The following is a 57,671-nucleotide window of genomic DNA, read 5'->3' as shown; positions in this document are numbered from 1 at the left end:
AGATTTTGAAAAACAAGCTTGCTGTCTTAGGGTTGGTTTTACTCGTGATCATCACCTTTTTTGCGATATTCGGACCGCAAATGAATCCTTATAATTACTCGGATCAGAGCTTGACTGGGAGAAACCTTGCCCCTGATGGAGACCATTGGTTCGGTACCGATTCACTTGGAAGGGATATGTGGACAAGGACGTGGTATGGAGCACGGATCTCGTTGACGATCGGAGTCGCGGCTGCACTTATCGATTTGATCTTAGGTCTTCTTGTCGGTGGAATATCCGGTTACATGGCGGGCAGAGGGAAATTCGGTGACCGTGTCGACAGCATTTTGATGAGGATCGTTGAAATTTTATATGGGATTCCATACCTTCTTGTTGTTATTTTGCTGCTTGTCGTCATGAAGCCAGGGTTATGGACGATCATCATAGCGCTCTCGATCACAGGTTGGGTAGGAATGGCCCGGATCGTAAGGGGGCAGATTCTCCAGTTGAAAGAACAGGAATATGTAGCAGCGGCTCAAAAGCTGGGTACGCCGCATCGAAAAATTATCTGGCGTCATCTCTTTCCGAATATGATTGGGATCATCATCGTTAATTTGACGTTTACGATTCCACAGGCGATATTCGCTGAATCTTTTCTTAGCTTCATCGGTTTAGGTGTACAGGCTCCGATTGCAAGCTGGGGTACGATGGCGAATGATGCACTCGGTGTTATTTTGACAGGACAATGGTGGAGGTTGTTCTTCCCCGGTTTCTTGATCTCACTTACGATGTTTGCATTCAATGTATTTGGTGACGGATTACAAGATTCCCTTGATCCGCAATCACGGGACTAAGGAGGGATACGATGGAACGTTTATTAGAGGTCCAGGAATTACATGTCTCTTTTAAAACCTACGGAGGTGAAGTGAAGGCCGTCCGTGGTGTGAATTTTCATATCAATCAAGGGGAAGTGCTTGCGGTTGTCGGGGAGAGTGGATGCGGGAAAAGCGTTACGGCACAGTCGGTCATGGGACTTTTGCCCAAAAAAGTGAGCCGGATCCGAAATGGCAGCATCAAGTTTGAAAGTAATGAAATTCTAGGTTTGTCGAAAAAACAAATGCAAAAGATCAAAGGCTCTAAAATTGGATTGATCTCACAGGATCCAATGACCTCACTTAATCCTACAATGAAAATCGGCAACCAAATCGCGGAAACGATCAAGAAACATACGGATTTAGAAAAAAATCAGATGAAAAACCGTGTCATTGAATTGCTGGGTCTTGTCGGTATACCTAACCCTGAAAGACGGTACAGCCAATATCCTCACGAGTTGAGCGGTGGGATGAGGCAGCGGGTATTGATTGCGATGGCGATTTCTTGTGATCCTCAGTTGATCATTGCTGATGAACCGACTACGGCATTGGATGTAACCATTCAGGCTCAAATTTTGGATCTGTTGAAGGATCTGCAAAAACGTCTTCAAACCTCCATCTTGATCATCACTCACGATCTTGGCGTGGTAGCAGAGGTTGCGCAGCGAGTGGCAGTCATGTATGCGGGCATGGTTGTTGAAAGCGGGACTGTAGAAGAAATTTTTGAAAATCCGAAACATCCCTATACATGGGGGCTTCTAAATTCTATTCCGAAATACGATCAAGGACAAAAAGAACGACTTATTCCAATAGAAGGAACTCCGCCGGATCTGTTCGCTCCTCCGAAGGGTTGTCCTTTTGCTGCGCGGTGTGACTACGCTATGGAGATTTGTGTCCAGGAAATGCCGGAACCGACAAAAGCTTCTGAATCCCATTATGCGAGATGTTGGCTGAATGACCCGAGGGCACCGTCAGTGGAAGAGTTGGTATCAGCTGGGAGGAATGAGCAATGACAGGAGAACAACTTTTAGAAGTGAGAAACGTCAAGAAACACTTTAATGTGGGAAGGAATCAATCCTTGAAAGCTGTCGATGACATTTCTTTTTCAATCAAAAAAGGTGAAACATTGGGTCTTGTCGGGGAGAGTGGCAGCGGAAAATCGACACTTGGAAGAACTGTCGTCGGTCTTCATAAAGCAACTGACGGGAGCATCATTTTCAAAGGGAAAGACACAAGCCAGTTGAAAGGGAAAGAAGCAAGGAAATTCAATAGGGATATGCAAATGATCTTTCAAGATCCCCATGCCTCATTGAATCCGAGAATGCGAATCATTGATATCATCGCTGAAGGCATTGATGCACACGGACTTTTAAAAGGAAAGCAGCGGAAAGAGCGAGTGTTTGAACTTCTTGAAAAAGTGGGGTTGAGTCAAGATCATGCAAAACGTTATCCTCACGAATTCAGTGGTGGCCAACGCCAAAGGATCGGAATTGCTAGAGCACTTGCTGTTGAACCAGATTTCATCGTTGCAGATGAACCGATATCTGCTTTGGACGTCTCAATACAGGCACAAATCGTCAATCTGATGGAGGATTTGAAAGACGAGGAAGGCCTGACGTATCTCTTTATCGCTCATGACCTGGGTATGGTGAAGCATATCAGTGACAGGATCGGTGTGATGTATCTCGGTAATATGATGGAGCTTGCTGAAAGTGATGCACTATTCGCTGACCCGCTTCATCCGTATACTCAGGCGTTGTTGTCGGCGATTCCGATACCGAGTCCGACTGCCGAACGGAGAGAACGGATCGTCTTAGAAGGGGATCCTCCAAGTCCGATCACCCCTCCGTCAGGATGCAGGTTTCGTACACGATGTCCGCATGCAATGGATGTTTGTGGCGAAATAACGCCTGAATGGAAGGAAGAAAAAGAAAATCACTGGGTCGCTTGTCATTTGTATAATACTTAAAACTGGGAGGATAATCATGAAAAAAAGCGTATTGTTCAGTTTGTTGATGGTTTTGGTGGTCGTACCATTCCTTACAGCGTGTAACGGAAACAGCGGTTCAGAAGGAGAAGTTGAACAAGAGATAACAGTGAACGCAAAGAGTGAACCGCCTTCATTGGATCCGGCTTTGGCCACAGATACGACTTCAGGATGGGTGCTCGATCATTTGTTTGAAGGGCTTTATACGAAAAGTAAGGAAGGGGAACCAGTTGCTGCACTTGCGGAGGATGTAAAAGTTTCAGAAGACAAAAAGGTGTATACGTTCACAATCCGGGACGCCAAGTGGTCGAACGGGGATCCTGTCACTGCAGGAGACTTCGAGTATGCCTGGAAACGGGTTCTTAATCCTGACACAGGAAGCTCATTCGCTTTCTATCTTTATTACTTGAAAGGTGCAGAAGCCTACAATAAAGGGGAAGGATCTGCTGAGGATGTCGGTGTGACTGCGGTCGATGAAAAGACGTTGAAGGTCGAACTGAAATCTCCAACGGGATTCTTTGAAAAATTATTGACCTTCTGGCCATATTATCCGGTCAATCAAAAGGTCGTGGAAGAGAATGAAAACTGGGCATCCGCTGCTGATGGATATGTCAGCAATGGGGCTTACACATTGAAAAGCTGGAAACATGATAGTGAGTTAGTGGCGGAAAAGAACGATGACTATTGGAACAAAGAGTCGATTTCCATGGAAAAAATCACATGGGCAATGGTCAACGATGCAACCACCTATTATCAAATGTACAAATCGGGAGAACTTGACCTGATCGATACCTTGCCGACGGATGTCATTGCACAAGAAAAAGATAGTGAAGACTTTAAAATCAAGCCTTACTTCGGAACATACATGTATATGTTCAATGTCGATAAAGAACCATTTACCAATCCAAAAGTGAGAAGAGCATTCGCGTTGGCAATCAATCGTCAAGCGATCACAGAAAACATTTCACAAGCTGGAGAACAGCCTGCGTATGCATTTGTCCCATATGGGGTGGAAGGTCCGAATGGTGATTTCAGAAAACAAAAAGAAAAATATTTTGATGAAAATGTTGAAAAGGCGAAACAGTTACTTGAAGAGGCGAAACAAGAGGAAGGATGGGACGAGCTTCCTCAGGTTGAAATGGTGTATAACACATCCGAGAACCATAAGAAAATCGCCGAAGGTATTCAAGAGATGTTGAAACAGAACCTGGGTGTCGAAGTGTCTCTTAATAACCAGGAGTGGAAAACATACCTTGATACGACGAAGCAAGGGAACTTCCAAATGGCACGGATGGGTTGGATCGGTATCTATGTTGATCCTACTCCGATTCTTGATTACTATCTAGGTGATAGTCCCAATAACCGGACAAATTGGGTGAATGAGAAGTATGATGATTTGATCGAAAAGTCGAAAGGAATCCAGGATGAGGCTGAACGGATGGAAGTCCTTCATCAAGCTGAAAGTGTCTTGATGGAAGATCTCCCATTCATGCCAGTATACTTCTACTCTCAAAACTTTTTGACTTCTGAGAAATATGAAGGTGTGGTATATCCGGTCAACCGTATGCCTGATTTACGTTGGGCAGAAAAAGTATCGAATTAATGATAGAAGATAGAGGCTGAATTCATGGGAAGTTACATATTGTGTCTTCCCATTCAGTCATTTACAAAGGAAAGGAAGAGGCAAGATGATGAGCTATATACTTTCCAGCATGACATCTATAGCAGTTTTGACCGTCGGATCGTTCTTCCTGGGGGCTGACAAGTTGCTGATTGTCAATTTTGCTTTTTTCTGGGGACTTATATGTATGACCGTCGGAGCTTGTTTTTATATTTTGCAGACAGGTTTTCTCGATTTGTTTTTTGAAGGATTTAAAAAGTTAAGTGCTGTGGCTGTACCGAAATCACGATCTTTAATTGAAACGGATAAACAGTTGAAAAAAGATCCTTCACTGAGGTCCTGGAAGCAATCTGTATTTTTGAAAGGGAAGAGCTTATTTTTAGGGATCGGTTCAGGGATGATGCTTTTTTCATTCTTATCACTGATTTTTGTTTAAGAAATTGTGAGGGAGGAGGTCATATATAATGAAGAAATTGTTACTTACTGGTTTTGAGCCTTTTTTGGATCATGGCGTCAATCCGACTGAATTGATTGTGATAAACCTTGATGGGAAGACGATTGGAGGATTCTCAGTTGTTGGTCGCGTCCTTCCAGTTGAATTTCATCGCTCTGCTGAAGTGTTGGTGGATCATGTGAGGGAGCTCGAGCCTGATGCGGTCGTTTGTTTAGGACTGGCTGCAGGGAGAGACAAGATCACCCCGGAACGTGTCGCGATCAACATTAATGACGGGGTACCTGATAACAGTGGGCGTAACCCGGTTGATGAAACGATCGTCGAGGACGGACCAGCTGCCTATTTTTCAACCTTACCGATTCGGAAAATGGTGAATGCTTTGCGGAATAGCAGGATCCCAGCCGAGATTTCCAATACAGCAGGTACCTATTTATGCAACAATGTCATGTATTCGTTGCTACATGTCTATGAGGGGAAAGGTGAAACCATTCCGGCTGGTTTTATCCATGTGCCCGCCTCATTCGAACTTTCAGTTGAAAATGGCAAGCTGCCAGGTTGGCCGCTCGACACGATTCAGAGGGCTCTGGAAATTGCGATCGGAGAACTAGAATGATTATTCAGATAACTTATGAACCCTAGGGGCAGTAAAGGAGTACTAAAGATAGTCGTCTGATAACTGGTCTATTTTTACTAAACATTTTCGGAATCTTGACTCTAAAGGTTGTCACGTTGTATACTCTAGGTGTGGAAATTCCACATGATTTTTTGAATACGAAAGGAATGTGAATTACATGCAAGGAAAAGTTAAATGGTTCAACGCAGAGAAGGGCTTCGGATTCATCGAAGTTGAAGGTCAAGACGACGTATTTGTACACTACTCTGCAATCGATTCTGACGGCTTCAAGACTCTTGAAGAAGGTCAGGAAGTTGAGTTTGAAGTAGTTGAAGGTAACCGTGGACCTCAAGCTTCAAACGTAACAAAGCTTTAATTCACATTCCTTTTTAGGGTTTGAATTAAAAGCAATTCCCCGTTTCTCACTGCGAGGAGCGGGTTTTATTTTTGCTTTCGGTTCAGATCAAAGCGGTAACCTCGATATAACCAACTTTTTACCTTCTTAATAATTCCTTTATATTGATTCTAAAGGCCTCTACACTTCTTCGGAAAAGATGTCGAAAAATGTTGTTAACATGTCAGATGGTTGACATGGATAAGGCGTTTTTTTCCTTTATATTCCGCTATTCTCTTATTTTCTCATAAATAGACTGAATTTTAAAAATTTTGTCATAATTTTTATTTTCTTTTCGTGTTTATGAAGGAATTGTTAAAGGGTATAGCGAAATATATATAAACACCGAAAGGAGGAGTCTCTCATGAACTTTAATATTCGTGGAGATAATATTGAGGTAACACCAGCATTGAGGAACTACTCGGAAAAGAAAGTTAGTAAGCTCGAGCGTTATTTTGATGGAACTCCAAACTCAGATGTTTACATCAACCTGAAGGTGTTCAATAACGAGCAGCTAGTGGAAGTGACGATTCCGATGCCAGGTTTGCTATTACGTGCTGAAGAATCTCACGATGACATGTATGCTGCCATTGATTTAGTAGTTGAAAAATTGGAAAGACAGATCCGTAAGCATAAAACGAAAGTAAACCGTAAATTCCGTCAAGGCGGTGCGATCAAATTCGCTTTCGCCAATGGAAATGGCAATGCAGCTCCTACCACAACCACACTTCTTGAGGAAGAAGAGGACGAGGATGAATTCCAGGTTGTCCGTAACAAGCGTTTCGATCTGAAACCGATGGATACGCAGGAAGCAATCCTTCAAATGGATATGCTAGGACACAACTTCTTCGTATTCTCACACGCAGAAAGCGGAGAAACAAACGTGGTCTACAAACGGAAAGACGGAAAATACGGGCTGATCGCCCCAGATATCGAATAAACAAATACCAAAAAAAAATGCTAAGACGTGGTCCGCGGACCACGTCTTTTTAAGTACTAATTTGCTCGGTGCCAGGCACGACAATTTCACCCTACTGCCGCAAGGGATGTGGGGAGGTGCCTGGCACCGTTCAGAAATCAAATGATACCAAGGGGTTCAAAACGGTGCCAGGTACATATTCAGAACCCAGGCGTACCAAGGGTTTCAAAATGGTGCCTGGTACACTTTAAGTGTGCGAAATTTGTAAGCGGACTATAGTCTGTTTGCGCCCGGTTTATGTTATTTGGTGGATAGGACATTTTGGCGTGGATGCTCATAAATTTGGAGGGTGTTAAAAATTTTGCGAGTTTGTGCGGAGCTTTTTACATGATTCGTCTTAAGTATTGGTAGTGTGTAGTTGGTTGTTTCCACTCCTACGTTGAGTTAATGAACAAAAAGTTGTTTTTCTCATATTCTCCTCATGTTCACCGCACCTCAGATCATTTCATCACAACTCGCATCTTCCACCTAACAAACCATCATTTTAACCGGATTGATCATCCATCACTTGAATTCCTTATCATGCCTTCCATCATATGCCTTAAACCCTTCAATGGTCATGCCTTGCATTCTTGTTCTTCCTCCTTCAAACTGTTAAAATAAAGCATGGACTATAGTTAGAAGATTTTTCAAAATATAGATGTGTAAATAGAGGTGCTTACTGCATGATGGGATTGTTAAAAAAGATGTTTTCTACTGGAAACGAGCGTCATATTGCCCGTCTTCAGAAATATGCTGACGAGGTTGATGCGCTTGGTCCAGAAATGGAAAAGCTATCGCATGAACAGTTGAAAGCTAAAACGGATGAATTCAAATCCCGCCTGGAAAAAGGCGAGACACTAGATGATATCTTGATTGAAGCGTTCGCTGTCGTTCGTGAAGCAGCCACACGCGTACTCGGTTTGCGTCCATATCCGGTACAGATCATGGGTGCGGTTTCTCTGCATGAAGGAAATATTTCAGAGATGAAAACCGGTGAAGGTAAAACGCTCGTCGCAACACTGCCTGTTTATCTGAACGCGCTTACTGGTAAAGGTGTTCACGTTGTCACGGTCAACGAATATCTGGCAGCACGTGACGCGGAGGAGATGGGTCAGCTTTATAACTATCTCGGACTTTCGGTTGGACTCAACGTTACTGGACTTTCAAAAGAAGAGAAAAAAGAAGCTTACAACGCTGACATCACGTATGCGACGAACAACGAGCTCGGATTCGACTACCTGCGTGACAACATGGTTTTATATAGGGAAGAAATGGTGCAGCGTCCGTTGAACTTTGCGATAGTCGATGAGGTTGACTCGATTTTGATTGACGAAGCGCGTACACCGCTGATTATTTCAGGTAACGCAGCGAAATCGACTGAGCTTTATCGAATCGCCAACCAATTCATCCACCAGTTGAAAAAGGATGAAGATTACACGTTGGATATCAAAACGAAGAACGTTCAGCTCACTGAAGAAGGAATGTCGAAGGCAGAAAGCTTCTTCCGGGTTGAGAACTTGTTTGATATCTCCAATGTTTCAATCAATCACCACATCAATCAGGCGTTAAAAGCGCACGTCATCATGCATCGTGATACGGATTATGTCGTTCAGGATGATGAAGTCGTCATCGTCGATCCTTTTACAGGACGTTTGATGGCAGGACGTCGTTACAGTGATGGATTGCATCAGGCGATTGAAGCGAAGGAAGGTCTTCAAATCCAGCGTGAGTCGATGACGCTTGCGACGATCACGTTCCAGAACTACTTCCGTATGTACAATAAGCTTGCCGGTATGACGGGTACGGCGAAGACGGAAGAAGAGGAATTCCGCAACATTTACAATATGAACGTTGTCGTGATTCCGACGAACAAGCCGATCGCGCGTATCGATAACGCAGATTACATTTATAAAACGCAAGAAGGAAAGTTCCGCGCGGTTGTCAATGAAATCGCGGAACGTCATAAAAAAGGTCAGCCTGTCCTGGTTGGTACGGTTGCGGTTGAAACCTCTGAGTTGATCGCACAAATGCTGAAGAAAAAAGGTGTGCCGTACAACGTGTTGAACGCGAAGAACCATGGGCGAGAGGCACAGATCATTGAAGATGCTGGTCAACAAGGTGCCGTTACCATTGCAACGAACATGGCCGGTCGTGGTACGGACATCAAGCTTGGCGAAGGTGTTATTGAGCTTGGCGGTCTTCACATCATCGGTACGGAGCGTCATGAATCACGTCGTATCGATAACCAGTTGCGTGGTCGTTCTGGTCGTCAAGGTGACCCAGGTTCATCTCAATTTTATATCTCGATGGAAGATGAATTGATGCGTCGATTCGCTTCTGATAATATGCTTGCGATGATGGATCGTCTAGGTATGGAAGAGGATCAGCCGTTAGAGAGTAAGATGGTCACAAAAGCGGTTGAGACGGCACAAAAACGAGTGGAAGGTCATAACTTCGACGCTCGTAAGCAATTGCTGCAATATGATGATGTGATGAGACAGCAGCGTGAAATCATTTACGCGCAGCGTGCTGAAGTGCTTGATTCAGAAACCCTTCGTGAAATCGTTGAACGTATGATCAAGTCGACAGTAGAACGTATCGTCGAGGCTCATACGCCTGAGGAAGAAGTTCCGGAAGATTGGGACTTGAAGGCGATCATCGACTATGCGAATGGTACGTTCATGCATGAAGGTGCTGTAACTGAAAAAGACATCAAAGGAAAAGAACGCGAAGAGATCATCGACGTGTTCATGGAAAAAGTGAAAGAAGAGTATGATCGCAAGGAAGCTCAACTTGATCCGGAACAAATGCGTGAGTTTGAAAAAGTCATTGTGCTGCGTTCTGTCGACCGTAAGTGGATGGATCACATCGATGCGATGGACCAGCTGCGTCAAGGAATCCATTTGCGTGCATACGGTCAAAACGATCCGTTGCGTGAATACCAGTTCGAAGGATTCCAAATGTTTGAAACAATGGTTTCAGAAATCGAAGAGGAAGTATCGACGTACATCATGAAAGCGCAGGTCGAACAAAACCTTAAGCGTGAAAAAGTCGCAGAAGGAAAAGCAGTTGACCCGAAAGCGCAAGAACAACAAAAGAAAAAGCCAGTCCGCAAAAGCACGGATGTGGGACGTAACGCACCATGCCCATGCGGAAGCGGCAAGAAATACAAGCACTGCCACGGTGCTTGATCATAAACTTTAACCAAAAGAAGGCTTGGCAACAGCCAAGTTTTCTTTTGCGTAAACATGTGTACCAGGCACGACAATTTAGCCCTTGCGCCCCAAGGGATTTGAGATGGTGCCAGGTACACTCGAAGAAGCCAGTCACAGCAAGGCTTTCAAAATGGTGCCAGGCACCGATCAGGAATGCAGTGGTACCAAGGGTTCTGATTCGGTGCCTGGCACCGTCTATAAGACATTTCATTTATATAAGGGAGATCGTGTGTTATGGAATTAGTTGAAATTAAGCAAGAGTTGTCAGCAATGGAGAAACGAATTCAAGACTTTAGGGGGTCTCTTTGACTTAGATCAGAAAGAGGCTCGTATTGCAGAACTTGAGGAACAGATGACAGCGGGTAATTTCTGGGACGATCAGAACAATGCTCAGACGGTCATCAATGAGGCGAACGGTTTGAAGAGTGTCGTCAATGAATTTAATGAGCTGTTCGAAACCTATGAAAACCTTGAAGTTTCCTATGAGCTAGTGAAAGAGGAAGAAGATGAAGATCTTCGCGCGGAGCTGGAGCAGGAGTTGAAAGAGCTTTCCACACAGCTTTCCGACTTCGAATTAACGTTGCTTTTAAGTGAACCGCATGATAAAAATAATGCGTTGCTCGAATTGCATCCGGGAGCGGGTGGAACAGAGTCTCAGGACTGGGCTTCCATGCTCCTAAGAATGTACACGCGTTGGGCTGAAAACAAAGGCTTCAAGGTCGAAACGGTCGACTACCTTCCTGGTGATGAAGCCGGCGTGAAAAGTGTCACGCTCAACATCAAGGGGCACAACGCTTATGGCTATTTGAAAGCGGAAAAAGGCGTCCATCGTCTAGTACGGATTTCACCGTTCGATTCATCAGGACGCCGTCACACTTCCTTCGTTTCATGTGAAGTGATGCCGGAACTGAGTGATGATGTTGAAATCGAACTCAAACCGGATGAAATCAAAGTCGATACGTATCGTGCAAGTGGAGCTGGCGGTCAGCACGTCAACACGACTGATTCGGCGGTGCGTATGACGCATATTCCAACGAATACGATCGTGTCATGTCAGACGGAACGTTCACAGATCAAGAACCGTGAACGTGCGATGAAAATGTTGAAGGCGAAGCTCTATCAAAAGCGGATTGAAGAGCAACAAGCGGAGCTCAATGAAATCCGTGGTGAGCAAAAAGAAATCGGATGGGGAAGTCAGATCCGTTCTTACGTTTTCCATCCATATAGCATGGCGAAAGATCACCGCACGAATGTGGAAATCGGAAACATCAATGCGGTCATGGACGGCGAAATCGATCCGTTCATCGACGCGTACCTGCGTTCGAAAATCAAATAATGTTCAAAAACAGGGATGGCTGATAAACGCCGTCCCTTTCCCATTTGCAGGAGAAATACCGCAGTGGTGCAGTATCAATCAAACGTTTGTTTGAATCGTTTAAAATCTTGTCGAATCCCTCTACATCAACGTTCTTGGTTTTAGCCGCAAAACGTCTTTCTAATCGCCTTTCAAATCGAACCTATGCTCTCTATTCGTTGCAATAATCGGAAAATTTACTAAAACAATAGGTAGTGATATACTTTTTTAGGTTATTAATCTACTAATTTTTACTTCTATAGATAAAAGTGAGTGAATGAAAATGATGATGGCAATTCGTCGGAATCGCGTCAATCCTAAAATTTTAATAGCATTAGATTTTCTTTTCGTCCTGATCGGTTCAGCCTTTGTGGCATTAGCGTTCAATCTGTTTCTTGCCCCGAACAACATTGCGTCTGGAGGCGTTGTCGGAATCAGTCTGATTTTAAAAAGTTTGTTCGGCTGGATGCCATCGATTGTCCAGTGGTCACTGAACATTCCGTTGTTCATCGCCGGAGTTCTCATTCTTGGAAAGAACTTCGGTGTCAAAACCCTTGTGGGAACGTTGTTTTTACCGTTCGTGGTCTATATGTCAGAAGGTGCAGAACCGGTTACGAACGACCCGTTGCTCGGTGCTCTGTTCGGAGGGCTTGGTGTTGGTTTGGGACTCGGGATCGTTTTTCGCGGAAAAGCTTCAACAGGCGGAATCGACCTTGCAGCTCAGATCGTCCATAAATACACCGGAGCTTCTTTAGGTCTTTGTCTGCTAGCCATCGACGGAGCAATTGTAACATCATCCGCACTTGTTTTTTCCATTGAACAAGCGCTTTATGCGATGATCGGGATGTTCTTGACGGCAAAAACAATCGATGTCGTGCAGATGGGGCTTGGTTATTCGAAAATGGCGTACATTATTACGGAACGGGAAGATGATGTCCGAGATGAGATTTTCAGAGAGATCGACCGTGGTGTGACAAGAATTTCCGCGACTGGCGGTTTCACCGATTCAGAACGTCCGATGCTAATGTGCGTTGTAGAGCAGTTTGAAGTGACGCGTTTGAAACAACATGTGAAAAAGGTGGATCCATCCGCATTCGTGATCATCGTTAACGCGAACGAGGTGCTGGGTGAAGGATTCAGCCAATCATAAAAGTTTGCTTCTTTAATAGGAGCAAACTTTCTTTTTTTCCTAAGAATATCATCTTTCACAATATGAAGAATTAATAAACGATATCCCTGACATTGCAGGCACCAAGTTGTTTTACAAAGTTTCTAAAGGTCTTGTGCCCATTTACTCATATCTATAGGTAGTTGTACGAACATCAAAAAAGAGCTTGTCATATACTAGGGTATTACTACATTAATAGGAAGTGTATATATGAAAAGGCATTGTGGTAAATGCAATGGCGATTGTTTATGTACATCTAATAGTGGCGGTTGTGTAATCATTCAAAGGGGACAAGGACCAGAAGGCCCACCAGGACCTCCAGGAGAAACAGGCTCACAAGGACCTCCAGGGCCTACGCCTCCTGAAACAGCATTTCGTGCAGCGGATACTGCTACTCAAACCATCACTGGAATTAATACTCCGCAAACTGTCACGTTTGAAACCTCGGTTTTTGATATATCAGCATCTTATAACCCAGCTACTTCAACATTTACAGCACCACAAGCTGGCACATATAATGTTTGTGCAAGTGTTGAATATACAGTTGCTACTGGGGGTGGTCCAGCTCCGACCAACGTACGGTTGATTCTAAATAGCAGCCGTGCTTCGGCCATCACTGACCTGGCATTGGTAATATCAGACCCAGGTACAACAAATAAGGCTAATGGATGTACAATCATCAGATTAGAAGAAGGAGACACCATTTCCATCCAACTTCAATCATCTTCTCGAAATGTTACGACTATTATTGGTAACCGATTTACACATTTTGAAGCTGGATTAATTTTATAATAGACAAGCCCCTTGGAATCCAGGGGGTTTTGTATTTAAAGAAAGTATAGATACTTTCTTCAATTCAAGGGCAATTAAGGTTCAGTCTGGGCCAAAGCTTGACTGTGCAAAGTTTTCTTTATTGTCCTATACTAATGATATACTGTTAGTAAAAGGAGAAGCGGTGATTCCATGAATAGTATCCTCTTATTCGATGGTGAGTGCAATTTGTGCAATGGAATCGTTCAATTTGTGATTAAACGTGACCCGAAAGCGCAGTTTAAATTCGCCGCATTGCAGAGTGAAACGGGGCAGAGGCTTTTAAAAGAACATAACTTACCGCACACGTTTGATAGCTTCATCTTAATCGAAAACGGAAAAGCGTATCAAAAATCAAGCGCGGGACTCCGAGTGACGAGACATCTGAACGGAGCATGGCGTGTTTTTACTATTTTTAAAATCATTCCGACTCCTGTCCGGGATGTCGTCTACAATTTCATCGCACGGAACCGGTACAAATGGTTCGGCAAACGGGATTCGTGTATGATACCGACGCCGGACATCAAAAGCCGTTTTCTTGATTAGCAGTTAAAAGGGTGTGATCTATTGAACAAAAATAAACCGATTTATGTGGAGTCGACCATCAATACCGATATGGAGCGGATCTGGCAGGCGACACAGGATCCGAAACAGCATGAACAATGGGATCTGCGCTTCACGAACATTACATATTTACCGAAAAAGCATGAGGATGAACCTCAGCGATTCGAGTATAAAACGAACATCGGCTTCGGGCTTAGTATTGCTGGGGAAGGGGAGAGCGTCGGGACGAAAGAGGATGACAACGGTGCTAGGACCTCCTCGTTGAAGTTTTGGACAGACATGCCGATTTCCCTCATTAAAAAAGGCGGAGGCTACTGGAAATACACGCCGACGCAGGATGGCATACAGTTTGTCACGTTGTATGATTACACGACCCGATTTGGCGGGACGGGTCAGCTGTTAGATCGCAGCGTTTTCAGGCCGATGATGGGGTGGGCGACCGCCTGGAGCTTTGACTGTCTGAAGTTATGGCTGGAGGATAACGTCCATCCGAAAACCTCCTTATTACGGAGTATGATGCACTGGATGATCTGCGCTGTATTGGCTGTTGTTTGGATTTATCAGGGGCTGGTTCCGAAGCTTCTTTTTCCGGATTCAGGTGAACTGGCGATTCTTCAAAAATCCGGCTTGTTCGTCGGTTTTGAGGAAACGGTGCTTCAGGTGTTTGGGATAGCAGAAATCACCTTCGGACTTCTCTTTTTACTTCCTATCAAACAGAAAAAGTTATTTTACATAAATGTTGTCGTGTTGCTAGGGCTGTTGACTGGTGCGATATTCAGCAATACGGAAATCCTTGTTGCACCGTTCAACCCGATATCGCTGACACTTGCCATGGTGGGCTTGTCGGTCATCGGAATCCTCAACAGCCGAGGAATTCCATCGGCGAAAAACTGTAGGCGGAAAAGGCGTGGTGAAGATTCTTGAGTTCAATCTATAAAAAAGCGCTAGGAGCGGACTTTCAACGGCTTCATCCAAAGCTCCAGGAAAAATTCCGCCTTTCGAGTGACGATCATCGAGCGATCATCTGCACGGGTACGATGGAGGAGATTTCAGGTGGGCGTTGGTTCATGAGTCCCTTTATCAAGCTGGGGATCAAGAAAAACATCACCTTCCCTGAACGCGGCACCGGAATCCCTTTTAAACTTGAAAAATACGCATATAAAGATCCTTATGAGCGCGAAATGGTCGCCTGGATCAGAACGTTTCATTTCAAAAACGCGGATCGTCGGTTCGATGCGACAATGGTTTATAGCGACAAAACCAAGGGGATCATCGATTATCTCGGGAATCAGCAAGCTTCTCCCGTTGGAATCGATTTCAGGGTTTCGGAAACAGGCGGGATAAGGATGAAATCGACTTACCAATTTTTCCACCTTGGTGAAAAAAGAATTTCTGTTCCGTCTCGAATGATTGGGCAGGCGACCGTTAACGAAGAGTTTGATGAGAAAAATAATCGGTTTTCGATTGATGTTTCTGTGAAAAATGCAGTGTTCGGGACGATTTTCAGATATAAAGGTCACTTCCAAATGGAGGTTGTCCCGATGCCTCCTGGACAACTCCCGGCATATGCGTTTCCGCAAAAGTTTGATGCAAGAGAGTAGGTGTTTGATGTGAAAAAAAAAGCAATGATGAATGCGGGGATCGGTTTCATCCTTTGGCTTATATCCCTGTTCGCAATCGAGCTCAACTTGATTGAACAGCTTCTATTGTTCGCCATTTATGTAACTGTGCCGCTGACGTTCGCCCTGACTGAAACCGTGAAACGTGATGGCACGCTTTTCACAACATATCGAGCCGCATTCCATCTCCAGCTACCGATGGCGGTGCTAGCGGGTCTATCATTCAGCCTGGAACCTGGTGTCACTGCAGGGTTTCTTTCTGTTGGTTGGCTTGTTTTTTCGATTCTCGTTTTTTTGTATGGAGCTGCCCGTTTCAGCGCACGAGGCACCCGGCGGCTTGAGGAACTTTCTGTCGATATCGGTTTGATCTACTTCCTTCTTGGAGGTGTTTGGTTCACCATCAGCCGTTTCGGGCTTGAAATCATGGATTTCAGCATGACGATCATCCAATTGACGGCGATCCACTTTCAATTTTCAGCATTCGTCCTACCGATTTTCAACGGATTACTTGGACGTTTTCTCGTTGGACAACAACACACTCTCTCTAAAACTTACAAACTAGCGACCTGCGGGATCCTCGCTGGTCCGATTCTGATCGCAATCGGCATTACATACTCAAGGCTTTTTGAATTTCTTTCGGTCGGGATTTTCGTCATTGCGCTTATTTTATATTGCATCTTAATTTTTACCCATGTCGTTCCGAAAATAAGCTGGCTGCCAAGGATCTTGCTATTCCTATCAACCTCCGTTTTGATCCTTACACTCGCTTTTTCTTTCATATACGGGTTGAGCAGAGCGTTGAATGTGGTAATGATTCCAATTCCGGATATGGTTCTTTTCCATGGCATCGGGAATGCGTTTTTCGTGGTGTTTTGCGGCGTTGTCGGTTGGTTCCTCGACACTCCGAAACCGCACCACAATCCTTATGGCATTCCATTCAGTAAAATTCATAGCGGCTTTTACACGGGAGCTGATTTTTTCGATCGAAACAACTTGGTCGATTCGACTCACCTCCGCAATAGCTTGATTGACACGATGAGCGACTATGACCGCACTGGTTTCAGCACCCGAAAGTTTCATCCTGAAATTGTGTCATTTTATGAAAATACGCTCAACTACGATCTCGATTCCCATACTGAATGGCAGCCGGGATTCATCACTTTTTCCAAACTCTATAAAGCGATCAGCAGACGGATCGGCCAGATCAACCTCCCGCTTAACGGGACAGATCATATCCGGATGACCGGAAAAATCGTGCCTGTTCAATCTGACAAAGATGGACGCGAGGATGTGCGTGCGTGGATTCGGACGACAGAGGATGAGGAGCCGATCTTTGCAGCGGCGTATTCTTCCCATGTCCATGAAGGGGAGCGGTACATGAATATTGCGATGCCGCTTTTATTCGGAAACATGACCGGTATTTTGAAGATGGATCTTATCGGAGAAGCAGGCTTGAGGCTTGCCAGTTTTACCAAGCATCGAAAAGGCGACGAAGGTATCTATTATCATTGTCCGTGGTTCACCTTAAAACTGCCGATTGATGAGCATTTCCACGTCTGGTTTGATGTTGGAGCAAATACGCTGAGGGCGAATCATCACATGCGTCTTTTGGGAAAACCGTTTTTGAAAATTGAGTATGAAATCGCGAAAATACATTGAACTCAAGGCAAAAATCCTTTGGACATTTCGATGAATTCCCTGACGGCGAAAGGGAGGTATTTGTTCGTTTTCCATAAAAGTCCTAGTTCAAGACTTAGGTTGGAATTCGCCAAAGGTATGGCGCGGATCTCCGGGTGAAGGTGTGAATTTGCGATTTTACTAGGTAACAAGGCCACACCTAATTTTGCCTCTACCATTTCTATCATAAAATCCTTTTGGGAACTTTGGCATACAACATTTGGGGTGAAGCCGTTTCTGGAACATTCCTCAAGAATGCGGTCATGAAGAGTGAAGTCATGGCGGTACAGAATGAAGGGTTGCCCTTTAAGCGCTGTGAGTTCGACCTCATTTTCCATAGCTAATGGATGATCTGTATGTACGATGAGCATCAACGGATCATTGATCAACCGTACCATTTCGAAATTCCCTTTATTATCGGGCAGATTACAGACTAATCCGATATCGAGTGAACCTTCTTCGACTCCTTGTTTGATACTTTTCGAACCAACTTCATTCAGTGAAAGGTCAACATGCGCGTATGTTTCTTTAAATTGACTGATCAGCTTGGAAAAAAAGGCAGCACCGATGATCGGAGGAATTCCGATCCTGATTTCCCCTTTTTTCAAATCCATGATATCTGTGAGCTCTGAAGTCAGATTGTTGAAGGCTTGGAGAACACTCTTCGTATTAATGAGTACAGCTTTTCCTGCGTCTGTCAATTCCAATTCCTTGGATCGATAAAATAAAGACACTCCTAATTCTTCCTCTAGCTGTTTGATCGCTTTACTGATCGAGGGCTGGGAAACGTGTAAAGTGGCAGCGGCCTTCGTGAAACTTAAATGTCTAGCAACCTCTGAAAAATATTCGAGATGGCGGATGTCCATCAGGATCCACTCCTTTCCCCTATTAAACTTTGGATTTTAAAATGAAATTCTCGTAAATCAGCTCCCCAAAAAAGGGAGTGATTTCGTAATTAAGTAGTTTGATAGTTGTTTTTGAAGGCTGTTTTCTAAAAGCTCTTTTCTAAAGATTGTTGATTGTGAGTCATTTTTAAAAACTCACCTTGTGCAAGTTGACTGGAGAGCAAGGTGCGAGACTCCTGCGGGATTAGCGGGACAGGTGAGACCATTCAATGTCGCAAGGCGACGAGTGGGCTCAACGCACGCCCCGCGGAAAGCGAGCATCCTGGAGCGGAAACCAACGACTTTCAAGAGCAACAAAGTTTGCTAAAACACCTTAATGAAAGTCTATTATAACTAAAAAGCATAATCAACATTCTAAATATATATTATGGATATGCATCATTTTATTATAAGATAGTATGTGTGAATTATTTTTCAATTCAGAATATTAAATGAAAAGGCTTACATGCGCAGTCAACCATTCGATAGGAGGAATTATATGTCGGACTATGTAAAAGTGGGGAATCTTCAAGTTGCCCAAGTCTTATACGATTTTATCAATTCCGAAGCGATACCGGGCAGTGAGGTGTCAGCTGATACATTTTGGTCAGGTCTCGAAAAGATTGTCGAAGAGCTTGCCCCTAAAAATAAAGCACTGCTGGAGAAACGGGAAGAACTGCAAGAGAAGATCAATGAATGGCATAAATCGACTAATACGTTCGATCTCGAAACCTATAAATCATTCTTGAAAGAGTTGAATTACCTTGAACCGGAAGCTGAAGATTTCAAGGTCTCGACTGAAAATGTCGATGATGAAATCGCCGCACAGCCTGGACCGCAGCTTGTGGTGCCTGTCAACAATGCACGTTATGCAATCAACGCGGCAAACGCACGGTGGGGGAGTCTGTACGATGCGCTTTACGGGACCGATGCGATCAGTGAGGAAGGCGGGGCGGATAAGAAAGGGTCCTATAACCCAGTACGTGGTGAAAAAGTCATCACATTCGCAAGAGAATTTCTCGACAAAACTGTTCCGCTCGCAAAAGGGGGTCATAATGACGTAACGGGTTATGCCATCGTCGGAGGTAAACTGGCTGCATCTTTAACCAGTGGGGAAACGACGGGAATGAAGGATGAAGCTCAGTTTGTCGGCTATCAGGGCAATGAAAATGAACCGCAGGCGATTCTTTTGAAAAATAACGGCATTCATTTTGAAATCCAAATCGATCGAGATCATGCAATTGGCCAGACGGACAGGGCTGGTGTGAAGGATGTTTTCGTCGAATCCGCTTTAACGACGATCATGGACTTCGAAGACTCTGTGACAGCGGTGGATGCAGAGGACAAGGTGCTCGTCTATCAAAACTACTTAGGCTTGATAAAAGGGGATCTTTCAAGTTCATTCACGAAAGGGCTGAAAACGGTCGACCGGACACTTAATCCTGACCGTGAATATACGTCACCTGATGGGAAGGTATTCACTTTGCCAGGGCGTTCCCTCATGTTTGCACGTAACGTCGGGCATTTGATGACGAGCCAGGCGGTTTTGGATAAGGATGGCCAGGAGGTGCCTGAAGGGATTTTGGATACCGTGGTGACCGGTCTCATCGCAAAACATGATGTACTTGGAAATTCACGCTATCAGAATTCCAAGAAAGGCTCGATCTATATCGTCAAACCGAAAATGCACGGATCCGAGGAAGTCGCTTTTGCCAATGAACTTTTTGATCGAACGGAAGACCTTGTCGGTGTAAAACGAAACACGTTGAAGATCGGTGTGATGGATGAAGAACGCCGTACGACGTTGAATTTGAAGGCTTGTATCGAGAAGGTGAAAGAGCGGATCGTTTTCATCAATACTGGTTTCTTGGACCGGACGGGTGATGAAATGCATACGTCCATGGAAGCGGGGCCGATGATCCGTAAACATGAGATGAAGTCATCGAAATGGTTACAAGGGTATGAAAAGTCGAATGTCCAGGTCGGTCTGGCAACTGGATTCCAGGGTAAAGCGCAGATCGGTAAAGGAATGTGGGCGATGCCGGACTTGATGGCGGATATGATCGAGCAAAAGTGCGGTCAGCTCGAGGCTGGTGCGAATACCGCCTGGGTACCGTCGCCGACGGCTGCGACGCTCCATGCGCTCCATTATCACCAGATCGATGTGAAAAAAGTACAACACCAATTACTTGAATTGAATAATGACTATCGAGATGACATTTTGCAAATTCCTGTTGCCGCAAATCCAGATTGGAGTGCAGAGGAAATCCAGGCAGAATTGGACAACAATGCTCAAGGGATTCTTGGGTATGTTGTACGCTGGGTGGAGTATGGCATCGGCTGCTCGAAGGTACCTGATATCAACAATGTTGATCTGATGGAAGACCGTGCGACATTGCGGATTTCCAGCCAGCATATGGCGAACTGGCTCCACCATGGTATCTGTACAGAGGAACAGGTTCTGGAGACGTTGAAGCGGATGGCGAAGGTCGTTGATGAACAGAATGCCGGTGATCCGGATTACAAGCCGATGTCTGAGGACTATGACAAGTCGGTCGGGTTCCAGGCTGCGTGCGACCTCGTCCTTAAAGGGTATGAACAGCCGAGCGGCTATACTGAACCGATCCTTCATCGCCGTCGTATCGAAGCGAAACAGCGGATGCTGGCTCAGAAATAGTCATCTTTAGAAAGCATAAGACCATTAACTCACGTGCAGTTAGTGGTCTTTTCGTTAAAGGAGAGCGTGTTTGAGGATTTTAACGGACATGAGAGACGCTATTTGGACCAAAACGAAGTGATTCGGAAAACTAACGGACATGAGAGCCGTTATTTGTCTCTTTCAGGGTGATTTTCAGCCAGTTGTGACCAAATAAGGTCCCTGGTGTCCGTTAGATCTTGAAAACATCGGAAATTGAGGCGAATAAGGTCTCTGGTGTCCGTTAGAGTTGGAGAATCCAGAAAATCACTCTAAAAGGGGTGGATCGTGTGGAATTGAAAGAGGTCAACGGTAATCGACTGGTTTTATCGAAACAATACGGTAACACGGGTTTGTCCGTCGTCAGCCCGCAAAGTGAAGAAGAAATCCAGCAGGTGCTACGTACTGCCAATAAGGAAGGAAAAAAAGTCACGGTGATGGGAAACGGGACGAAACGCGGCTATGGCGGCGTGAAGGAAGAATACGATCTCGTCCTCTCACTGGTGGATTATAAAGGGATCGTCGAGCATACAGTCGGCGATATGACAGTGACGGTAAGGCCTGGAATAACGATCGCGGAACTTCAGGATTATCTCAAGAAGCATGATCAGATGGTTTCCATCGATCCGAGTTGGCCTGAACAGGCAACGATCGGGGGTGTGATATCGGCGAATGAAAGCGGTCCGAAACGTCTCAAGTATGGTTCAGCTAGAGATCTCGTCATCGGTATGAGGGTCGTTTATGCTGACGGCAGCGTCATCCGTACAGGTGGGAAGGTCGTGAAAAATGTGGCCGGTTACGATATGAATAAACTGTTCATAGGTGCAATGGGGACTTTGGGTGTCATCTCGGAAATCACTATGAAATTGAGGCCGGTTCCGAAGCACGAAAGCCTCGTCCTTTTATCAATTGAAGAAGATTGTTTGGACGAATTGAAAAAATTCATTGTGAAGCTGCAGGACTCGATGATCGAACCAGTATCCCTTGAACTTGTGGTGCCTTCATTGGCGGAAAAATTGCTTTCTCGGAAGGAGTATACCCTTCTAATCGCGTTTGAGGACGTCGAAAAAGCGGTTCGTTATCAAGAGGAATGGGTTGCGACGAATAAACCCGAAGCGGCGATCCAATCCGTATTATCACCCAAAGAGTCGAAAGAATTTTGGGAGAGATTTTCGAACCTCCAGCCGAATGCCCCGAATGTTGATCAGCGGGAAGGCCAGGTGAAGGCTGTTGTCAAAATCAGCAGCAAAAACATGGAGGTATTCGACATCCTGAAGGAATGCCGGAAATTGCATCAAAAAAACGGTGTAGAACTGGAAGCGCATGGCGGCCTTGGCCACGGATTGAGTTTGGTGATGCTCAGTGGACCAACCGACGCGATCAAAAATACTATCAATCAGCTGCGAGAGTTCGTCAGCACGAAAAATGGCTATGCAGTCGTCAAACATCTGCCCTTCGAACTTCGGAAGGAAATCGATATCTGGGGCGATAAGCCGTCTTACTTTTTCCTATTTCAAGGCATCAAACGGAAGATCGATCCTGAAAACACTTTGAATTACAAGCGTTTTATAGGAGGGATATGAAATGGCTGTAAAAGTAAAGGAGCAGCATCAGCAAGTTGACCCGCCTTGCAGTTCTTCCAACAGTTTAAGCAACTATCTGTGGGATGACCATCCGGACGAGGAAAAGTGGGCGGACTGTGTCCATTGCGGGATGTGTCTTGAATCGTGCCCAACCTATCTTGAAACCGGACAGGAGCAGCATTCGCCCCGTGGACGTGTCCATCTGATCAAATCGGTGGCGGAAGGAAAGCTCGAAGTCAATGAACAATTCATGGATCCAGTGTTCCAGTGCCTCGATTGCCGTGCGTGTACGACCGCTTGCCCGGCTGACGTCGATGTCGGTGGCTTGATTGAGGAAGCGCGAGGACAGGTGCGCCAGGCGATGCCTTTGAAAGGGTGGAGAGGAGCGGTCAGCAACCTGTTTTTAAAGCAGCTTTTTCCACATAAAAATCGCTTGAACGCTGTTGGAGGTCTCCTGAATTTTTACCAGAAGAGCGGTCTGCAGCAGGTCGTCCGGAAAACCGGTGCATTGAAGGTTATGCCGAAGCATTTGGCCGAGATGGAATCGATCATGCCGGAAATCCAACCATCAGTCCAGAAGAAGTACAAGGATGTCGATGTCATCCCTGCGAACGGCGAGCCGAAAGCGAGGGTCGCGATGTTGACCGGGTGCATTATGGATGTCATGTTCGCGGATATCAACCAGTCAACGATCAATGTGTTGACCTACAACGGCAATGAAGTCGTTTTACCGAAAAACCAGACGTGCTGCGGTGCGCTTCACGTTCATGCGGGTGACCGTGAGACCGGAAAAAGACTCGCAAGACAGAACGTCGAGGCTTTCCAGGACGCTGATAAAGTCATCATCAATGCGGCTGGTTGCGGTTGTGCGTTGAAGGAGTATCCTGAGTTGCTACGGAATGATCCGGAATGGAAAACGAGAGCGGAGGAATTTGCGGATAAAGTCGAGGACATATCCAAATATCTGTATGATACCGGTTATGAAAAACCGCACAGTGAAGTGAATAGGAGGATCACTTATCACGATGCGTGTCATCTTGCACATGGACAGGGGATTCGGCATGAACCGCGCCAACTTCTCAATGATATCAACGGCGTCGAATATGTCGAACAGCCGAATGCGGATATGTGCTGTGGCAGCGCCGGAATATATAACATCACGAATCCTGAAATGGCGGGAGCGGTCCTGGAGCGGAAAATGGAGAATGTACCGCAGGATATCGAGATGATCTCGATGGGGAACCCTGGCTGCATGCTGCAAATGGCGCTCGGTGTGCAAAAACACGGAAGACGAGCTGAAATCGTCCACACCGTCCAGCTGCTCGACTGGGCTTATCAGCAGGATATCAAGGATGGGCTTAGTCCATCGGACGCTAATCTCGCCACTACTGCGAGGAAGGGGTGATTGCTCATGTTTTTTACGAAAAAAAAGAAGAACCCGCCACGAGATCCAGTGATTGAAAGTCTCGCAGGCATTGTCGGTGAAAAATCGATTCTTTATAAAAAGGAAGATCTCCTCTCCTATGATTGTGATGGGTTCACGATCCACAAGGCGATGCCGAAAGCGGTTGTTTTCCCGAAGGATACAGCCGAGGTGGCCGCCGTCGTGAAGTATTGTGCGGAAAATCAACTGCCGTTCCTCGCACGGGGAGCGGGGACCGGCCTTAGTGGGGGTTCGATCCCGCTCAATGGAGAAGTGATCATCAGTCTCGTGAAAATGAAACACCTGTTGCGTGTCGATTACGAAAACCGACAAGCCGTTGTCCAACCCGGATTCGTCAATCTGAAGCTGACGCATTCGATTGCAGACAAAGGATATTATTATGCGCCTGACCCTTCGAGTCAGTATGTTTGTACAATCGGAGGAAATGTGGCGGAGAATGCGGGCGGTGCTCATTGTCTCAAATACGGGGTGACTACCAATCACATCTTGGGGCTTGAGGTGGTTTTACCCGATGGCGAAATCATCAAAATCAGTGAGAACGGTATCCCGGATTCCCCTGGGTATGACCTGCTCGGACTTCTCACTGGGTCGGAAGGAACGCTCGGCATCGTGACGAAAATCACGGTTCGGATCCTGAAAAATCCAGAAGGTAAACAGACGGTCCTCGCCTATTTTGATGATGTGGAAGAAGGCAGTCAAGCTGTGTCGGATATCATCTCTGCTGGGATTGTACCGGCTGCGCTTGAAATGATGGACAAGACGGCGATTGAAGGTGTTGAGGCTGGTACGTATCCTGTCGGGCACCCGGATGACATCGAAGCACTGCTGCTCATTGAAGTCGATGGCATCACTGCGGGAATCGCCGAGCAGATTGAAGAGATCATGGGTGTTTGCAGGAAATGGAATGTACGGGAAGTGAAGGTTGCGGAAAGTGAAGAGGAAAGGGGAAGGTGGTGGGCGAACCGGAAGACCGGATTCGGAGCGATGGGTGCGATTTCACCTGATTATCTTGTACAAGATGGGGTGATTCCGCGTAGCAGGCTTCCGGAAGTTCTCTGGAATATCGCTAAAATCAGTGAGGAATCAGGACTAAGAATCGCAAACATCTTTCATGCGGGGGATGGAAACCTCCATCCGTTGATCCTGTTCGATTCGAGGATTCCAGGAGAAACGGAGAAAGCGCTTCAAGCAGGATCCGCCTGTTTGAAGGCGTGTGCCGATGTCGGAGGTTCCATTACCGGTGAACATGGTGTCGGCATCGAAAAGATCGAGGAGATGCGGTTCATTTTTACTGATGAAGAATTGGAGGCACAGACCAATGTGCGTGACGTCTTTAATCCGTACGGTTTGCTGAACAGTGGGAAGTTGTTCCCGACGCCGAGCCGGTGTATGGATGTCAAAAAAGTGATGTAAATACAGCTTAGGAGTGAAGGAAATGAAGTTTGCGAGATTCAAATATCAAGAACAAGTGCACTTCGGTGTCCTAACCGAGGGTGAATGCAAATTAATAGAGGGAGACCTTTTTGATAGTTGGGAATATACCGGGGAAACAGTGGCAAAGGCCGATGTTGAGTTCCTGGCACCAGTGCCCCCGAATAAAATTATCGGAATCGGTGCCAATTATGTCGGCAAGAAGGAGGAGCTGCCTTCTTCACCGCCGGACATGCCGGTGTTCTTTTTCAAACCGGATTCATCTGTGACAGGGCCAGATACCGAAGTGATCGTGCCTGAATCCATTGATGAAATCAAGTTTGAATCGGAATTGGCAGTCGTCATCGGCAAAGCAATGAAAAACGTAGCGAAAGAGGAGGTGCTCGACCATATTTTCGGTTATACGATCGGGAACGATGTAACGGCTCCTCAATTTTTCCATGAAAACGGGCACTGGACGCTCGGAAAAGCTTTCGATACGTTCACACCGATCGGTCCTGTCATTGAAACGGAACTCGATCCAGACAAAATTCATGTCAAGGCGGTGGTGAATGGTGAGGAAAAACAGAACAGCCCGACAAACCTTATGATTGTGCCGTTGAGAGAAATGGTTGCATATCTTTCCAAGGTCATGACGCTGCAACCGGGAGATGTCATTTTAACGGGAAGTCCATTAGGAGCCTACTTTGTTAAGGATGGTGATGTTGTCGAATGTAATATTGATGAAATCGGATCATTGAAGAACACCTTTGTGAAAGCCCCTGTTCCCATCAAGTCCTGATTACGACCAATGAACAGGGAGGGGATTGAAAAATAATAGGGTTATAGGAGGTAATTATGAGTACTGGTACTTTGGCATTATTGTCGTTATTACCGATTGCCGCTGTTGGGATATTCCTCGTAGGGCTCAGATGGCCGGCAAGTAAAGCTATGCCGATTTCGTACTTAGTGGCGGTGGTTTTGGCTTTATTTGTATGGAAGATTCCCGGTGCAACAGTCGCTGCTGCCTCTGTCAACGGATTAGTCGTTGCTGCCACACTACTTTACATTATTTTCGGTGCCATTCTATTATTGAACACGTTACAGGAAAGCGGTGGAATCAAAACCATCCGCGAAGGTTTCATCGATATCTCCCCGGACAGGCGGATCCAGGTGATCATCGTCGCCTGGCTTTTCGGTTCGTTCATTGAAGGATCTGCTGGTTTCGGTACGCCTGCTGCGGTAGCTGTACCGCTGCTTGTCGGACTCGGGTTCCCAGCAATGGCTGCGGTTGTAGCGGGGATGGTCATCCAGAGTACACCGGTCTCCTTCGGTGCTGTTGGAACGCCAATCCTTGTCGGGGTACAAACAGGTTTAGTCGCGGATGCAAGCATCACGGATAACTTCCTCTCTCTCGTAACGATGATCGGCGGAAAGGTCGCGATCGTCCATGCGATTGTCGGGACACTCGTTCCGTTGTTCGTTGTTGCGCTTATGACACGCTTTTTCGGGAAAAACAAATCGTTCAGAGAGGGAATCAAGGTCTGGAAGTTTGCGTTGTTTGCTGCTTTTGCAATGACAGTTCCGTATGTGATCGTCGCGAATGTGCTTGGTCCTGAATTTCCTTCCCTGATTGGTGGTCTTGTCGGTCTTGCAATTGTCGTTTTCGCTGCTAAAAAAGGCTTCCTCATGCCACCGAAAGAAGAGCATTGGGATTTTGAAGAAAAATCGAAGTGGGATCCTTCCTGGACTGGAAAAATCGAAATCGGGGATATCGAGCATCGGAATGGAAGAATGTCGATGGTCCGTGCATGGATGCCTTACATTCTCATCGGTGTATTCCTCGTCTTGACAAGATTGAAAGCGCTGCCATTTTTGGAGTGGCTCCAGGCATGGACGGTTACATTCGAGAATATGTTCGGGACCGAAATCACAGCTAGCTTCCAGCCGCTCTATCTGCCGGGTACGATTTTTGTCCTCGTCTCATTGATCACCTTTTTCATCCACCAGATGGATTTGGGTGCCTATAAAAGGGCATGGGCTCATTCCGGTAAAACGATGATTGCTGCCTCGACTGCACTTGTTTTTACCGTGCCGATGGTCCAGGTCTTCCTCAATTCCGGCGGAGGTGCTGCTGGTTATGAGCGGATGCCGATTGTACTGGCCGATGGAGTGGCTTCACTCACCGGAGACATCTGGCCGTTGTTTGCGCCATTCATCGGTGGGCTCGGGGCGTTCATTGCCGGAAGTAATACAGTCAGTAACATGATGTTTTCTTTGTTTCAGTATGATGTTGGCTCGCAAATCGGTGTCGATGCTTCCTGGATCGTTGCATTGCAAGCGGTCGGTGGTGCTGCAGGGAATATGATCTGTGTGCATAATGTCGTTGCGGCTTCTGCTGTCGTTGGACTGGTCGGAAAGGAAGGGGATGTTATTCGGAAAACACTCATTCCGTTCTTCTATTATGCGACTGCAGCCGGCGCACTCGGATATTCGATCGTCTGGACGGCCGAAAAGGGTGTGGTGAATATCGGGACGGTTATCGTTACCGTCATCGCTGCTCTTGCTATTTATACAATTGCCACGAATAAAAATAAGACGGACCTTGTCCAGATCGATCAGAAACCGATCAAGTCAGTGAAATAATTGCAAAACCCCTTCGAGTGCAGACGGAGGGGTTTTCAATTCATTTCAATAGGCTGTTTTCGCAAACTTTATTGCTCTTGCACTTAAAGAAAGTATAAAATACTTTCTTCAGTATAAGGGCAACTAAGGCTCGACCTACAAAAGGCTTGGTCTCGCCAAGTTTTCTTTAAAAGTCGTTGATTTCCGCTCCAGGATACTCGCTTTCCGCGGGGCGTACGGTGAGCCCACTCGACGCCTAGCGACCTCAGGAGTCTCCTTATCAAGGAAGCATTTGTGCTCCTGCGTCTACAAGAAAGTCCTGTCGAAGCGAGCTTTCTCGTCGCATGCCTTGCGAGGAGATTATTCAGGTAGTAGGCACGCTGATCCCGCAGGACAAGGAAAGCTTCGGCAGCGTTACATCACACGAAGAAAATGCGATTTTCATTTTCGAGGAGTCTCGCACCTTGCTTTCCAATCAACTTGCACAAGGTGAGTTTTTAAAATGACTCACAAGCAACAATCTTTTAGAAAAGAGCCTTTCAATAAAAGGACAACTGCTCAGCCAGCGCTAAAGCTTGGCTTTGCCAAGTTTAACTTTACAGAAAATTCGCACGATATTGTTGTGGGAGGGACACGCTTCTACTATAATACAACCAAGTCAATTCAATCGCTTTTTAAAAGGCTGGAAGGATTTCGGTTCAAGGCAGAATGTAAGATTAACAGGATCTTAAAATAAGAAAGATTGATAGGAGGGGAGCCATACATGAACGTTTCCTTATTCATCACTTGTTTAGCCGACTTGTTTTATCCAGAGGTCGGGATGGATACCGTCGAACTGCTGGAAAAGTTCGGTTGTGACGTTGATTTTCCTGAACGACAGACATGCTGTGGACAGCCGGCCTTCAACAGCGGTTATCACCAGGAGGCGAAACAAACAGCCAAGCATATGATCAAGGTTTTCGAGAATGCCGACTATGTGGTCACGCCTTCGGGCTCATGTGCAACGATGCTCAAGGAGTATGTCCATCTTTTTGATGATCATCTATGGGCATCATACGCCTCGAAACTGGCGGATAAAACTTTTGAGCTGACCCAATTTTTAGTCGAGGTCCTTGATGTTAAGGATATCGGTGCAAAACTACCAGCAAAGGCTACCTATCATACGTCCTGTCATATGACGAGATTGCTAGGGGTTTCCGATGCGCCTGGAAAACTATTAAGTAGGGTGGAAGGACTGGAGATGCAGCCGCTGCCGAACTGTCATGATTGCTGTGGCTTCGGTGGGACGTTTTCAGTAAAAATGCCGGAAATCTCAAAAGAAATGGTCGATGACAAGGTTGAAAATATCAAGAAGAGCGGCGCGGACATTCTCATAGGATCAGATTGCGGCTGTTTGATGAATATCAGCGGGAGGCTGTCGAGAGAAAAATCCCCTGTACGAGTGCTTCATATCGCACAAGTGTTGAACGGGAAATCTGTAGATGGAGGTGAACCGGATGGGCATTAAGATTGGAGACCGGAAATTTCCGGAACGAGTGAACACAGGATTAGGGAACAATTTTATGCGCGGTGCTGTCCAATCGGCCCAGGGCAGGCTGCGGGACGGACGATTGAACGCAGCTGAGGAGCTCGGAGACTGGGAAGAATGGCGGAACCTCGGTGAAGAGATTCGGAAGCATACACTCGAAAACCTCGATTATTATCTTGAGCAGTTGAGCGAAAATGTGGCCAGACAGGGTGGGAATGTCTATTTTGCAGAAACGGCTGAAGACGCCAACCGGTACATAAAAGAGGTGATCGAAAAGAAAAACGCTAAAAAGGCGATCAAGTCCAAATCAATGGTGACCGAAGAAATCGGAATGAACGAGGCGTTGGAAGAAGTGGGCTGTGGGATTGTCGAGTCGGATCTCGGCGAGTACATCCTGCAAGTGGATGACTGGGATCCACCGTCCCATATCGTTGCCCCTGCACTTCATAAAAACAAGGAGCAGATCCGCGATGTTTTCCGGGATCGCAAGGGGTATTTAAAGACGGAAAAACCAGAGGAGCTCGCCCTGTTTGCACGTGAGCAGTTACGGAAGGAATTTCTGTCAGCGGATGTCGGCATTACCGGTTGTAATTTTGCGGTTGCAGAGTCTGGATCGGTCAGTTTGATTACGAACGAAGGAAATGCGCGTTTGGTCTCGGCGCTTCCGAAAACGCAGATAACGGTAATGGGCATGGAACGGATCGTGCCGACCTGGGAAGAGCTTGATGTGCTCGTCAGTCTGTTGTGCAGGAGTGCGGTCGGACAGAAGCTGACAAGCTATGTCACAGGTTTGACGGGAGTAAGAGGCGAGAATGAAGTTGATGGACCAGAGGAGTTCCATCTCGTCATTATCGACAATGGTCGTTCGAAGATCCTCGGGACCGAATTTCAGGAAGCGTTGCATTGTATTCGATGCGCTGCTTGTATCAATGTGTGTCCCGTTTATCGTCATATAGGCGGACATTCGTATGGTTCCATCTACCCGGGTCCGATTGGAGCGGTACTGACACCGCTTCTGGATGGCTATGAGGATCATAAAGAATTGCCATACGCCTCGACACTCTGTGCAGCATGCACGGAAGCATGTCCTGTCAACATCCCCCTTCACGATTTGTTGAACAAACACCGGAAAAAGATTGTGGAAGAAGAAGCCTCTGTACCATGGGTAGAACGGACGGCGATGAAAGTTTTTAAAGCAGGGACGACTTCAACGGCTTTGTATAAAATCGGGACGAAAGTAGCACCGATGTTCATGACGCCTTTTGTAACCGGCGGTAAGATTACTTCTGGACCAGGTGCTTTGAAGGGATGGACGGCCAGCAGGGATTTTCCTGCTCTGCAAAAGGAACGCTTCCGGGATTGGTATAAAAAGCGTGGAAAGGATGGTGCTTCCTATGACAGCGGGATCGATCCAAAATCGCGAAACCTTTCTAAATAATGTCGCGAAACATCTAGGCAGGGAGCGGATCAGAGGGGATGTTGTGAAGCCTGAGTGGCAACACCAGCCCCAGTGGAGAGTGATGAACTCCTTCAGTCAGGATGACCTTCTTGAGGTGATGAAGAGCCAATGCACGAAGATCCATACAGACCTTGTCGAAACCAATGTTGAAAATCTATCAACTGCGCTTGCCGATGTTGTCGAGCAATACGGAAGTAAATCGATCATTTCATGGGATGATCCCAGGGTCAAGGAATATGGTTTGGATGGTTATTTGAATCAGGAGGATGCTCCTTTCAGTTTTCATGAGTGGAATACTGAGGCGGGACGGAAAAACATCGATCTGGCTGAGCAAGCAGATCTCGGAATCACGTTCAGTGATGTGACGCTCGCGGAATCTGGCACAGTCGTCCTTTTCAGTGATGAAGGGAAAGGACGGGCAGTGAGTTTGCTCCCAACCGCCTATATTGCGATCGTACCGAAAAGCACCATCGTACCACGGATGTCGCAGTCCACACGCCTGATTCATGAAAAAGCGGAAAGCGGAGAGCGCTTCCCGACTTGTATTAATTTTATTTCAGGACCGAGTAACAGTGCCGATATCGAAATGAGCCTCGTTGTTGGCGTCCACGGCCCAATCAAAGCGACGTATATCGTTGTGACGGACCGATAGATAAGCGGGGAAAGTGTGCCTGATTCGTACAGGAAGAAGAGAAAAAAATGGTGAGCTGTCCCGAAACAACGCAAATTGGGACAGGGGCAGGAGAAAAAAGAAAAAAGCGACAGCCTGTCCCAAAACAACGCGAATTGGGACAGGGGCAAGAGTAAAAAGCGATAGCCTGTCCCAAAACAACGCGAATTGGGACAGGGGCAAGAGTAAAAAGTGACAGCCTGTCCCAAAACAACGCGAATTGGGACAGGGGCAGGAGAAAAAAGCGATAGCCTGTCCCAAAACAACGCGAATTGGGACAGGGGCAGGAGAAAAAAGCGATAGCCTGTCCCAAAACAACGCGAATTGGGACAGGGGCAGGAGAAAAAAGCGACAGCCTGTCCCAAAACAACGCGAATTGGGACAGGGGCAGGAGAAAAAAGCGATAGCCTGTCCCAAAACAACGCTAATTGGGACAAGAGCAGGGGAAAAAAGCACGAAGCTGTCCGAATTCAGAGCTTCCCGATAGTCCAGCAAAAAAGCAACCCCTGCGATACCCTTAGTGAGACACGAATGACAAAGTTCCCTGACTTCCAACGGGCATGGTAATGATTTCGAAAAAAGGAACAACAAAAAATAGACGTTCATATTTTGTTCAAACAATGAGCTGGTTCCTATAAGACCGGCTTTTTTCTTTTCATCTAAGGACAGAGAATCAAAACAAGTTCGAAGTACTATTACTACTAATCGATTGAATGTCCGTTAACAATAACCGATAAGAGGAATGATAGTTTTTCAGATAGAATCCGCACTATCACTGCAACGCGTTGAAGAGATATTTGGTACATTCTAATCAGGACCTAGGAGAAGAATTTTTATACGAATAGACTATTTCTTAGCAGGAATACATGGGTTAGTGTAGAATGGTATGCGCAAAAGGAAAAACTTGTCGAATCTTATCGAAGCTGAAAAGTGGCGTTATACCTAGATTTCGTCATATTTTAAAAGAAAATGAAACACAAATGTAATACTATTTTGGGTTATTTTGGCGAATCGAGATGTTATAATAGTTGTTGCTAAAAGTCAATTTCAAACTAAATCTACTATTATACTCTGATATAAAATAACAGGATATTTACTTCGATTAGAATTGACAACAAGAAAATACAAGGTGTGATGAAATTGATCGAAATGATCGATGTTTGGAAAACCTATCCTAACGGTGTAATGGCACTGAACGGGATAGATATCCATATAGATAAAGGGGAATTTGTCTACGTCGTTGGTTCGAGTGGTGCAGGAAAGTCAACATTCATTAAATGTATGTACCGCCAGGAAAAACCGACTAAGGGAAATATCATAATAAACGGGAAAAGCCTTACAAAGGTGAAAGAGCGTAATATCCCATACTTAAGAAGACAAATCGGTATCGTCTTCCAGGACTTTAAGCTCCTGCCGAAATTGACGGTATACGAAAATGTCGCGTTTGCTCTCGAGGTCATCGAGGAGTCACCAAAGGTCATACGTAAACAAGTGATGGAAACACTTGAACTCGTAGGTCTCAAGAACAAAGCGCGGTTTTTACCTGATGAGCTCTCTGGCGGTGAACAGCAGCGTGTATCGATTGCTCGATCCATCGTCAATAGACCGCATGTTGTGATTGCGGACGAGCCTACAGGAAACCTGGACCCCGAAACGGCCTGGGGCATTATGGAAGTTTTTGAAGAGATTTCGAATAGAGGAACCACTGTAGTTATGGCTACCCACAATAAAGAGATTGTAAACACGATCAAAAGACGGGTGATCGCCATCGAAGGCGGTCGCATCGTACGTGACGAGAAAAGAGGTGTATACGGTTATGATGAAACCCCGGACCCTCTCTCGACACATTAAAGAAGGTTTTAAAAACCTGGGACGAAACGGATGGATGTCTTTCGCATCGGTCAGTGCCGTAACCGTGACCCTTTTACTTGTCGGTGTATTTCTGGTTCTATTGCTTAACATCAACGCAATTGCGTCTCAAATAGAAGATGATGTTGAAATCCGTGTGTATTTGGATAAAACGATAAAAGCGGATAGACAGGAACAGATTGAAAAAGATCTGAATGGAATCGATCGGGTCAATGATGTACGATTTGTCCCGAAAGAACAAGGCTTGAAAGAGTTGATTGATAGTTTAGGAGATGAGGGTGAAGTATTCGCATCTCTTGAAAATGAAAACCCGCTGCCCGATGCGTTTGCTGTAAAAACGGAAAAGCCACAGGATACACCTGTTGTCGCCAAGAAAATCGAAGGAATTGAGAACGTGACCAAAGTCGAATACGGCAAAGGTACCGTCGAGAAGCTTTTCAAGGTGACAGACACGGCACGCAACGTTGGCTTGGTCCTTATTGTCGGACTCTTGTTTACAGCGATGTTTTTGATTGCCAATACGATCAAGATCACGATCGTTTCACGTGGTAGAGAAATCGAAATCATGAAATTGGTAGGTGCGACGAACGGATTCATCCGATGGCCGTTCTTCGTAGAAGGATTTCTGTTAGGTGTCCTTGGAGCGCTTGTGCCAATCGGACTCTTGATCCTTGCTTATCAATTCATCTATGAAGCTGTAAGTGTTGATTTGAAAACCGTGTTCATTCAACTTCTTCCAGTCTATCCGCTGATGTTCCAGCTAGCTGGATTGCTTATTGTCATCGGCGCATTCATAGGCGTATGGGGAAGCATGACATCAGTCCGTAAGTTCTTGAAAGTCTAATTTCGCAAATATAACAAAGCAAAAAATAGGTTGGGGCTGCCGTACAGGCGGTCACCAACTACTTACATACTTAAAACTTGAATGGGGGATAAGAGATTGAAAAGGAAGTTCATAGCAGTCGCAGCCTCGATCAGTTTAATATTTAGTGGATTCAATTTTGTCGGTGGTAATGAGGCTCATGCCGAGTCTCTGAAAGATAAGATCGATAGTGTAAAAGAAAAGCAGAGCAATAACTCATCAAAACAAAAAGAAATTAAAAAAGAGATTGAAAAGATTAAGCATAATCAAGACCTGTTAGATGCTGAAATTAAAAAGCTGGATAACCAGGTCGCTGAGACGGAAAATAAAATTGCTGGGAAAGAAAAAGAAATTGCAAATACGAAAGAAGAAATCGATAAGCTGAAAGTGGAAATCGCTGAGACAAAAGAACGTATCGCTGAACGTGATGAGATGTTGAAAGATCGTGTAACAGCAATGTACGAAAATGGTGGTTCTGTTCAATACTTAGAGGTATTGCTGGGATCGAAAAGCTTTGGAGATTTCCTTGACCGCGTTTTTGCTTTAAACGAAATTTCGAAGCAGGATAAAGAAATTCTTGACGCACACAAAGCTGATAAAAAAGCGCTTGAAGAAATGATGACAGAAGTTGAACAACAACTTAACGAACTAAAAGATCAAATGAAAGAGCTTGAAGCTTTGGAATCTGATTTGAAAGCCCAGGCAAAACTAAAAAATGAATTGTTGAGCGAGCTTCAAAAAGAAGAGGAACACAAGCATTCCGAAATGGGCAAATTGGAAGACGAATCTGATCTGTTGAAAAAGCAGCAAGCAGCATTCGAAAAAGAGATGAAGCGCCAACAAGCGGCAAAGAACAGCGGATCGTCATCAACTCCAGCGGTCGGTAACGGTATGTTCATGAAACCGGCTAACGCCCCGCAAACTTCAGGATTTGGATCCCGTTGGGGAGAACAGCACGCTGGAATAGACCTGGCGAAAGGCGGCACAGTACCAATTGTTGCAGCAGCTTCAGGTACAGTCATCAAGTCTTACTATTCAAGCAGTTACGGAAATGTTGTGTTTATTGCACACTATATCAATGGTCAAAAATATACAACAGTCTATGCACATATGAGAAATCGTTTGGTTGGAAATGGCGCTTCTGTTAAGAAAGGCCAGCAGATCGGTAATATGGGAAGTACTGGAAGGTCGACTGGTCAGCACTTGCACTTTGAAATCCACAAAGGTGATTGGACTCAAAGCAAGTCAAATGCAGTCAATCCGAATAATTATTTCTAAACGATGGATGAAGATCACACCCCGGGAACGGTACTGGGGTGTGATTTTTTCATGAAGGCCTGTCTGTGGAATGTTTTATGTGTTTTTTGTAGATAAAATCTTGTTTTTGTAGATAAATTTGGATTTTTGTAGGTAAATCCCCACTTTTGTAGATAATTTCAAGTTTTTGTAATTAACAATCTGTTTTTTGTAGATAAATCAGATACTCCTATAAGTTGACCGAGAATTTCCCTTAGTTACAGTCGATCTCTGCACTTTTTATGAATAAAAACCAACCTTAAAACCCTAATTAATCTGTTTTCATCCATCATCAGATGAAAGTATCGATTTTTGGAGAGAAGAAGGAGCAGAAGAGTCAACACAATCTCCTCAGCTCACTTGCATAGGGTGTGCTGGTTTAGACGTCCACCACAAGACCAAGATTTCCATTCCATCCTTGTCGTGTTGCGTCGAGTAACTGCTGGCACAGATGTGGGGGTTGTTTAGTCGAGGGACCTTAATTCTCCCCCAGGGTCTTGCATATTTCCACTGCCATAAGCCTTCAGGATCTTCCTTTCCACCCTCCAATAGCAACAAACTTTTATCCTACTTAAATGTTGTCAACATTCCCTTTGCCAAAGATGCATTTTCATTGTATTGATAGCGCTCTTGTAAACGCTTTATGATAAAGGTAATCATAAAGTTGTTTAAAATGAGGGGGATTAAATATGGTTGAAAATAAACAGCAATCTGGCATAAGAGCGAAAATTCAACGGTTTGGCAGCTTCTTAAGCGGAATGATCATGCCGAACATAGCAGCATTCATCGCCTGGGGGATCATAACGGCCCTATTCATCGAAACAGGCTGGTTGCCGAACGAAAGCCTTGCGGAACTAGTGGGACCGATGATCACTTATTTGCTTCCATTATTGATCGGATTCAGTGGTGGACGTATTGTCTATGATTTGCGCGGAGGTGTCGTCGGGGCAACAGCGACGATGGGTGTCATTGTCGGTGCTGACATACCTATGTTCCTTGGCGCGATGATTATGGGGCCGCTTGGTGGTTATGCAATTAAACAAGTCGACAAATTGTTTGAAAACCGTATACGTTCTGGTTTCGAAATGCTAGTCAACAATTTCTCAGCTGGTATTACTGGTGCGATTTTGACAATTATCGCCTATCTCGGTATCGGTCCAGTGGTAAGTGGCATCACAAAAGGACTTGGAGCCGGTGTTGAAGCGATGATCAACGCTGGACTATTACCATTGGTCAACCTTTTCATCGAACCAGCCAAAATACTATTTTTAAATAACGCAATCAACCATGGAATCTTAAGTCCGCTTGCAGTTGATCAGGCACAGCAAGTCGGTAAGTCGATCTTATTCTTGCTTGAAACTAACCCAGGACCAGGGTTAGGTGTTCTGATCGCTTTCATGGTCTTTGGTAAAGGGATATCCAAACAAACGGCTCCTGGTGCTGCAGTCATCCACTTCCTTGGTGGAATTCATGAAATCTATTTTCCTTACATCTTATCAAAACCGACATTGATCCTAGCTGTCATAGCTGGAGGCGTAAGTGGAACAGCAACGTTTGCGGCTTTTGGGGCAGGTCTTACGTCAACTCCTTCTCCAGGTAGCATATTCGCGCTGTTGGCTTTGACACCGAAAGGGAACTTTGCTGGGGTCGTTTTAGGTGTGCTGGTTGCCACATTAGTATCTTTTATCGTTGCTTCAGTTATCTTAAAAACGAGTAAACAGGACGAAGAAGGTCTGACAGAGGCGACTACACGGATGGAAGCAATGAAAGGCAAGAAGAGCAAGGTTTCGAATCAATTGGTTTCCAATAAGGATGAAGAAGTGACCAATACAGCAGAACCTGTTGATAGGGATACAAGTGAAGTGCCAAGTGTCGATCAAGAAAATATTGATAAAATCATCTTTGCTTGCGATGCTGGAATGGGGTCCAGCGCCATGGGCTCATCATTATTGAAAAACAAATTCAAAAAGGCAGGCATTGAGATCGATGTAACCAATATGGCAATTAATGATCTCCCTTCAGATGTGGACATTGTCATCACCCATAAGGATCTTACAGAACGGGCGATCCAAAAGGTTCCTGATGCACATCATATCTCTGTCGATAATTTCTTGAACAGCCCTAAGTATGATGAGTTAGTTGAACAATTGAAAAAAGATTGAAGAATTGAAGAGAAGGGTCTGCATGTTCAGACTCTTTTTCTTTTAGGAGTTATTATCTATCGTTGAATTTCAAAAATTTCGAATGAAAATTAAGGCTGTTTTCGCAAACTTTGTTGCTCTTGCACTTAAAGAAAGTATAAAATACTTTCTTCAGTATAAGGGCAACTAAGGCTCGACCTACAAAAGGCTTGGTCACGCCAAGTTTTCTTTAAAAGTCGTTGATTTCCGCTCCAGGATGCTCGCTTTCTGCGGGACAGGTGAGCCCACTCGTCGCCTTGCGACTTCAGGAGTCTCCTTTTCAAGGAAGCATTTGTGCTCCTGCGTCTACAAGAAAGTCCTGTCGAAGCGAGCTTTCTCGTCGCATGCCTAGCGAGGAGATTATTCAGGTAGTAGGCACGCTGATCCCGCAGGAGTCTCGCACCTTGCTCTCCAATCAACTTGCACAAGGTGTTTTTTTAAAAATGACTCAAAAGCAACAATCTTTTAGAAAAGAGCCAAAATTAAAAAGAAAAATCTTTTACAACATACCTCAATTAAATTTTGTCAACATTAGAACAGACGAGGTTACATTTAGTTTTCGTTGATGTATAAAGGGTTTACCACGTAGAATTTGAGTTGAGCAATGCTTTTGATATTTAAATTTTGTCAACTAAAGGAGGTGATTGACTGATGTATATGACTGCAAGGGAACGAAAAATATTGGATGTTTTGTTGCGCGCAAAGAATGAAATCCCAATAAAGGAGATTGCCGATCAGATAGGTGTCAGTTCAAGAACCATCCACAGGGACCTTAAAGAATTGGAACGTATATTGAAGTCGCATGGGATCTCAATTGATAAAAAAGCAGGAAGCGGGTTGAAATTGAAAGCATCTGTAAATGATCGAAATTCGCTTTTATCTGTTATCCATCAACAAGAACCGTCAGATTATACACCTGAGGAGAGGCAGACATTGATCCTTTCAAGATTATTGGAAGCCCGTGAACCTGTGAAATTATTCGCTCTTGCTGATGAATTGGGTGTAACGGTTGCGACGATCAGTCATGATTTAGACAAAATAGAAGATTCGTTGGAAAGTTTTCATTTATCTTTGGTTCGCAGGCGTGGATATGGTGTCGAAATACAAGGGGATGAAACACATATCAGGGAAGCGATTGGCCAATTGATCTTGCAGCATACGGATGAGATGAACCTTTTATCCATTTTACGTGAAAAGATAACGAAGCCGACTCCTTCCTCTTCCAACACACTTTCCGAACAGCTATTGGCCATTATCAAAAAAGAAAAGCTGAAGATCATTGAACAGAGTGTTGACGCTATCCGTCATTCCTTACAAAATCAACTCGTCGATAGTGAATATATAGGTTTAGTCATCCACCTTGCATTGGCAATGGAACGGATCCAACAAGGAGAGACGATCAGTATGCCGCCTGAACAGCTGGAAAAGCTCAAATCTACAAAAGAGTTCGCTGTTGCAGAAAGGTTGATCGAACAGTTGGAGGGTGTTTTTGAAATCATGATTCCTGAGGCGGAAACGGGGTATATCACGACTCATCTACTAGGAGCGAAAGTTCGAAATGGTGAGGATTTTTCAGAAGAGGCTGATTTGATGCTGGCCTTTAAAGTAAAACAGTTGATCGAGCTTGTTTCCGAGCGAATCAAGATCGACTTCCATCAGTCCGATCACCTTCTGAATGATCTAGTCAGCCATTTGAAACCAAGTATCTACCGGCTTCAGGAAAACAAGGAGATCAAGAATCCGTTAACAGACCAAATTGAACGTGATTATCAAGATCTTTTTCAAATTGTAGAGGAATCCGCTCATGAGGTGTTTCCATATCATTTTCCAAAGACAGAAACAGCCTTCCTTGTCATGCATTTCGCCTCTGCTCTTTTGAATATGGAAGGCTCCCGAGGACTTAAAGTATTAGTCGTTTGTTCAAGCGGAATCGGTACTTCAAAAATATTAGCGGCAAAACTGACCCGAAATTTCAAAGACATTGAGGAAATCGAACATCGCTCTTTATTCGAGCTGGACGAGTTGGATCCTATTCAATACGATCTGATTGTTTCAACGATTGCTTTATCAGAAATTGACCAGTACATTCAGGTTAATCCGATGCTTCCTACTTTTGATGTCCATAAAATAGAGCATGTATTGCGGAAGAAACGGATTACGGATTCGATCAAAGTAAATCATCTCAATCAAGTAAACAGCTCATTGTCCGATCAATCACTGAAAGAAATCCGTGGTTCTGTTGAAGCAATCCATAAATATGTGGAAGTTGTCGATCAATTGTTGACCACCATGAAGGTTACCCATCATGATACGGGGACTTATGAAAAAGTATTGAAACAAACGTGTCAGAGTTTTGAAGCAGAAGGATATATCAGTGATGGACACTCTGTCATGGAAGCTCTCTTGAAACGTGAAAAAATAGGCGGTCTTGGAATCACTGGGACGAATCTCGCTCTATTTCACGCGAGACACGGACAGATCAGACAACCGATTTTTACGGTTCAAATACTACCCGAGCCGATCACCGTTCAAGGCATGGATCAGACCCCTATGGAGATCCATACGATTTTACTAATGCTTGCACCAGTAGATATCCATAGGGAAGGGCTGGAAGTATTAAGTTTTCTTAGTTCATTGATTGTAGAGCGTTCGGAATGTGTTGAGATTCTTCAATCAAAAAAGGCTGAAAAAATTGATCGCTATGTAGCGAATCAGCTGCATCGGTTTTTAGAGGGAAAATTATCAAAAAGGGGAAATGAGTAATGTCTGAAACTATTTTAACGGCTGATAATATTGTTTTGGGTACGAAGTTATCGTACAAGGAAGAAGCTATTCGCTTTGTTGGTGGAATCCTTTACAATCAAGGATATGTTGAACGTGGATATATTGATGAAATGTTGAAGAGGGAAGAGATTACATCCACTTATATGGGAAACTTTGTGGCAATCCCACATGGCACAGATGACGCGAAAAAGTCTGTTAAGGAAACAGGGCTGAGCATTGTCACCGTTCCTGATGGAGTGGATTTCGGTGACGGGAATACTGTAAAACTGTTGATCGGTATTGCCGGCAAAGGGAATGAGCACTTGGAGATCCTTTCGAAAATCGCGATTGTCTGCTCAGAAGAAGAGAATATCGAAAATATCCTTCAAGCTGAAACTGCCGAAGAAGTCATTTCTATATTTAATGAGGTGAACTGATATGTTAGCGATTCATTTCGGTGCAGGAAACATCGGACGCGGATTCATCGGTGCCTTGTTAGAGAATTCAGGTTTCCAAACGGTATTTGTCGATGTTAATGCTGAATTGATCGATGAATTGAATCGTCGGGGCTCTTATACGATCGAACTTGTAGGAAGTGATGAAAACATTGAAGTACACGGACTTAGTGGCATCAATAGTTTGAAGGATCCGGAAGCGGTTATTGATGCAATTGCTGAGGCCGATCTCATGACCACAGCTGTTGGCCCGAACATCCTGCCGATCATATCTGAATTGTTGGCAAAGGGATTGCAAAAACGGTTGGCACAGGGCGGTGGTGTACCGCTAAATGTGATTGCCTGTGAAAATATGATTGGTGGCAGCACCCTTTTGAAAGACTATGTGTACAAACAGATCGACCCGGAGATGCAAGATTCATTAGACGAGATGATCGGATTTCCTGATGCGGCTGTCGATCGGATCGTGCCGCTCCAATCCAACGAAGACCCATTGCTCGTAAAAGTTGAACCATATTATGAATGGGTAGTGGAAACGAAAGGAATAAAGGGTAAGAAGCCGGATATAAACGGGGTCACTTTTGTCGATGATTTGACTCCCTATATCGAACGGAAGTTGTTCACTGTCAATACCGGCCATGCTGCCGCAGCCTACTTAGGTTATCAAAAGGGCTTTCATACGATAAAGGAAGCGATGGAAAACAATGTCATCCAAAACGATGTTCGATCCGCTCTACAGGAATCTGGAGCAGTTTTAGTCAAAAAATACCCCTTCAGTGTTGAAGAACATCAAGCTTATATTGAAAAAATCATCGACCGTTTCTTAAACCCGCATATTTCTGATGAAGTGACGCGGGTTGCCAGAGCCCCAAAACGTAAGTTGGGAGCTAAAGATCGGTTGGTCGCACCTGCTGTCGATTACTTGGATATGTTCGGGAAAGATCCGGTTTCACTTGGGAAAGTCATTGCTGCGGCCTTAACTTACGATCATCCAGATGATGAAGAAGCGATGGATCTTCAAGTGTCCATCCAAAAGCATGGATTCATGGAAGCATTCAAAAATGTTGCCGGTTTGGATGAGAACAGCCGCTTGCTCACGATTGTGCGGGAGCAGTTAATTACGAATGAATAGAGTCTTACCTCCAGGTTGATAATGAAAATAACTTTAAACTGAGCAGGTGGACGAGAATGGCATTTATCGATCTATTGAAAAAAGGGAACAAATCATCGGGTATAGCTGCAGCTGGAAATGCTTTTCTGACAGTTATCAAAGGAATCGCTGCTTTTGTCAGTGGAAGCGGCACAATGTTGGCAACAACGCTCCATTCAGCTGCTGATGCGACCAATCAGGGGTTCGTTTTCATAGGAAGCGCATTAGCTGAAAAAGAACCGACAAAACGTTTTCCAGCAGGGTTCGGAAGAGTGGTTAACCTGTTTGTCCTGATAGCTGTGGTGGTTGTATCAATCATGGCATATGAAACAGTCCTGAAGGGTTGGGAGCTGATCCAGCATCCTAAGCCTTCTACGAATATATGGCTGAATATCGGAATTCTAGCGGTCGCTGTCATCATTGACGGTTTTGTTTTAATTAAAGCGATGAAAGAAATTCTCAAGGAAACAAGGGCTGAAGTAACTGGTGGCAGTCTCATTGCATCGGCTCTGAAGAATGTCTCTTTAGCAGCACCTCCTACAAGACTGGTTTTTTACGAAGATATCATTGCAACGTTCGGTGCGTTGCTTGCGCTGGTAGCCGTTGTGCTTTCTCATTTTACAGGATTTTATTTATTGGATGGTATAGGGACACTACTTATCGGTCTGTTATTAATCGGTATTGCCTTAAAAATCGGTTATGAGAACACAATCGGTCTGATTGGTGTTGCTGCTCCGAAAACGGTAGAGGATCGGATTGCAAGCCTGATCCTGTCACAATCGGATGTGGTCGATATTAATAAAATGCGGATTTTACAAGAGGGCAGAAAATATCACGTGGAAAGCTACATTGAACTAAAGAAAGGATTCTCGTTAGCTGAGGCTGACGATATCAAGTTCCTTGTAAGGGACCTGGTTCTCGCTGACCCAGATGTGGATGATGTGACACTCGGAATCATTGAATCGGACGATAAACAAAGTTGGGAAATAGCCCCTCAAGATCAAAAGTAACAAACTTTTCAGATTTTTCATCAGAAAAGGGTTTAGGTCGACGAACACTCTCTAGTAGAATAGGTAGAGAGTGTTTTTGCACGTGAAAAATTGTTCTCTAAGCGTCAATCATGGAAATAATGCAGCAAATCTATACGTTCAAATCTTAGTAATAGTATCGGAAAGGTGGTTTTGATGGAATCAAGATTTGACAGACGGAAGAAGAAACGGAAATGGCTGAGGTATACGATTTTCACCCTCCTTATATTGGTGCTATTGCCCCTATCCTATACGGCTTACCTCTATACGAAAGCCTCGGATATTACGGAAAATGCACAAGTTTCCTTGGACAGGGGAGAAAAATCGGATAAAAGGGAAGAAACGATCGACCCGGAAAAAGATAATTTCTCAATCCTGTTTGTCGGTATAGACAGCCGGGATGGAAAGGCTAAGGGAAGTCTTTCAGATGCTTTGATGGTCGCAACGTTCAACAAAACCGACGATACAGTGACGTTGTTAAGCATCCCTAGAGATTCGTATGTGGATATTCCGGGGCATGGGATGGATAAAATCAACCATGCGCATCTAGTAGGTGGATTGGAATTGACTGTTCAGACGACTGAAGAACTGCTTGATATCCCGTTGGATTATGTCGTACGTGGTAACTTTCAAGCCTTTAAGACAGCAATTGATGAATTAGGCGGCGTTGAAATCGATATAGAGGATCAATATGTCGTTGATCAGATAGCGAAAGAAACACATGGAAAAGTCGATTTGGATACAGGAATGCAGCAGTTGGACGGTGAAGAAGCTTTGGCTTATGCTCGTACGCGAAAAGCGGATTCTGACTTGCTGAGGGGTGAAAGGCAAATGCAAATCATCCAATCAAGCATTGGAAAAATGAAATCTTTTTCTTCTGTTTCCAAGTATGATGGATTACTAGAGAGCCTTGAAGGCAACCTCTCTTTGAACCTTTCTTTCAACGAAGTCCTTTCTTATGTTCCGTATATGACGAAAGTGAAAGAGGTCGATAAACTCCAATTGTCAGGGTACGATTACCAACCGGGCTCAACTTATTATCTGCAGCTTGATGAGCAACAATTGGATGAAGTCAGGTCTCAACTGAAAAAGGAATTGGAGTTGGATGAAGGAGAGAATAAGCAGTATTCAAGCTGGACTCCAGCGGGAGTAGAAAGCGAAACAAGCCCCCGCAAGCGAGTATATTTCTAAAAAGCTATTTTCGCAAACTTTGTTGCTCTTGAAAGTTGTTGATTTCCGCTTCAGGTGCTCGCTTTCCGCGGGGCGTGCGGTAAGCCCACTCGTCGCCTTGCGACATTGAATGGTCTCACCTGTCCCGCTGATCCCGCAGGAGTCTCGCACCTTACTCTCCAATCAACTTGCACAAGTTGGTTCATTACCAAAATGACCCAAAAGCAACAATCTTTAAGAAAAGAGCTTTCTAAAAACAACAAGATATGCGAAAACAGCCATTAGAAAATAATCCGATATCCTTGTTAGATTCTGGCTTCTGTAGTAGTATGGAGCTAGCTTTAACGATACAAGAATACAAGATCGTTTTTTTCACACATAAAGGATACAAGCTGTTCATATAGTATACCGAGTAAGTGAATGGCACGGACTTAGGGGGACCTTACTCATGTGAGAAGGCATCGCATCTTGAAGGTGTGGTGCCTTTTCCTGCAAACACGATGGGGTGATGATGAAATGAATGTGAAAGGTAAAGTGGTTGCATTATTGGTGGCGGGCTCACTTGCTGTCGGAGCTGGTGGTACATATGCCGGAATGACTATGTTCTCTGATGATGAGAGTCCTTCCCTTTTAGAAAAAGCAATTGAAAACGGCACAGAACGGAAAATAGGAAGTTCCGGATCAGCTGAAGATTTCGAGAAGATTGAAAAGACGTATGAACTGATATCGGAAAAATATGTCGATGATGTCGACCAGGAAAAACTTTTGGAAGGCGCCATCCAGGGGATGGTCAATACGCTTGATGATCCATACTCCGTCTATATGGATGCAAAAACGGCTGAACAATTCAACGACACGCTCGAGTCTTCTTTTGAAGGGATCGGTGCAGAAGTTACGATGATGGATGGGTATGTGACGATTGTTGCTCCTTTCGAAGATTCACCGGCTGAAAAGGCTGGTTTGAAACCGCACGATCAGATCATTTCCATTGACGGGAAAAGTACGAAAGGCCTTGATCTATACGATGCAGTATTAAAGATCCGCGGTAAAAAAGGATCGACCGTAAAGCTTGAGATCAAACGTGCAGGCGTCAGCGATCCATTGTCGATCGATGTGAAACGTGACGAGATTCCGATTGAAACGGTGTACTCCGATGTCATCGAAAACAATGGTAAGAAAATCGGGCATATGAAAATCACATCGTTCTCTGAAGACACAGCTTCTGATTTTGAAAAGCAGCTGAAAGAGCTTGAGGGTAAAGGAATCGACGGACTGGTCATCGACGTTCGTGGTAATCCAGGTGGTTTCTTGAATGCTGTACAGGATATTGCCCAGCTGTTCATCACAAAGGATGATCCGATCGTTCAGATTGAAGCACGAAACGGTGAGAAGCAACGGTTCTTCTCTGACACGAGCAAGAAAAAGGATTACCCGATTGTCGGCTTGATCGACAAGGGAAGTGCATCGGCATCTGAGATTTTAGCAGCAGCCTTGAAAGAAGCTGGCGGATACGAAGTCGTCGGTGAAAAATCATTCGGTAAAGGAACAGTGCAGCAAGCGGTTGAAATGGAAGATGGCAGCAGCCTTAAGCTGACGATGTTCAAATGGTTGACGCCAGATGGCAACTGGATTCATAAGAAAGGCGTCGAGCCGACGGTAAAAGAAGAGCAGCCAGCTTACTACCGTGCAAACCCGATTACGATCGAAAAACCGTTGACGTATGACATGACGGGTGAACAGGTGAAAAATGTCCAGACGATCTTGAAAGGATTGGGCTTCAATCCTGGACGGGATGACGGATATTACGATAATAAAACGGAAACCGCGGTACGCGCATTCCAGAACGCTAATAAAGTGAAAGCGACCGGTAAGGTGGACGAAGAGACCGCTTCACTCATGGAACAGAAGCTGCTAGAAAAGATCGACAGCGGAAAAAATGATCAGCAGCTGCAGACGGCAATCGAAGTTTTATTCGGAAAGTAAAAGCAGGATGAAACGTATGACTGTCGAATATATCCGTAGAAGATGCCCTTCTACGGATTTTATTTTGCATTCTTTTTCGAATGTTATAGGAGGAAGGTTTTGGAGATGTTTATAGGGGATATTGTGTTCCAGCTGGTTGGGTTTTTAATGTTGATCGGGATGATCTCAGTGCCTATTTTTGTGATTACATATATGCGCAACAGAAAGGATCGGCTTAAAGAGATCGAACGAAAGCTGGACCTCTTACTACAATTAAAGAAAGAATAAAATACATTCTTCAATATAAGCGCAACTAAAGCTCAGCCTGCGCCAAAGGCTTGGGATTGCCAAGTTTTCTTTAGAAGATAAATCGATGAATGAATAAGCGTCACAAAACTTCTGCGGGAAAGCGAGCCGTTGAGCCCTCATAACGAGAAGGCTAGTGGTTCGCCTGCAACGAATAAGAAGAGAAACGATAGATTGTTGGGGGCTGAAATATGCAAGATATACTGTTCAATATACTTAAAGCGATGGGTTGGTTTTTCCTCAATCCTCTTTTTTACGTCATATTATTATTGATTGGATTCCATGCTGTCACACGTGTGAAACGGGAGCGAAGTGATTTCCGCGTCCGGGTGTATGACACGTTGGATGATTTTGTAAACGGGATCGTACCCGGCCTTGTGATCGGTTTGATTTTCTCAGTACTGAGCGTGTTCGCCGGATTGTATCTATCATTCGGTGTGATCGCCGTCATGTCCGTATTTTACATCGTGCTCGGTTTGACGTTGCGTAAAAACTACTTCAACCCGGTGTTTGCCGGTACATTGACCTATTTAGCAGCTGCTTACATGCCGCCGTTTGAAACAGGCGTTCGGATTTTAGATGGATGGCTCGTCGATCTGCAGGACGTTTCTCTTGGTATGATCGCGCTATTGGTTGCCGCATTGCTTGTCGTCGAAGGTATTCTGATCATATCAATCGGTGGGAAAAACACGTCTCCGATTCTTTTGCGTGGTAAAAGAGGGAAGGGAATCGGTGCCCACGTTATCAGCCGAATCTGGTTTGTCCCTTTGTTCGTCCTCGTACCCGGATCGGTAGTGGCAACATCAGACTGGTTCCCACTGCTCCAGATTGGTGAGGCGAGTGTCGGCTTTGCACTTGCGCCGTTTGCGATCGGGTTCCACCACGTCGTATCGCAATCGATGCCAGAGCCAGTCGTGAAAAACATCGGCAGCCGTTTCTTTTTGCTAGGTCTCATCTTGCTCGCCGGATCGGTGCTGTTGATCACCTTCGATCTGGAAATGCTCAGCATCGTTATCGTCGGACTTGCAGCTGTCGGGCGTAATGCACTGATCCTGTACTACCGAAAGCTGGAGATCAAACGTGCACCATACTTCAGTGCGATGAATGAAGGCTTGCGCGTCCTGGGGATCATCCCTGGCTCACCGGCATCTAAAATGAATGTCTCGATCGGGGAGCGCATCATCAAAGTGAACGGAAGAAAGATGGAGCGGGTCGAGGACTTTTATGGAGCCGTGCAGAGCAGCGCGTCCTTTGTAAAACTGGAAGTCCTGAACTTCAACGGCGAAGTCCGCTTCGTCCAGCGCTCTCTTTATGAAAATGAGCATCACGAACTAGGCTTATTGTTCGCCCAGCCTGAAAAAGCAAAACGCAGAAAAGTAGTAGGCTGAGTAGAAAATGGATAAAAAGTTGATGAAAACCGTCCAGCATGGCGGTTTTTTCCTTTTATCCTACAATGAACTGTCGAAATTGGGCTTCCAACTTACCGATTTTCACCGGTTCTGTTCGTTCTTTTAGGATTGTTGCATCAACTCCTTTGCGTGATGGAAGAATGTTTTCTCTAAAAACAGTTCTTCTCCTCCTAGTAATCTACTCTTTTCTAATAGACTTACACGCTTGTCCAAACCTTTCCTCCTCAAAATCATAGATTATAAGAGGAGGTGAAAAAAATGGCTAAACAAATACTAGATTATAATGTGAGTGCACCTGCTTCAAGTAACGGCGCCTTGAACCGTGTCATCCCAGCATCTCCTACAACAATGAAACTAGCAGAATTCGGCCTTTCCATACCCGACAATACAAATCATGTTGAACTGACTGGGTCAGTTGGATGGGAAGCGACTTTAGGCACGCCAATCGTATTAATAAAAATTTTCCGTGGTTCACAAATCATTTTTACAACAACTTCCCAAATTAACCTTAGTATTGAAGACAATCGGACTGTTTCGTTCAATGCTGTTGATTTCAATGTACCTGCAGGACCACAAGCCTATTCGATCACAATTGAATTGACCAACTCTCTGGGGCTTCTGAATCAGGGGTCTGTAATCGGTCCATTAACGTTTACAGGGATGGCGATCGGGAACGTGTAATATGTGACAAAAACCGCTCGGATGGGCGGTTTTGATCTGATTAGATTGAATTGCGCAGCTCTTAAGGCGTATAATGGATTATATGCCGAAGTCAGGAGTTTCAAGGAGGCGTCTTTTTACATAATGATTGAAATTTTCGGGGCACTTATCTTGCCTATTATACTCATACCATTTCTTGTGCGGGTTACGTATAACCGCTGGGTTGCGATTGGCCTAAGCATCGTCATCATGGTTTTCGTTTTCATGGAGTTCGAGTCCTATTGGACCGTCGTGACTGGAGTGATCGGCACATTGATCGGCGGATATTTTTCTTTTCGTGTCGGTAAAAAAGTGGATAAAAAGTGGAGCTAGCGTCTATTTCATCATGAGATAGACGTTCTTTTTTTGCATTTAAAGAAGGTTTAAACACTCTCCTAGGCTAAGGCTTGTCTTTGCCAGGTTTTTTTGTCGAGAAAACATCTCCCTGCAAGAATTAATCAGATTTTTCAAAAAAATATGATTAAATTTCATAATGTGAAATAACTCGATTGTTCGATTTTGTCATTTCCTTTATAGTAATGACAGATTTTACTTTTTATGGAGGTGACTGAGTGGATACACGTGAGTTACGGAATTGTTTCGGTCGATTTGCAACCGGGGTGACGGTCGTTACGTGGGCGGGGGAAGATAAGGTGAAGCATGGCATTACCGTCAATTCCTTTACGTCTGTTTCTTTGGATCCACCGCTTGTGCTCGTTTCAATCGACAAAAAGGCGAAAGCGTGCGCCGGGTTGAGGAATCAATCTTTTGTCGTGAATATCCTCGCTTCAGGCCAAGAGGCGATCGCCTGGCAATTTGCCGGTAAGGAGCAGCAAGGGCTGGAGATCGAATGGAAGAAACGTTCCTTGGGCCGAAAATCAAGGACACATTAGCAACGTTCGAGTGTTCACCATGGAAAGAATATGACGGTGGTGACCATGTTTTATATCTAGGGAAAATACAAGATTTCTCTTACACAGACGGAGATGCACTCGTTTTTTATCAGGGAAAGTTCTCCCAGACGAAAGAAATCGACAACTACTTGAAAAAGTAAAACACAAAAAGGAGGAGATTCAATGGGGATTAGAACAGGTGAACAGTATATCAAAGGGTTGCGATCGAGAAAACCCGAAGTGTGGTTGGGCGGTCGTAAAATAGATGACGTCTATGCGGAAGATGTGTTCAGACAGCCGATCCATGAGATCGCGAAACTTTATGACATGCAGCATGATCCGGAATATCAGGAGCGGATCACGCACATTTGTGAAGAAACGGGTGAGCGCGTAAACAACTCATTCCTTGTCCCGAGGAAATTCGAGGATTTGAAAGCGAGAAGCGATCTGTTTGAAATCTGGTCGAAAGCGACGTTTGGAACGATGGGGCGGACACCCGATTTCTTGAACGTAACGATCACCTCAATGGCAAGCAACACGTGGTTTTTGAATCAATATGACCCGCAATGGGGCGAAAATATGATCAATTACTTCCAGCACGTCCGTGATAACGATGTCTTTTTGACCCATGCGATCATCAATCCGCAAAATGACAGGAGCAAGGCATCCCATGAGCAGGAAGATGCGTTTACTCACCTGGGAGTCGTGGAGGAAAAGCCGGACGGATTGATCGTTCGTGGAGCGAAGATGCTTGCGACGCTTGCACCGATTACAGATGAGGTCATCATTTATTCGTTCCCTGGATTCCAGCCTGGAGACGAAAAGCATGCAATCGCATTTGCGTTGCCGATCGATACGCCTGGTCTTAAAATCATGTGCCGTGAACCAGCACAGGACGGAAAACGTTCCTTGTTCGATCATCCGCTTGCATCAAGATTTGAGGAAATGGATGCGCTTCTCGTCTTTGAAGATGTATTTGTTCCGTGGAACCGTGTGTTCATCAATCAGAATGTGGAAGCGGCGAATCTTTTATATCCGAAGACAGGAATCGGGATCCAGCCGGCCCATCAATCCGGTGTCAGAGGCCTTGTGAAACTATCATTCGCAATGGAGGTTGCTTGTAAACTAGCAGATTCCATCGGCGTGGACGGGTACCTCAACGTTAAAACCCAATTGGGCGAGCTCATCCAATCGGTCGAAGCGATTAGAGCCCTATTGAGAGTTTCCGAGTATGAATATGAAACGACGCCACAAGGGGAATTACGTCCAGGTTCAGCGCCGCTTGAAACGATCAGAGGTATGCTGCCGAAACTGTATCCGCGTGCAATTGAAATCATTCAGACGATTGGAGCGGGTGGCTTATTGATGTCGCCGATGGGAGCGGATTTCGATAACCCAGAACTGAAGCCGATCGTCGACAAGTATTATGTTGGACGAGAAGGTGTGTCTTCAGAAGATCGTGTCCAACTGTTCAAGCTCGCATGGGATCTATCGGGTGAAGCATTCGGACAACGCTTGTTGCAATACGAGCGCTATTATTCAGGAGATCCACTAAGAAGATTGGGCTGGTTCTATGACGGATTCAAGCGTAAGCACGACTTCGCGATGGTAAAGGACGCGTTGGATGGAGCTTCTGATATGCATAAGAAGCAGTTGATTAAGAATTAAAACTAGTAATATAAGAGGAAATTCAAAAAAATATCCAAATAATAAACAGCGAATTTCTTCGTTACTCGGTTTTTGCGGTCCTCATGTATTAACAACATACATTCTGGTCCTCAAAACTTTCGTGCTTTGAACTTCTTGTTTTTGATCATTCATTTTTTGAATCTAAAAATTTTAAATAATTAATAAAGGAAACGACTACCACTTATCTAATACTCTATCTGGAGTGATTTTTGTCGATCACTCACTCGAATTTCTATGTGTGATATTAAAAGGAGAGTGGGCATGTGATTTCGTCTATCAACAAAATTACGAAAATTCTAAATTGTTTTACGAATGAAGAACCGGCTCTTGGCAATCTGGAAATCGCGAAAAAGCTGGGTATGAATGCGAGTACGACGCATCACCTGATCCGGACGTTGTGCCAGGAAGGGATCCTCATTCAAGATAGTCGGAAAAAGTATCGCCTCGGATGGAAGTTATTAGAGTGGAGTAATCACGTTATGTATCAACAGGATATTTATAACGAAGCGATTCCGATCGTGGAGAATCTGATAAGGAAATACCAGGGAACGGTCCATATCGGAATGTTCGATGCTGGCGAGGTCCGGTTCGTGTTGAAAGTTGCTGCCAAAGATTCAATCTCGGTGCCAACCTATGTCGGGGCAAAACAGCCGGCGTATTGTACGAGTTCAGGGAAGGTGTTGCTTGCGTACAATCCTTCGTTCATCCAACCGACGATTTCGAAAGGGCTTCTGCAACGGGCTCCGAATACGATCACTTGTGTGGACAAGCTGATGCTTGAACTGAAGCAGATTCGGAAACAGGGTTATTCGATTTCAAATAACGAGAATGAACATGGGATGTATGCGGTCGCGGCCCCGATCCAAACGTATACAGGTCAGACGGTTGCCGCACTTAATATGGTTGGACCGATCTCTTACATGCAGGGAAGCGAAAGCAGAACCATTATCCAAAGCGTTGTGCGGACAGCACAGTCAATCTCGAATGAATTGGGTTATATCAACGTTTTATGATAGCGCTTACATTTTAAAAATATGAGGAGGAATACCATGGCGATCAAATCTGGTACAAGCCTATTGAATGATAGAGTCGGAAATCTTATGAAAATCATTGAGGACAATAAAGACCTTCTGCAACCGCCGGTCAACAACAAAGTCCTTTGGGAGGATTCAGAGTTCATCGCGATGCTGATCGGTGGACCGAACAAGCGACGTGATTTCCATGTAGATCCGTCGGATGAGTTCTTTTATCAAGTCAAAGGAAACTGTTATGTCGAATGTATCAACGATAAAGGTGAGCGGGAAGTTGTGACGGTCGGTGAAGGGGATATCTTCATGCTGCCGGCGATGGTGCCTCATTCCCCGCATCGGACTGCAAACTCTTACGGAATTGTTCTCGAACGGAAACGTGGCGAAGGTGAGCTGGAGGATTTCGTCTGGTTCTGTGATAAATGCGACCATGAAATGCACCGCGTGACGGTTCAGCTGACGAATATCGAAACACAGGTGAAAGGTGCGATTGAACAGTTCAACAGCAGCCCTGAGTTGAGGAAGTGTGACAACTGCGGCCATATGATGCCTGAAGAAGCAGATGAGTGGAAATGAGGGTAGATTTCCATACACACATCATCCCGCATGACCTGCCTGATTTTACTGAAAAATATGGTCAGGAACGTTGGCCGATTCTTCAACAGACGTGTGCATGCGGAGCGAACATCATGGTTGGTGGGAAAGTGTTCCGTGAAGTAACGGACCAGGTTTGGAGTGCTGAAAAGCGGATCCAGGACATGGATCGGGAAGGTGTCGATATCCAGGTGCTCTCCCCGATTCCGGTGACGTTTTCCTATTGGGCCCCGATTGAAGCGGCGGTTGATATGGCACGTATCCAGAACGATTTCATTTCGGCCACGGTAAAAGAACGTCCGGATCGTTTCATCGGATTGGGAACAGTGCCGATGCAGGATTGTGCGGCGGCGATCAAGGAAATGGAGCGGTGCATCACAGAGTTGAATTTATACGGAATCGAAATTGGAACGAACGTAAATGGGGAAAATCTGGATGCCCCAGAGTTTCTCGAATTCTTCCGAATGGCTGAGGAATGGAATGTACCGTTGTTCATCCATCCATGGGAGACACTCGCGAAAGACCGTACGCCTAGACACAATTTCATGTACACAGTCGGGATGCCGAGTGAAACGGCACTTGCGGCTGCGAGTCTTATCTGGAGCGGTGTCATCGAGAAGTTCCCCGGCCTGAAAATCTGTTTTGCGCATGGGGGAGGCTCGTTCCCGTATATCCTGCCGAGATTGGATCAGGGTTGGAATGTTTGGCCACACTTGCGTTTGACTACGAATCCGCCGAGCCATTATGTGAAAAACTTCTATTTCGATTCGTTGAACTATGATCCTTTGAATGTAAAATATCTCATCGATCGTTTCGGCCATGAGCGGGTGATGATGGGATCCGATTATCCGTTCCTGTTAAGGGAAATCCCGCCAGGAAAAGTGATTGATGTGATGGATGAGCTGACGGATGTACAAAAAGAACTGATTCTTGGAGAAAACGCATTGCGATTTTTAAATGTAAAAGAAATGGGGCGGACGAATGGAGCAGAAAGTGATCACACCAGAGGAGAAGCTGCAAAGTCTGGGGCTTCAACTTAAAGAAGTCCGGCCGTCTGCAGGGAATTATGTGAGCCATGTCCGTGTTGGAAATCTGATTTTTACGGCGGGGCAAGGTGTCGATGAATATCATGGGAAGCTAGGCAGAGAGCTTACGCTTGAGGAAGGCTATGCTGCTGCCCGGCAATCGATGTTGAATCTGCTCAGCGTCCTCAAATATGAGCTGGGTGATCTGACCAAAGTGAAACGCATCGTAAAACTATTAGGATTCGTAAACTCCACAGAGGATTTCACCGATCAGCCGAAAGTCATGAATGGAGCATCCGATCTTCTCGTCGAAGTGTTCGGAGACCGTGGTATACACGCACGCTCTGCACTGGGGATGGCTCAGCTTCCGAATAATACGGCAGTCGAAATTGAAATGATTGTGGAAGTACAAGATTGAACAATTGAGAATGGTGGCCGTCGCGTCACCATTTCCTTTTAAAAGTGGTGGATCGGTCTGAACCCGCCGGATTCCACTCAAAATCGGCCGGATTCCACCCTAAAACAGCCGGAAAACGCTCAGCATTACAAAGAATGACATACGATAGGAGGTTGAGGAAGTGCAAGTAAAAGAGAAAATCCTGCAAAAAATCCAACCGATCAACTGCCGTCATTTTATCGACGGTCAATATGCGGACTCTATCAATCTGAAAACCTTTGACAATATCAATCCTGCAACTGAAGAAGTGATGGGGCAGGTGGCGGAAGGCGGGAAGGAAGAGGTCGATCTCGCTGTTGCTGCTGCGAGAAAAGCGCTGAAAGGTCCATGGAAAGACCTGTCCGCCCGCGAGCGTTCCAGCATCCTGCGTAAGATCGGCGACCTGATTCTTGATAGAGTCGAAGAATTGGCAACCCTCGAATCGATGGATACCGGAAAACCGTATCAAATGGCGCTTGAAATCGATATCCCTCGAGCAGCGTATAATTTCCACTTTTTCGCGGATTACCTGACGTCAATGGGAACGGAAGCCTATCAACAGGACCAGGCTGCCCTTCATTATTCGATCCGGAGGCCGGTGGGAGTCGTCGGCATGATCAACCCTTGGAATCTACCATTGCTGTTGTTGACGTGGAAGCTGGCACCTTGTCTTGCTGCTGGGAACACAGCGGTCATGAAACCAGCGGAATGGACACCGATGTCAGCAACAGTCCTTGCGGAAATCTGTAAGGAAGCAGGCGTACCAGACGGCGTCATCAATCTTGTTCACGGATTTGGACCAGATTCTGCTGGTTCTGCGATTACGGAGCACCCCGATGTCGATGCGGTCACGTTCACCGGTGAAACCAAGACGGGGTCTGCGATTATGAAAGCGGCGGCTCCTACTTTGAAAAAATTATCCTATGAGCTCGGTGGGAAAAACCCGAACATCATTTTTGCGGATTCTGACCTTGATGAAGTGATCGAAACGACCCTGAAGTCGAGTTTTATGAATCAGGGGGAAGTCTGTCTCTGCGGTTCTCGGATCTATGTGGAGCGTCCGGTGTATGACGAATTCCTCGAAAAATTCGTCGCTGAAACGAACAAGCTTCAAGTCGGTGATCCGTTTGAAGAAGGGACGAAGGTTGGTGCTGTCATCAGTAAGGAGCACTACACCCGTGTGAATGGTTATATCGAACTTGCGAAAGAAGAAGGCGGGAAGATCCTGACAGGAGGAACCCGGCCGGAAGGCGTCGACAAAGGCTTTTACATTTTACCGACGATCATATCAGGTCTCGGCCCTCATGCCCGGTGCGTGAAGGAGGAGATTTTCGGGCCAGTCGTGACCGTTTTGCCTTTCGATACAGAAGAGGAAGTCATCGAGCAGGCAAATGATACCCACTATGGATTGGGGACGACGATCTGGACGAATGACCTGCGTCGTGCCCACCGTGTCGCGCATCAGATCGAGGTCGGGATCATCTGGGTGAATACGTGGTATCTGCGCGATCTGCGTACACCGTTCGGCGGCATGAAGCAGAGTGGAATCGGCCGTGAAGGCGGCATGCACAGCTTTGATTTTTATAGTGAATTATCCAACATAACGATCAAACTATGATATGAAAAACCAGGAGGCATATTTGATGACAGAGAGAGTGAAGGAGCTATCCGAGCATTTAGTGACGGCAGTACAAATTCGCAAAGGGGTCCAACCGCTCACTGAGGTTTACCCTGATTTGAGTATAGATGAAGCCTATCAAGTCCAGCTTTCCACTATTAAACGAAAAACCGAATCCGGGCAAAGGATCGTCGGGAAAAAGATTGGTTTGACGTCAAAAGCGATGCAGGATCTTCTTGGGGTTGGTGAACCGGATTACGGCCATCTGCTTGATGATATGGTTATCGATAATAGCGGCGAGATTCCAGCTGACAAGGTTCTTCAGCCGAAAGTAGAAGCGGAAATCGCCTTTGTTTTAAGAAAGGATCTTCACGGTCCAAGCGTGACGGCTGATGATGTGTATGAAGCGACGGCTTATGTTGTGCCGGCTCTTGAGATTGTCGACAGCCGTGTTGCGGATTGGAAGATCAAGCTTCCAGATACGATTGCGGATAATGCGTCATCCGGACTGTATGTATTAGGCGAAAATAAGGTGCCGATCCGTGCTGTCGATCTGCCAGCGATAAAAATGGACCTTTACAAAAATGAGGAACATGTCAATTCGGGAACAGGGTCAGCAGCTCTTGAAAATCCGGCAAATTGCGTGGCCTGGCTTGCGAACAAGCTTTCAGATTACGGGGTTTCGCTCAAAGCCGGGGAGGTCATTTTGTCAGGTGCTCTTTCAGCGGCTGTTGATGCAAAGCAAGGAGATACATTCCGGGCAACCTTCGACGCATTGGGTGAAGTGATAGTCCGGTTCAAGGATTGAAGCAAGAGTGATCTAATGAAAGGAAGTGATGAGATGTCCAAGATTAAAGTAGGAATTATCGGCTCGGGGAACATCGGTACGGATCTTATGTTGAAGCTTCGCCGGTCAAAGACGCTTGAAATGACGACGATGATCGGAATCGATGCGAATTCAGACGGGATGAGGATGGCACGGGAGTTCGGCTATGAAGTCATCGACAACGGCATCGATGGATTCATGGAAAAGCCGGAGCTTGCGGATATCCTTTTCGATGCGACTTCCGCTAAGGATCACCAGCGGCATTCGGAACTTTTAAAATCAGCCGGTAAGCAGGTTCTCGACTTGACGCCTGCGGCTATCGGACCTTTCGTCGTACCACCGGTGAATCTAGGTGCTCATCTTGATGAACCTGATGTGAACATGATCACGTGCGGCGGCCAAGCTACGATTCCGATTGTCCACGCTGTCAACAAAGTGGCTGATGTGGAGTATGCGGAGATTGTCGCAACGATCGCCAGTAAAAGTGCGGGACCTGGAACGAGAGCGAATATCGATGAATTTACGTATACGACGGCGAAGGGGATTGAGGAAATCGGTGGCGCGGACAAAGGAAAAGCGATTATCATCCTCAACCCTGCCGAACCACCAATTCTTATGCGGAACACGGTCTATTGCCTCGTCAAGGAAGGTCAGTGTGAACAAGAGAAAATCACATCATCAATCATGGACATGGTCAAAACCGTACAAGCGTATGTTCCTGGTTATAAGGTCCGGACAGAGCCGATTTTTGACGGCAATCAAGTGACGGTTTTCCTTGAGGTGGAAGGAGCGGGTGATTATCTTCCAAACTACTCTGGCAACCTCGA

General features: G+C 45.3%; 52 protein-coding genes (2 of these 52 running past the window's edge). 51 read left to right on the top strand and 1 reads right to left on the bottom strand.

Translation table 11 applies throughout. The annotated features are described in order from the left end of the window. The 16 genes from ACTWQL_RS03370 to ACTWQL_RS03295 all read left to right on the top strand — a co-directional run. Positions 1-833, top strand: the 3' portion of a protein-coding gene (locus ACTWQL_RS03370) for an ABC transporter permease (protein WP_443141002.1). Its footprint begins 109 nt before the window's first position; only the last 833 of its 942 coding nucleotides appear in the window; the start codon falls outside the window, past its left edge; the stop codon is at positions 831-833. Between the two features lie 11 nt (positions 834-844). Further along, positions 845-1,864 carry an ABC transporter ATP-binding protein gene (locus tag ACTWQL_RS03365; RefSeq protein WP_443141001.1) on the top strand — a complete coding sequence of 340 codons (1,020 nt, stop codon included), beginning with the start codon at positions 845-847 and terminating at the stop codon, positions 1,862-1,864. Beyond that, entirely contained in the window at positions 1,861-2,820 is a 960-nt protein-coding gene (locus ACTWQL_RS03360; protein WP_443141000.1) for an ABC transporter ATP-binding protein, read from the top strand. Before ACTWQL_RS03365 ends, ACTWQL_RS03360 begins: the two co-directional genes overlap by 4 nt. 16 nt (positions 2,821-2,836) lie before the next feature. Beyond that, positions 2,837-4,441, top strand: coding sequence for a peptide ABC transporter substrate-binding protein (locus ACTWQL_RS03355; RefSeq protein ID WP_443140999.1), 1,605 nt, complete (start codon positions 2,837-2,839; stop codon positions 4,439-4,441). 88 nt (positions 4,442-4,529) lie between these two features. After that, the gene (locus ACTWQL_RS03350; RefSeq protein ID WP_443140998.1) at positions 4,530-4,895 is read left to right on the top strand and encodes a DUF3899 domain-containing protein; all 366 of its coding nucleotides are present in this window, start codon (positions 4,530-4,532) and stop codon (positions 4,893-4,895) included. A gap of 28 nt (positions 4,896-4,923) precedes the next feature. After that, positions 4,924-5,526: a pyroglutamyl-peptidase I gene (gene pcp / locus ACTWQL_RS03345; RefSeq protein ID WP_443140997.1), complete on the top strand. Its 603-nt coding sequence runs from the start codon at positions 4,924-4,926 to the stop codon at positions 5,524-5,526. A gap of 178 nt (positions 5,527-5,704) precedes the next feature. Next, positions 5,705-5,902, top strand: a complete 198-nt coding sequence (gene cspD / locus ACTWQL_RS03340; protein ID WP_443140996.1) for a cold-shock protein CspD — start codon at positions 5,705-5,707, stop codon at positions 5,900-5,902. Between the two features lie 382 nt (positions 5,903-6,284). Further along, entirely contained in the window at positions 6,285-6,860 is a 576-nt protein-coding gene (gene hpf / locus ACTWQL_RS03335) for a ribosome hibernation-promoting factor, HPF/YfiA family (RefSeq protein ID WP_443140995.1), read from the top strand. 704 nt (positions 6,861-7,564) lie between these two features. Next, positions 7,565-10,072, top strand: a complete 2,508-nt coding sequence (gene secA / locus ACTWQL_RS03330; protein ID WP_443140994.1) for a preprotein translocase subunit SecA — start codon at positions 7,565-7,567, stop codon at positions 10,070-10,072. A gap of 258 nt (positions 10,073-10,330) precedes the next feature. Continuing rightward, positions 10,331-11,432, top strand: a protein-coding gene (gene prfB / locus ACTWQL_RS03325) for a peptide chain release factor 2 (RefSeq protein WP_443140993.1) whose coding sequence is annotated in 2 segments (ribosomal slippage) — positions 10,331-10,402 and positions 10,404-11,432 — 1,101 coding nt in all. Because the reading frame shifts where the segments join, the coding sequence is not laid out codon by codon here. A gap of 307 nt (positions 11,433-11,739) precedes the next feature. Next, complete coding sequence (locus tag ACTWQL_RS03320; protein WP_443141462.1) at positions 11,740-12,600, top strand: YitT family protein; 861 nt, start codon at positions 11,740-11,742, stop codon at positions 12,598-12,600. 228 nt (positions 12,601-12,828) lie between these two features. Continuing rightward, on the top strand, positions 12,829-13,410 hold the full coding sequence (locus ACTWQL_RS03315) for a C1q-like domain-containing protein (protein ID WP_443140992.1): 582 nt from the start codon (positions 12,829-12,831) through the stop codon (positions 13,408-13,410). 171 nt (positions 13,411-13,581) lie between these two features. After that, positions 13,582-13,974: a thiol-disulfide oxidoreductase DCC family protein gene (locus ACTWQL_RS03310; protein WP_443140991.1), complete on the top strand. Its 393-nt coding sequence runs from the start codon at positions 13,582-13,584 to the stop codon at positions 13,972-13,974. Between the two features lie 21 nt (positions 13,975-13,995). Further along, a complete protein-coding gene (locus ACTWQL_RS03305; protein ID WP_443140990.1) occupies positions 13,996-14,916 on the top strand; it encodes a DoxX-like family protein in 921 nt (306 codons plus the stop codon). Next, on the top strand, positions 14,913-15,593 hold the full coding sequence (locus ACTWQL_RS03300) for a DUF4166 domain-containing protein (protein WP_443140989.1): 681 nt from the start codon (positions 14,913-14,915) through the stop codon (positions 15,591-15,593). The genes ACTWQL_RS03305 and ACTWQL_RS03300 overlap by 4 nt, the downstream gene beginning before the upstream one ends. Positions 15,594-15,602: 9 nt before the next feature. Beyond that, complete coding sequence (locus tag ACTWQL_RS03295) at positions 15,603-17,270, top strand: YndJ family protein (protein ID WP_443140988.1); 1,668 nt, start codon at positions 15,603-15,605, stop codon at positions 17,268-17,270. A 2-nt stretch (positions 17,271-17,272) separates the two neighbouring features. On the opposite strand, the gene ACTWQL_RS03290 is transcribed toward ACTWQL_RS03295, so the two are convergent. Beyond that, positions 17,273-18,154, bottom strand: coding sequence for a LysR family transcriptional regulator (locus ACTWQL_RS03290; RefSeq protein ID WP_443140987.1), 882 nt, complete (start codon positions 18,152-18,154; stop codon positions 17,273-17,275). A gap of 517 nt (positions 18,155-18,671) precedes the next feature. Here ACTWQL_RS03290 and ACTWQL_RS03285 point away from each other — a divergent pair. The 35 genes from ACTWQL_RS03285 to ACTWQL_RS03115 all read left to right on the top strand — a co-directional run. Then, positions 18,672-20,849, top strand: a complete 2,178-nt coding sequence (locus ACTWQL_RS03285; RefSeq protein ID WP_443140986.1) for a malate synthase G — start codon at positions 18,672-18,674, stop codon at positions 20,847-20,849. A gap of 308 nt (positions 20,850-21,157) precedes the next feature. Beyond that, a complete protein-coding gene (locus ACTWQL_RS03280; RefSeq protein ID WP_443140985.1) occupies positions 21,158-22,450 on the top strand; it encodes an FAD-binding oxidoreductase in 1,293 nt (430 codons plus the stop codon). Position 22,451: 1 nt separating this feature from the next. Next, a complete protein-coding gene (locus tag ACTWQL_RS03275) occupies positions 22,452-23,855 on the top strand; it encodes a (Fe-S)-binding protein (protein ID WP_443140984.1) in 1,404 nt (467 codons plus the stop codon). A 6-nt stretch (positions 23,856-23,861) separates the two neighbouring features. After that, a complete protein-coding gene (locus tag ACTWQL_RS03270) occupies positions 23,862-25,307 on the top strand; it encodes an FAD-binding oxidoreductase (RefSeq protein ID WP_443140983.1) in 1,446 nt (481 codons plus the stop codon). Positions 25,308-25,329: 22 nt separating this feature from the next. Next, the gene (locus ACTWQL_RS03265) at positions 25,330-26,106 is read left to right on the top strand and encodes a fumarylacetoacetate hydrolase family protein (RefSeq protein WP_443140982.1); all 777 of its coding nucleotides are present in this window, start codon (positions 25,330-25,332) and stop codon (positions 26,104-26,106) included. A gap of 56 nt (positions 26,107-26,162) precedes the next feature. Further along, positions 26,163-27,950 carry an L-lactate permease gene (locus ACTWQL_RS03260; RefSeq protein ID WP_443140981.1) on the top strand — a complete coding sequence of 596 codons (1,788 nt, stop codon included), beginning with the start codon at positions 26,163-26,165 and terminating at the stop codon, positions 27,948-27,950. A 323-nt stretch (positions 27,951-28,273) separates the two neighbouring features. Continuing rightward, the gene (locus ACTWQL_RS03255) at positions 28,274-28,435 is read left to right on the top strand and encodes a hypothetical protein (RefSeq protein WP_443140460.1); all 162 of its coding nucleotides are present in this window, start codon (positions 28,274-28,276) and stop codon (positions 28,433-28,435) included. A 257-nt stretch (positions 28,436-28,692) separates the two neighbouring features. Continuing rightward, positions 28,693-29,436 (top strand): (Fe-S)-binding protein, encoded by a 744-nt coding sequence (locus ACTWQL_RS03250; RefSeq protein WP_443140980.1) that lies wholly within the window; start codon positions 28,693-28,695, stop codon positions 29,434-29,436. Further along, positions 29,426-30,895, top strand: coding sequence for a LutB/LldF family L-lactate oxidation iron-sulfur protein (locus ACTWQL_RS03245; RefSeq protein ID WP_443140979.1), 1,470 nt, complete (start codon positions 29,426-29,428; stop codon positions 30,893-30,895). Before ACTWQL_RS03250 ends, ACTWQL_RS03245 begins: the two co-directional genes overlap by 11 nt. Beyond that, positions 30,852-31,568, top strand: coding sequence for a LutC/YkgG family protein (locus tag ACTWQL_RS03240; RefSeq protein WP_443140978.1), 717 nt, complete (start codon positions 30,852-30,854; stop codon positions 31,566-31,568). Before ACTWQL_RS03245 ends, ACTWQL_RS03240 begins: the two co-directional genes overlap by 44 nt. 1,158 nt (positions 31,569-32,726) lie before the next feature. Further along, on the top strand, positions 32,727-33,437 hold the full coding sequence (gene ftsE / locus ACTWQL_RS03235) for a cell division ATP-binding protein FtsE (protein ID WP_443140977.1): 711 nt from the start codon (positions 32,727-32,729) through the stop codon (positions 33,435-33,437). Further along, positions 33,406-34,299: a permease-like cell division protein FtsX gene (ftsX, locus tag ACTWQL_RS03230; protein WP_443141461.1), complete on the top strand. Its 894-nt coding sequence runs from the start codon at positions 33,406-33,408 to the stop codon at positions 34,297-34,299. The genes ftsE and ftsX overlap by 32 nt, the downstream gene beginning before the upstream one ends. A 96-nt stretch (positions 34,300-34,395) precedes the next feature. Then, entirely contained in the window at positions 34,396-35,595 is a 1,200-nt protein-coding gene (locus ACTWQL_RS03225; RefSeq protein ID WP_443140976.1) for a murein hydrolase activator EnvC family protein, read from the top strand. Between the two features lie 707 nt (positions 35,596-36,302). Continuing rightward, on the top strand, positions 36,303-37,775 hold the full coding sequence (locus tag ACTWQL_RS03220; RefSeq protein WP_443140975.1) for a PTS mannitol transporter subunit IICB: 1,473 nt from the start codon (positions 36,303-36,305) through the stop codon (positions 37,773-37,775). A 362-nt stretch (positions 37,776-38,137) separates the two neighbouring features. Further along, entirely contained in the window at positions 38,138-38,359 is a 222-nt protein-coding gene (locus ACTWQL_RS03215) for a hypothetical protein (RefSeq protein WP_443140974.1), read from the top strand. Positions 38,360-38,444: 85 nt separating this feature from the next. Continuing rightward, complete coding sequence (locus ACTWQL_RS03210) at positions 38,445-40,556, top strand: BglG family transcription antiterminator (protein ID WP_443140973.1); 2,112 nt, start codon at positions 38,445-38,447, stop codon at positions 40,554-40,556. Then, positions 40,556-40,993, top strand: coding sequence for a PTS sugar transporter subunit IIA (locus tag ACTWQL_RS03205; RefSeq protein ID WP_443140972.1), 438 nt, complete (start codon positions 40,556-40,558; stop codon positions 40,991-40,993). The genes ACTWQL_RS03210 and ACTWQL_RS03205 overlap by 1 nt, the downstream gene beginning before the upstream one ends. 1 nt (position 40,994) lies before the next feature. After that, positions 40,995-42,143, top strand: coding sequence for a mannitol-1-phosphate 5-dehydrogenase (locus tag ACTWQL_RS03200; protein ID WP_443140971.1), 1,149 nt, complete (start codon positions 40,995-40,997; stop codon positions 42,141-42,143). Between the two features lie 56 nt (positions 42,144-42,199). Next, a complete protein-coding gene (locus ACTWQL_RS03195; protein WP_443140970.1) occupies positions 42,200-43,171 on the top strand; it encodes a cation diffusion facilitator family transporter in 972 nt (323 codons plus the stop codon). Between the two features lie 174 nt (positions 43,172-43,345). Next, complete coding sequence (locus ACTWQL_RS03190; protein ID WP_443140969.1) at positions 43,346-44,380, top strand: LCP family protein; 1,035 nt, start codon at positions 43,346-43,348, stop codon at positions 44,378-44,380. A gap of 501 nt (positions 44,381-44,881) precedes the next feature. Continuing rightward, positions 44,882-46,342 (top strand): S41 family peptidase, encoded by a 1,461-nt coding sequence (locus tag ACTWQL_RS03185; protein ID WP_443141460.1) that lies wholly within the window; start codon positions 44,882-44,884, stop codon positions 46,340-46,342. Between the two features lie 99 nt (positions 46,343-46,441). Beyond that, positions 46,442-46,609 (top strand): hypothetical protein, encoded by a 168-nt coding sequence (locus ACTWQL_RS03180; RefSeq protein ID WP_443140968.1) that lies wholly within the window; start codon positions 46,442-46,444, stop codon positions 46,607-46,609. Positions 46,610-46,818: 209 nt separating this feature from the next. Continuing rightward, the gene (locus tag ACTWQL_RS03175) at positions 46,819-48,015 is read left to right on the top strand and encodes a hypothetical protein (protein ID WP_443140967.1); all 1,197 of its coding nucleotides are present in this window, start codon (positions 46,819-46,821) and stop codon (positions 48,013-48,015) included. 279 nt (positions 48,016-48,294) lie between these two features. Next, positions 48,295-48,717, top strand: a complete 423-nt coding sequence (locus ACTWQL_RS03170) for a hypothetical protein (protein WP_443140966.1) — start codon at positions 48,295-48,297, stop codon at positions 48,715-48,717. A 123-nt stretch (positions 48,718-48,840) separates the two neighbouring features. Then, positions 48,841-49,068: a DUF2198 family protein gene (locus tag ACTWQL_RS03165; protein ID WP_443140965.1), complete on the top strand. Its 228-nt coding sequence runs from the start codon at positions 48,841-48,843 to the stop codon at positions 49,066-49,068. Between the two features lie 239 nt (positions 49,069-49,307). Continuing rightward, positions 49,308-49,628: a flavin reductase family protein gene (locus ACTWQL_RS03160; RefSeq protein ID WP_443140964.1), complete on the top strand. Its 321-nt coding sequence runs from the start codon at positions 49,308-49,310 to the stop codon at positions 49,626-49,628. Further along, the gene (locus ACTWQL_RS03155; protein WP_443140963.1) at positions 49,586-49,789 is read left to right on the top strand and encodes a flavin reductase family protein; all 204 of its coding nucleotides are present in this window, start codon (positions 49,586-49,588) and stop codon (positions 49,787-49,789) included. The genes ACTWQL_RS03160 and ACTWQL_RS03155 overlap by 43 nt, the downstream gene beginning before the upstream one ends. A 22-nt stretch (positions 49,790-49,811) precedes the next feature. Beyond that, entirely contained in the window at positions 49,812-51,296 is a 1,485-nt protein-coding gene (locus tag ACTWQL_RS03150) for a 4-hydroxyphenylacetate 3-hydroxylase family protein (RefSeq protein ID WP_443140962.1), read from the top strand. A gap of 284 nt (positions 51,297-51,580) precedes the next feature. Next, positions 51,581-52,330, top strand: coding sequence for an IclR family transcriptional regulator (locus ACTWQL_RS03145; RefSeq protein ID WP_443140961.1), 750 nt, complete (start codon positions 51,581-51,583; stop codon positions 52,328-52,330). Between the two features lie 36 nt (positions 52,331-52,366). Beyond that, positions 52,367-52,921, top strand: coding sequence for a 3-hydroxyanthranilate 3,4-dioxygenase (locus tag ACTWQL_RS03140; protein ID WP_443140960.1), 555 nt, complete (start codon positions 52,367-52,369; stop codon positions 52,919-52,921). Next, positions 52,918-53,979, top strand: a complete 1,062-nt coding sequence (locus tag ACTWQL_RS03135; protein WP_443140959.1) for an amidohydrolase family protein — start codon at positions 52,918-52,920, stop codon at positions 53,977-53,979. The genes ACTWQL_RS03140 and ACTWQL_RS03135 overlap by 4 nt, the downstream gene beginning before the upstream one ends. Next, positions 53,921-54,382 carry a RidA family protein gene (locus ACTWQL_RS03130; protein ID WP_443140958.1) on the top strand — a complete coding sequence of 154 codons (462 nt, stop codon included), beginning with the start codon at positions 53,921-53,923 and terminating at the stop codon, positions 54,380-54,382. Before ACTWQL_RS03135 ends, ACTWQL_RS03130 begins: the two co-directional genes overlap by 59 nt. 160 nt (positions 54,383-54,542) lie before the next feature. Next, complete coding sequence (locus ACTWQL_RS03125) at positions 54,543-56,018, top strand: aldehyde dehydrogenase (protein WP_443140957.1); 1,476 nt, start codon at positions 54,543-54,545, stop codon at positions 56,016-56,018. 25 nt (positions 56,019-56,043) lie between these two features. Continuing rightward, on the top strand, positions 56,044-56,826 hold the full coding sequence (locus ACTWQL_RS03120; RefSeq protein ID WP_443140956.1) for a 2-keto-4-pentenoate hydratase: 783 nt from the start codon (positions 56,044-56,046) through the stop codon (positions 56,824-56,826). A gap of 33 nt (positions 56,827-56,859) precedes the next feature. After that, positions 56,860-57,671: the 5' portion of an acetaldehyde dehydrogenase (acetylating) gene (locus tag ACTWQL_RS03115; protein WP_443140955.1), read on the top strand. Its footprint extends 70 nt past the window's final position; only the first 812 of its 882 coding nucleotides appear in the window; its start codon is at positions 56,860-56,862; its stop codon lies off the right edge, out of view.

The sequence above is a fragment of the Pseudalkalibacillus sp. R45 genome, assembly GCF_052246725.1.
Lineage (GTDB): Bacteria > Bacillota > Bacilli > Bacillales > Fictibacillaceae > Pseudalkalibacillus.
Note: the sequence above shows the minus strand (reverse complement) of the source record. Positions and strands in the feature narration are given on the sequence as shown.

Coding starts and splice junctions, on each gene's coding strand:
- ACTWQL_RS03260 (WP_443140981.1), top strand. CDS start 26,163: ATGAGTACTGGTACTTTGGCATTATTGTCGTTATTACCGATTGCCGCT.
- ACTWQL_RS03275 (WP_443140984.1), top strand. CDS start 22,452: ATGGCTGTAAAAGTAAAGGAGCAGCATCAGCAAGTTGACCCGCCTTGC.
- ACTWQL_RS03140 (WP_443140960.1), top strand. CDS start 52,367: ATGGCGATCAAATCTGGTACAAGCCTATTGAATGATAGAGTCGGAAAT.
- ACTWQL_RS03120 (WP_443140956.1), top strand. CDS start 56,044: ATGACAGAGAGAGTGAAGGAGCTATCCGAGCATTTAGTGACGGCAGTA.
- ACTWQL_RS03315 (WP_443140992.1), top strand. CDS start 12,829: ATGAAAAGGCATTGTGGTAAATGCAATGGCGATTGTTTATGTACATCT.
- hpf (WP_443140995.1), top strand. CDS start 6,285: ATGAACTTTAATATTCGTGGAGATAATATTGAGGTAACACCAGCATTG.
- ACTWQL_RS03350 (WP_443140998.1), top strand. CDS start 4,530: ATGAGCTATATACTTTCCAGCATGACATCTATAGCAGTTTTGACCGTC.
- ACTWQL_RS03360 (WP_443141000.1), top strand. CDS start 1,861: ATGACAGGAGAACAACTTTTAGAAGTGAGAAACGTCAAGAAACACTTT.
- ACTWQL_RS03320 (WP_443141462.1), top strand. CDS start 11,740: ATGGCAATTCGTCGGAATCGCGTCAATCCTAAAATTTTAATAGCATTA.
- ACTWQL_RS03175 (WP_443140967.1), top strand. CDS start 46,819: ATGCAAGATATACTGTTCAATATACTTAAAGCGATGGGTTGGTTTTTC.
- pcp (WP_443140997.1), top strand. CDS start 4,924: ATGAAGAAATTGTTACTTACTGGTTTTGAGCCTTTTTTGGATCATGGC.
- ACTWQL_RS03165 (WP_443140965.1), top strand. CDS start 48,841: ATGATTGAAATTTTCGGGGCACTTATCTTGCCTATTATACTCATACCA.
- ACTWQL_RS03355 (WP_443140999.1), top strand. CDS start 2,837: ATGAAAAAAAGCGTATTGTTCAGTTTGTTGATGGTTTTGGTGGTCGTA.
- ACTWQL_RS03220 (WP_443140975.1), top strand. CDS start 36,303: ATGGTTGAAAATAAACAGCAATCTGGCATAAGAGCGAAAATTCAACGG.
- cspD (WP_443140996.1), top strand. CDS start 5,705: ATGCAAGGAAAAGTTAAATGGTTCAACGCAGAGAAGGGCTTCGGATTC.
- ftsX (WP_443141461.1), top strand. CDS start 33,406: ATGAAACCCCGGACCCTCTCTCGACACATTAAAGAAGGTTTTAAAAAC.
- ACTWQL_RS03255 (WP_443140460.1), top strand. CDS start 28,274: ATGCCTTGCGAGGAGATTATTCAGGTAGTAGGCACGCTGATCCCGCAG.
- ACTWQL_RS03270 (WP_443140983.1), top strand. CDS start 23,862: ATGTTTTTTACGAAAAAAAAGAAGAACCCGCCACGAGATCCAGTGATT.
- ACTWQL_RS03150 (WP_443140962.1), top strand. CDS start 49,812: ATGGGGATTAGAACAGGTGAACAGTATATCAAAGGGTTGCGATCGAGA.
- ACTWQL_RS03215 (WP_443140974.1), top strand. CDS start 38,138: ATGCCTAGCGAGGAGATTATTCAGGTAGTAGGCACGCTGATCCCGCAG.
- ACTWQL_RS03265 (WP_443140982.1), top strand. CDS start 25,330: ATGAAGTTTGCGAGATTCAAATATCAAGAACAAGTGCACTTCGGTGTC.
- ACTWQL_RS03310 (WP_443140991.1), top strand. CDS start 13,582: ATGAATAGTATCCTCTTATTCGATGGTGAGTGCAATTTGTGCAATGGA.
- ACTWQL_RS03245 (WP_443140979.1), top strand. CDS start 29,426: ATGGGCATTAAGATTGGAGACCGGAAATTTCCGGAACGAGTGAACACA.
- ACTWQL_RS03285 (WP_443140986.1), top strand. CDS start 18,672: ATGTCGGACTATGTAAAAGTGGGGAATCTTCAAGTTGCCCAAGTCTTA.
- ACTWQL_RS03240 (WP_443140978.1), top strand. CDS start 30,852: ATGACAGCGGGATCGATCCAAAATCGCGAAACCTTTCTAAATAATGTC.
- ACTWQL_RS03195 (WP_443140970.1), top strand. CDS start 42,200: ATGGCATTTATCGATCTATTGAAAAAAGGGAACAAATCATCGGGTATA.
- ACTWQL_RS03365 (WP_443141001.1), top strand. CDS start 845: ATGGAACGTTTATTAGAGGTCCAGGAATTACATGTCTCTTTTAAAACC.
- ACTWQL_RS03205 (WP_443140972.1), top strand. CDS start 40,556: ATGTCTGAAACTATTTTAACGGCTGATAATATTGTTTTGGGTACGAAG.
- ACTWQL_RS03210 (WP_443140973.1), top strand. CDS start 38,445: ATGTATATGACTGCAAGGGAACGAAAAATATTGGATGTTTTGTTGCGC.
- ACTWQL_RS03250 (WP_443140980.1), top strand. CDS start 28,693: ATGAACGTTTCCTTATTCATCACTTGTTTAGCCGACTTGTTTTATCCA.
- ACTWQL_RS03290 (WP_443140987.1), bottom strand. CDS start 18,154: ATGGACATCCGCCATCTCGAATATTTTTCAGAGGTTGCTAGACATTTA.
- secA (WP_443140994.1), top strand. CDS start 7,565: ATGATGGGATTGTTAAAAAAGATGTTTTCTACTGGAAACGAGCGTCAT.
- ACTWQL_RS03190 (WP_443140969.1), top strand. CDS start 43,346: ATGGAATCAAGATTTGACAGACGGAAGAAGAAACGGAAATGGCTGAGG.
- ACTWQL_RS03135 (WP_443140959.1), top strand. CDS start 52,918: ATGAGGGTAGATTTCCATACACACATCATCCCGCATGACCTGCCTGAT.
- ACTWQL_RS03155 (WP_443140963.1), top strand. CDS start 49,586: ATGGAAGAAACGTTCCTTGGGCCGAAAATCAAGGACACATTAGCAACG.
- ACTWQL_RS03130 (WP_443140958.1), top strand. CDS start 53,921: ATGGAGCAGAAAGTGATCACACCAGAGGAGAAGCTGCAAAGTCTGGGG.
- ACTWQL_RS03200 (WP_443140971.1), top strand. CDS start 40,995: ATGTTAGCGATTCATTTCGGTGCAGGAAACATCGGACGCGGATTCATC.
- ACTWQL_RS03170 (WP_443140966.1), top strand. CDS start 48,295: ATGGCTAAACAAATACTAGATTATAATGTGAGTGCACCTGCTTCAAGT.